The organism is Streptomyces sp. NPDC051578, from assembly GCF_044454045.1.
Classification (GTDB): domain Bacteria; phylum Actinomycetota; class Actinomycetes; order Streptomycetales; family Streptomycetaceae; genus Streptomyces.
This window is the reverse complement of sequence record NZ_JBITDH010000003.1, coordinates 195,651-251,022: the sequence shown is the minus strand read 5'-3', so window position 1 is coordinate 251,022 and position 55,372 is coordinate 195,651. Positions and strand designations below refer to the sequence as shown.

Sequence of the window (55,372 nt, the reverse complement as noted above, 5' to 3'; positions counted from 1 at the left end):
CAGCAGGTCGAACCGGGCATCCCAGCTGCCGGCGGCCGCCAACCGCTCCACCAGCATCCGGGCTTCGGGGCCGAGGACGTCGCAGAGCCCGGCCACCGTGTTGGTCAACTCGCTCATCGGCACGGCGAACAGCCGGTAGGCGCCCAGCGGGGTCAGTTCGAGCCGGATCGCCTCCTGGCCACCGGGGTGGTCGCACACGCGGGGCCCGTCTTCCAGCCCGGCGACCAGCGAGCCGGTCACCGGGCTGCCCCGGCCCGTCTCCCCCACCCGGCGGACGTGGGCGAACGGCTCCCCCAGACTGATCAGCACGACCGCCCGGCCCGTCGGAACCAACCGCACCCGGTAGGGCGCGGCCGCCGCCTCCCAGTAGCCGGCGTAACTGTGCACGAACGGGCGCAGCCGGGGCGGCCACGGCCGGGTCACCCGCCACCGGTCACCCACCCGGGTCATCCGGACGCCCCGGCCGGGCGTGCCCGCCTCCAACGCCACTCGCATGTCCGCTCCCCTCCGGCGTGCCGGTGGCGTCAGCACGGGCCCGCCTCCCGCACCAGTCATGGTCAAGAAATCAGCCTAGACATGTCACGAACCTGCGGGACCGGTTTGCGCCGGTGCGCTCGATGCCCTGTCGAGGGGAGTGTTCGTGGACCTTCCGGCGACGAGTACGCGGAGATCCGCGGGGCGCCGGAGTCGGCGGCGCGGTACTGCACCGTACGGCGCGCCGACCGGCGGCCGACGACGTGACAACTGTCATTTCACACGTGTGACCGGGGGCCTCTGCCCCTGTGACCCGGCCCGGTTCAGAATGTGATCAACACCTTGACCACGGGGGAGAACATGAACGTCCTGAAGAAGAAGCCCGCACCGGCCGAAGCGATCGACACCACCGACACCGGCGTCCTGAGTCCTGCCGACTACCGCCTGCCGGTCTGGTTCTTCGGCTTCGAGGGCGTCCTCGCGGCCGCCTTCGACATCCTCAAGGCCTTCCCCTCGGCCTGGCCGGTGCTGCTGGTACTGCTGGCCGTCAACATCATCGTTTCGCTGACGATGATGCGGGGGCGGCTCAAGCTCGCCAAGGCCCTGTGGCGGGGCAAGGAAACCCGCAGGGTGGCCATCGCCCTGGTCCTCCTGCGGATCGGCAGCCACTTCGCCATGAACGCCCTGGGCATGACGATCACCTCCAGCCTCGGCCACATATTCTTCGCCGTGGTCATGGCGGCGACCACGGTCGGCCTGCTCGCCTATTCCCAGCACACAGCCATCCGCACCCTCACCACCGCTTCCGCCGGCACCTCCGCGCACTGAACGGGGCCGCCCGTCGCGCCGGCTGCGGAGCCGGCGGTCGGGCGGTGGTCGGGCGGTGGTCGGGCGGTGGTCGGGCGGTGGGCCGCTTCCGAGCAGCCCGCCGGCTCGCCCGCGCGTCAGGCTGCGCTGTTCCAGGCGGTCGTCAGGCCATCCAGCCACGCGGGCGGCAGTTCCGCGGCGTCCCATTCCTCCCGCAGGGCCCGCGGTACGGCGAGGAGCCGCTCCAGCACGGCGATGCTCGTGGCCGAGTGCAGCAGCGAATAGCGGCCGTGCACCGCGGTGGCGCTGCCCGGGCCGAACTCCGCGAACAGCCGCTCCAGCCGTTCCCGGTGGAATCCGGCGAACTCCGCAAGCCGTCCGGGGTACCCGGCCCGCTGCCGGGGGCTCATCGTGGCCAGGACGGCGGCGAGCACCTCTTCGGTCACCTCCGGATCCAGCTCCGAGACCGCGGTGTACGTCAGGTACAGGGGTGTCAGCGCCACCCGCGCCCGCTCCACCTCCATCCGGCCGGCCCTGGGATGCTCCCCGGCCGCGCCCGGCTCCTCGTCCGCCCCCACCACCTGCAGCAGCGTCCGCTCGGCCACGACGCCGAGCTCCTCCAAGAGGTGTCCGGCGCCGTCGAGCCAGCCCGATGCGTACTCCTCGCCCTTGTCACCGGGTACGCTCCGGCCCCGGCCCCGCAGCTCCTCGTGGGCGAGAGCCAGCGCACCCGCCTCGACCAGCCCGATCAGCTCCCTCGCGTCGTCCGAAGGGACCCCGGCCCGGGCGAGGAGCTGAAGCAGCGTCGTCCTCGCGTTGTCGACGCTGACCTCGTCCAGCCACTGCCGTCCCTCGTCGGCCGCGCTCATCGGTTCCTCCTCATCGCTCGGGTGGTGCGGTGTGTGCAACGAGACCGCTCCCCTCTTCCAACGGTCCAACGCCCGACGGCCGGGCCGTGCTCCCGGCCCCTGTCCGACCACGGCCTCGCGCCCCGTCCACCCGGCGAGCCGGCGGACGGGGCGGCACAGGTGCGCAAGGGCGACGCCGCGGCAACCGGTCCCGATCACCGTCGACGGCGGCAAAGACTACCCAGCCGATCGGGCCGCCCGGTCAACGGGGAAATCGTCAGCGCCGGGCCTACGGTGCGTTCGAGATGCCGAGCCCGCACGTGCCCGGACGAGCCCGGACAGCCGCCTGCTGGTCAGCGGCGCCGATTGGACCTTCCGCCGAGGCGATTCGGTACCCATGGTCAGGAAAGCACATTGCGTGCAGGCGGGTTGAACCATTGGATTGCCTTCCGCGACCTTGCTCCGAATGAACGGACCCCGACCCCGGCATCCAGGGAACCCGGCTCCAGAAGGAAACCCATGGCATCCATGCCCGCCGGCCGCACCCCCCGGCCCGAGGAGTCCGCCGACCACTACCGGTCGCCCGGGCAGTGGCCCCGGAACACCCTGGATGACCTGTTGCGGGCCTGGTCCCTGCGGTACGGGCCGCGGACCGCGCTCGTGCACGGCGACACCCCCACCACGTACGCGCGCCTCAACCGGCGGGTCGACCGCGTGGCCGCCGGATTCCGGCTGCGCGGCCTGCGGCCCGGGCAACGCGTCGTCGTCCAGCTGCCGAACGTTCCCGAGTTCGTCGTCACGGTGATCGCGCTGATGCGCGCCGGCGCGGTCCCCGTGTTCTGTCCGCTGCCGCACCCGGCGCCCGAGGTGTCCCGCCTCGTGCGGGTCACCGAGGCGGTCGGCTACGTCGGCCCCGCGACGTACCAGGGCTTCGACCACACGGCGATGGCCGCCGACATGGCGGCCGGAACACCGCTCCTGCGGCGGGTGTTCACCTTCGAGGCGCCGGGCGAGGAGTCCCCGTACGGCGGCTTTTCGACCGACCCGCCAGCGGTGCTCCCGGACGCCGCGAAGGTCGTACCGGGTGTAGTCCCCCGCCCCACATCAGCTGTCCAGCCCGAGCGAGTCGATGCGCCCGCCGTGCACGGGGCCGGTGCTGTATTCGCTCGCCAGGAACCGCACTCCGAGCATGGCCTCCATCGCGCACCCCCGTACCCGAGCGGCCCACTGCCCCTGCGCGTTCCGGTTTGCGCCCCCGTGGTCGGCAACGGATCGTCATCGACTCTCCGTAACCAGCACCGAACCAGCACGGGGCGGGTCACGAGGGGTGCCGACGTGGGGTTTTGGGTCAGCACCAAACCAGCACGGGCTTCAGTACCGCACCACCGTAACGGGCGGAATTCCGCAAATCCGGCGCGATCTGGGAGGGGTGCCTCCCGGGGTGAGAATGGGCCCTCGACTGCCATGTGGTGGTGCGCGACACATGATGGCGGCCCATTGTGATGGACCGCCACATATGCCGCTGACCTGGCGACTTCTACGTTGTGGCGACACCCGACCGTCCCCGCAGACCTCCTGGAAGTGGTGTTCATGGCCTCCCCCGAGACCGCTCCCCCGACCGCCGGATCCATCAAGAGAATCGTCGCCGCCAGCCTCATCGGGACCACCATCGAGTGGTACGACTTCTTCCTGTACGGCAGCGCCGCCGCGCTCGTGTTCAACAAGCTGTTCTTCCCGACCGCCGACCCGCTCACCGGGACGTTGATCGCCTTCATCACCTACGCCATCGGCTTCCTGGCCCGGCCCCTCGGCGGGGTCGTCTTCGGGCACTTCGGGGACAAGGTCGGGCGCAAGAAGCTGCTCGTGCTCAGCCTGCTGCTGATGGGTGGCGCCACCTTCGCGATGGGGCTGCTGCCCACCTACGCGGGCATCGGCGTCGGGGCGCCGGTGCTGCTGACGGTGCTGCGGCTGGTGCAGGGGTTCGCGCTGGGCGGCGAGTGGGGCGGCGCGGTGCTGATCGTCTCCGAGCACGGCGGCGACGAGCACCGGGGGTTCTGGGCCTCGTGGCCGCAGTCCGGCGCGCCCGGCGGCAACCTGCTCGCCACCGGCGTGCTGGCGCTGCTGGCGTCCGTGCAGTCGGAGGAGGCCTTCCTCGCGTGGGGATGGCGCATCCCGTTCCTGCTGTCGGGCGTGCTGGTGGCGGCCGGTCTGTGGATCCGGATCTCGGTTGCGGAGTCCCCCGTCTTCCTCGCCGCGCAGGCCCGGGCGCGGAAGGAGGAGGGGGCGGGCAAGGACAAGGCCCCCGTGGTCGAGGTGTTCCGCAGGAGCTGGCGCGAGGTGCTGACGGCCATCGGCACCCGGTTCGGGGAGAACATCTCGTACTACGTCCTGACCTCCTTCCTCCTCGTCTACGTCACCACCCACCTCGGCCTGCCCAAGAGCAGCGCGCTGAACGCCGTACTGATCGGTTCGGCCGTCCACTTCGTCGCCATCCCCGCCTGGGGTGCGCTGTCGGACCGGATCGGCCGCCGGCCGGTGACGCTGCTCGGCTCGGCGGGCATGGCCGTCTGGGCGTTCGCCTTCTTCGTCCTGGTCGACTCGCGGTCCTTCGCGGTCATCACGGTGGCGGTCACCGCGGGTCTGCTGCTGCACGGCGCGATGTACGGGCCGCAAGCGGCATTCATCTCGGAGATGTTCGACACCGATGTCCGCTACTCCGGCGCCTCCATGGGCTCCCAGCTCGCCTCGATCGTCGCGGGGGCGCTGGCCCCGATCATCGCCGTCGAGCTGCTCAAGGACTACGACTCCTCCCTCCCGGTCTCCGTCTACCTCTGCGGCGCGGCCGTGGTCACCACATTCACGGTGGCGTTCGCGAGGGAGACCCGCGGCCGGAACCTGGCGGCGTACGGACGGGGTTCGTCCGCCACCGTCCCCGTACCCGGCCGGCGAGCCGCCGCCGCGGGGACGGGCCGGCCGTCCGACGCGGCCTGACCGCGGAGCCGGGGAATCGGGCCTCCCCCGTCGCAGGCCCGTCGGAAGGGCTGTCAGCATGGGCCGCGTGAACGATGCCTCCAGCACCCGCCCTCCCCTCGACAACCCGGTGGCGGCCGCGCTCCGCGCGCTGCTCGGCCTGCTGGCCGAGGGGGCGCCGGCCGAGCGGTTCGCGGCGGCCGCCCGGGGAGCGCGCAGCGGCGGCGCCGACCCGGCGGAGCTCGCCTTCGTGGAGGACGCCACCCGCGTGGCGCTGGACATCAGGCGGACCCTGGGTCAGCACCGGCGCCGGGAGGCGGAGTTGACCGCGCTGTTCGACACGGCCGGGGACCTCGCCGCCCTGCGCGACCTGGACGCCGTACTGCGGGCGATCGTCCGCAGGGCGAGGACCCTGTTGGGTACCGACGTCGCCTACCTCACCCTCAACGACCCCGCGGCGGGCGACACGTTCATGCGCGTCACGGACGGCTCCGTCTCCGCCGCCTTCCAGCAGCTGCGCCTCGGCATGGGCGAGGGGCTCGGCGGTCTCGTGGCGCAGACGGCCCGGCCCTACGCCTCCAGCGACTACGGTGCGGACGGCCGGTTCAAACACACCGCGGCCATCGACCGGGGCGTCGGCGAGGAGGGGCTGCGGGGCATCCTGGGCGTCCCGCTGCGCGTGGGGACGCGGGTGATCGGCGTGCTGTACGCGGCGGACCGCGCCGTCCGGGCCTTCGCCCCCGACGCGGTCGCGCTGCTGTCCTCGCTCGCCGACCACGCCGCTGTCGCCATCGACGGGGCCCGGCTGCTGGAGGAGACCCGGGCGGCGCTCGTCGAACTGGGCGGGGCCAACGAGACGATCCGCGCCCACAGCGAGGCGATGCGCCTGGCCACCGAAACCCACGACCGGCTCACCGATCTCGTGCTGCGCGGCGGCGACGTGGGCGATCTCGCGCGGGACGTCGCGGGCCTGCTCAGCGGCGGCATCGTGGTCCACGACGCCGACGGCACCGAACTGGCCCGGGTCCGCGCCGACCCGCTCGCCGCGCCGGTGCGGGGGGTGGCGGACTCGCGTACCGGCGGGCGCGCCGTCTCCGTGGACGGCGTCTGGGTCTGGGCGGTCATGGCGGGCCCCGAGCTCCTCGGCAGCGTCGCCCTGACCGGCCGGCCCGGCCTCACCGACTCCGAACGGCGCCTGTTCGAGCGGGCCGGCCTGGTCACGGCCCTGCTGCTGCTGTTGCGGCGTTCCATAGCGGAGGCCGAGGACCGGGTGCGCGGCGAACTGCTCAACGACCTGCTGACCCCTGAGGGGGCGGGCCGGGTCGACGACGGGGCGAGCCGGCGGATCAGGGCCCGCCGGCTGGGCCTGGACCTGTCCCGGCCGCAGGCGGTGCTGGTGCTCCAGTGCGACCCGGCGGCCCGGGGCCGTGTGGCGTCGGAGGCCGCCCGCCGGGCCCGCGCCGCCCGGGGGCTGTCCGGCGTGCATGAGGGGCTCGTCGTGATGGTGGTCCCGGCGGAGCGTCGGGGGGCGGTCCCGGCGCAGCGCCCGGGCGCCGCCCCGACCGAGCGCCCGGCGGCGACCCCGGCCGAGCGTCCCGGGGACTTGGCCCGCTCGCTGGCCGCCGAGCTGGGGCTCGCGCTCGGCACGCCGGTGACGGTGGGCGCGGCCGGCCCCGCCGACCGGCCTGGCGCGCTGCCGGCCGTGTACGCGGAGGCCCTGAGGTGCGTCGAGGCCCTGCGCACCCTCGGGCGCCCCGGCCAGGGCGCCGCCCTCACCGAGCTGGGGTTCCTCGGCGTGCTGCTCGGCGACCGCGCCGATGTGAGCGGCTACGTCGAGCGGGTGCTTGGCCCCGTCATCGCGTACGACGCCCAGCGCGGCACCGAGCTCGTCCGTACGCTGGACGCCTACTTCGCCCACGGCGCGAGCCTGTCCAAGGCGAAGGACGCCCTGCACGTCCACGTCAATACGGTGGTGCAGCGGCTGGACCGGATCCGCCGCCTCCTGGGTGACGACTGGAACGCCCCGGCTGCCGCCCTGGAGCTCCAGCTGGCCTTGCGTCTGTACCGTCTGACCTCGTGACTCACCGGTGAGCTATGTTTGATCACGAGTGGCATGAGAAGGAGGCCCGTCGGTGTCATCGGGGCAGCAGGAACGCGCTCAGGCGGCCGCCATCACGCCGGGCGGACAGGCCGCGGAGCACGAGCGCGCCCCCGCCGACCGGGTCCGGGCGCTGTTCGACGGGCACCCCCTGTCCCCCGGTCAGCGGCGGATCGCCCAGTACCTGATAGACCACCTCACCGAGGCCGCGTTCCTCTCGATCACCGAACTCGCGGAACGGGTCGGGGTGAGCCAGCCGTCCGTGACCCGTTTCGCGGCGTCGCTGGGTTTCAGCGGATATCCCGCCCTGCGTGAGGTGTTGCAGCCGATCGCGCTGAACGCGGTCGCCGGCCATCAGGAGAGCCGGGAGCAGATCCGCCACAACGAGCTCCAGGCGGCGGTGGACGCGGAGATCGAGAACCTGGAGAACGTGCGCAGGCTGCTGGCCGACACCGATCAGATCCTGGACATCGGCCGGGACCTGGCCCAGTCGGTCCCCTTGACCGTGCTCGGCCTGCGCATCTCCGTCTCCCTCGCGGAGTACTTCGCCTACGCGGCCCGGCGCATCCACCCCGACGTGCGCCTGGTGACGGGCGGGGGCAGCGTCGCCTACGACGCGCTGCTCCAGGCCCGCGCGGCGGGCGGCACCTGGGTGCTGGCCTTCGCCATGCCCCGGCACGCGAAGGAGACCCTGGCCGCTGTGCGGACGGCCCGCGGCGCCGGGCTGCGCGTGGTGCTGATCACCGATCCGACGCTGGGGCCCCTGGTGGAGGAGGCCGACGTGGTGCTCACCGCGGGCACCGGATCGCGGCTGGTTTTCGACTCGTACGCGGCGCCCGGGGTGTTGTCGGCGGCCCTCCTGCAAGCGATGGCCGATGCGGACCCGGAGCGGACGCAGGCGCGCCTCGAAGGCTATGAACAGGCCGCTGACCTGCACGGATTCTTCCTCTAGAGCGGAAGTTGAAGCTCCTTTTCCGGATGAAACCGTTCGCGTGAGAGACGCATGAATTTTTTCATACGCTTGCTTACTCGACGGTATATATGTTTACTGAGGCGCGGCCGGAATCCACCAGATGCCGGGGAGAGCGACCCCACGCCCTCCCGAGCGAGCACCCAGCAGCGAGCGACTCCTCCTCACGCCCGCTTCCGGGTACCCGATCCGGGCTTTCGGATCCCGTAGACCGCCGTGGCGGCCTCGATCAACCCCTGGGTCGAGGCCGCCCACCCCCTCTCGATCAGAGTTCGACACCACTCGGAAGCGACGAGAATGCCCCAGACGGCCTCTGCCACCCTCAGCCCGGACTGGCCCTGTCAGGTCAAGGCCCCCGGAAGTCACGACTGGGAACGCACCGCCATCCGCTGGCTGCGCGACCTGCTGCCGGCCCGTTACGCGGCGTACTCGACGCTCAACCGCCATCCCGTCCTCCTCACCCGGCACGCGCGCATCCAGCTCCAGCACGAGATGCGCGCGGTGCGGGTGGCCCTGGAGACCTGCCGGGCCGAGCTGCCCTCGCTGGGCGTCGCCGAGGCCGTCATCGAGAACACCATCCGGATGTACGCCGTCGAACTCGACCAACTCGCCCGCCTGGCCCGCGGCGTCCGCCTGATCACCGACGCCCTCCTCGTCAACGGGGCACCCCGCCGCCGCTAGGCCGTTCGCGGCAGCGTCGCCACCAGGCGGGCGCCGCCCCCGGGGGCGTCCTGGACCGAGAGGGAGCCGCCCAGACCCGAGGCGATGTCACGGGCTATCGCCAGCCCGAGGCCCGACCCTCCTTCGTCCCGGCTGCGGGCGTCATCGAGCCGCGTGAAGCGTTCGAAGACCCGTTCCCGGTCCGCCTCCGCGATACCGGGCCCGTCGTCGGACACCTCCAGCACCGCCACCCCCCGCTCCTCGTCCACCCGGAGGGACAGCGACACCCGCCCGGCGGCGTGGCGTTGCGCGTTGTCCAGCAGGTTCCTGACGAGCCGGGACAGCCACAGGGTGCTGCCGCGCACGGTCACTCCCGGGGCGAGCTGCGCCTCCACCGGGAAACGGTCGCCCCCGCGCGGGCGCGCCGCCTCCCGGGCGACCGCGGTGAGGTCGACCGGGGCGGCCGGAGCGGGCTCGGCGGTGTCCAGCCGCGCCAGCAGGAGCAGGTCCGCCGCCAGGTCCTGCAGCCGGACCGTGTCCTCCAGAGCGCCGCTGACCAGCTCGCCCCACAGGGCCGGGTCGGGATGCGCCCGCGCGACCTCCAACTGCGTGCGGAGCACCGTGATGGGGCTGCGCAGTTCGTGCGAGGCGTCCGCGATGAACTGCCGCTGGCGGATCCCCGCGGCTTCGAGCCGGTCCAGGGTCGCGTTCACCGTCACCGCCAGCCGGGCCACTTCGTCCTGGCTCGGCGGCACCGGCACCCGACGGTGCAGGTCGCGTTCGCTGATCTCCGCCACCTCCGCGCGGATCGCCTCGACGGGCCGCAGCGCCCAGCCGGTCACGCGCCAGGTGACGAGGGCCACGGTCAGGACGAGCAGCGGCACCATGACCGCCAGTGCGGCGGTGATCATGTCCCCGGCCGCGTCGGCCTGCCGCAGCGAGGTGCCCGCGTAGACGGTGACCAGCCCGACGCGGTGGCGGTGGTGACCTGTACGACGCGCTGACGGTGCTCCTCGCGCATCGGACGGCCGTTCCACGTGTCCCGGACCGTTCCGGGCCGTGCGGGGCGGACCCCGGAAAGGGCGGGACGGCCGGCGAGGTTGGGGCTCGCCGCCAGCACCCGGCCCCCGGCGTCCACGACCTGGAGGAAGTCCGTTCCGCGCCCGGCGGCCAGCACGGGGTCCAGCCGGCCTCCCGCCGCCATCCCCGCGGTGGCCACTGCCTGCCGCTCGGCGTCGGCCTGGGCGCTGCGCACCAGGTTCCCGTGGAGCAGCCCGATCAGCCCGAAGGAGACCGCCCCGAGGGCGACGGCGACCACGGCGGACGCGCCGAGCGTCGCCCGGGCGCGTACGGAACGGGGCCGCAGTCCGCCGGCCGGGAGCCGGCGTACGGCGAGGGCCCGCGCGCGCAGCCGGGCGCCCGGGCGGGACGTCCGCTCAGCCACCGTCGGCCGCCAGCCGGTAACCGGCGCCGCGCACCGTCTCCACCGCGGCCCGCCCGAAGGGTGCGTCGATCTTCCGGCGCAGGGCGCTGACGTGGACCTCCACGACGTTCAGGTCACCGTCGTAGGCGGCGTCCCACACGTTCTCCAGGATCTCGCGCTTGGACACCACCTCCCCGGGCCGCCGAGCCAGGTACTGGAGCACCGCGAACTCCCGCGAGGTCAGGCGCACTTCGGTCCCGCCACGCGTGCACCGTTGCGCGGCCGGGTCGACCACCAGGTCCCCGAGGGTCATCGTGTGGGGGCGGCGGCGGCCGGTGCGCCGGACCAGCGCGCGCAGCCGGGCCACCAGGACGACGTAGGAGAACGGCTTGGACAGGAAGTCGTCCGCGCCGGTGTCCAGGGCTTCGGCCTCGTCGTACTCGCCGTCCTTCGCGGTGAGCATCAAGATGCCCGACTCGCAGCCCGCCGCGCGCAGCCGGGCGCAGACCCGGTAGCCGTTGAGGCCCGGAAGCATGATGTCGAGCACGATGGCGTCGTAGTCGTGCTCGGCGGCCAGCCACAGCCCCTGGGTGCCGTCGTGGGCGACGTCCACCGTGAAGCCCTCGGCTCCGAGCCCCCGCTGCAGGGCGGCGGCCAGCCGCCGCTCGTCCTCGACCACCAGTACGCGCACGGGTCAAGGTTCGCAGGTCGCCACGCGCGGTTGCTGAAGAGGTCTTCAGCTCGCTTCAGCGCAGCTTCAGCATGCGCGGCGCACGATTGCCCTGCCGGGCGGAGCGCCCGGAGTACGCGAGGAGCAGCCACATGACCCATTCCACTCCCCAGCCTTCCGACGATCGGCCCGCGGACGACGGCGGGACGAAAGCGGTCCCGGCGGGCGCCGCGCCGGCGGGCCGTCGTGGCAGGCTCGTCCGGCTGACCCGGCAGGGGCGGACGCGCTGGGTGGCCCTCGGGCTGGTGGTGCTGGTCGGCGGCGGCGCCGCGGCGGCGGCCGTGGCGGTCGCGGAGCACCGGCACGAGGAGCGCGGGGGGCACGCGTCCTTCGCCGGGGAACACGGCCGGGGTGACGGCCCGAAGGGCGGCCGGGCGGACGGCAGGCCCCAAGCCCACGGCCGGAGGGAAGGCCGCGGCGCGGAGGACGGCGCACCCGGCTGGGGACGGCCGGGCCGGGAGGGAGGCGGTGCGAAGGCGGCCGCTCCCGTGCCGCTGCCCGCGCTGCCCGCCCCGCAGGCCGTGGACAAGGCGGCGGGAGCCGTCTCGGGCGGCAAGGTGGAGTCCCTGCGCGTGGTCGTGGAACAGGGCGGGGCGAGCGCGTGGGACGCCGTGGTCCTCGGCCCGGACGGCGTCAGGCACGACGTCACCCTCTCCGGGAGCGACGGCACGGTGACGGGCAACACCGTGCTGGAGAAGGGTCCCAGGGCCCCTCGCTGACGCCGGCGCTCAGCCGGTTGCCAGGAGGCGGGTGGCCGTCTCGCGCATCTCGACCTTGCGGATCTTGCCCGTGACGGTCATCGGGAACTCGTCCACGACGTGGACGTAGCACGGGATCTTGAAGTGCGCGAGGCGGCCTTCGCAGTACGCGCGGACGGCTTGCGCGGTCAGCGGCTCGGCGCCTTCGCGCATCCGGACCCACGCCATCAGCTCCTCCCCGTATTTGGCGTCGGGGACGCCGATGACCTGGACGTCCAGGACGTCCGGGTGTCCGTGGAGGAACTCCTCGATCTCGCGCGGGTAGATGTTCTCGCCGCCGCGGATCACCATGTCCTTGATCCGGCCGGTGATGCTCAGGTAGCCGTCCTCGTCCATGACGGCCAGGTCCCCGGTGTGCATCCAGCGTGCGGCGTCGACGGCTTCGGCGGTCCGCTCGGGCTCGCCCCAGTAGCCGAGCATGACGGAATAGCCCCGGGTGCACAGTTCGCCCGGTTCCCCGCGCGGGACGGTCCGCCCGGAGGACGGATCGACCACCTTGACCTCCAGGTGGGGGCCGACACGGCCCACGGTCGACACCCGGCGTTCGATCGAGTCGTCCGCGCGGGTCTGCGTCGAGACCGGTGAGGTCTCCGTCATGCCGTAGCAGATGGACACCTCCGTCATGCCCATCTTGTCGATGACTTCCTTCATCACCTCGACGGGGCAGGGCGAGCCGGCCATGATGCCGGTCCGGAGGCTGGAGAGGTCGTATCCGGCGAAACCGGGGTCGGCGAGTTCGGCGATGAACATCGTCGGCACGCCGTACAGCGAGGTGCACGACTCGGCCTCCACGGCCGCCAGGGTGGCCGCCGGGTCGAACGAGGGTGCCGGGATGACGAGCGCCGCGCCGTGGCTCGTACAGGCCAGAGCGCCCATCACCATCCCGAAGCAGTGGTAGAAGGGAACGGGGACGCAGACCCGGTCCTGCTCGGTGTAGTGGCACAACTCCCCTACGAAGAACCCGTTGTTGAGAATGTTGTGGTGGGAGAGCGTCGCACCCTTGGGGAAGCCGGTCGTCCCGGAGGTGTACTGGATGTTGACGGGATCGTCAGGGCTCAGCGCCGCCTGCGCCCGGGCCAGTTCGGCCGGATCGCCCTGCCGGCCGCGCTCCAGCAGGGAGGCCCAGAGGCCGCCTTCCAGCAGGACGATGAACTCCAGCTCCGGGCAGCGCGGGCGCACTTCCTCGATCATGGCCGCGTAGTCGGAGGTCTTGAACCGGTCGGCGGCGGCCAGCAGCCGGATCCCCGACTGCCGCAGCACGTACTCCAACTCGTGCGCGCGGTAGGCGGGGTTCACCGTGACGAGGACCGCCCCGATCTTGGCGGTGGCGTACTGCACCAGCGTCCACTCGGGACGGTTGGGCGCCCAGATGCCGACCCGGTCGCCCTTGGTGATGCCGAGGTCCAGCAGGCCGAGGGCGAGCGCGTCGACGTCCGCCGCCAGTTCCGCGTACGTCCAGCGGCGTCCGCCGGCCATGTCGACGAGGGCGTCGCGCTCGGGGAACCGGCGCGCGGTGCGGTCCAGGTTCTCGCCGATCGTGTCGCCGAGCAGCGGCACTTCGTGGACCCCGTACGCGTAGCTGGACTGTGCGGACACACGGCCTCCTGTAACCAGTGGTGCGCACGGGCCCGGCGGGCCCGCGCCCCCCTATGATCGCCGCGCGCGACCGCCGGGGCCAGGGCCCGGGCGGCGACATCGGGGGCGTCCGGTTCACATCGCCAGGAGTTCCTCCCCCAGTTCCTGCGGAAGGGAGCCGGTGTGGAGGACCCCGAGGGACTGCGTCGCGCGGGTCAGCGCCACGTACAGGTCGCTCGGCGCGATGTCCGCCGGCTCCACGACGAGCACCGTGTCGAACTCCAGCCCCTTGGCCTGGCGCGGGTCGAGCAGCACGACGGCGTGGGTGAGGTCAGGTTCCGCACCGGCGCGTACGCCGGGCAGCGCCGCGGCCAGGGCCTCGTGCAGCGGGCGCGGGGCGATGACCGCGAGGCGGCCCTCCGCGGGGGTGCCGGCGTGTACCGCCTCGGCGACCGCGGCGGGGAGGTCGTCCGCCGCCCGGGCCCAGGGCCGCACGCCCGTGGACCGCACGGAGCGGGGCGGCTCGAAGCCGGGGTGGCGGGCGCGGAGCACGGCGGACGCGACGTCCATGATCTCGGCGGGCGTGCGGTAGTTCACGCCGAGCCGCACCAGTTCCCAGCGGTTGCCGACGTACGGGGCGAGGACGCGCTTCCAGGAGCCGCAGCCCGCCTCGTCGCCCGTCTGGGCGGGGTCTCCGACCAGGGTCATGGAGCGGGTCGGGCAGCGCCGCATCAGCAGCCGCCACGCCATCGCGGACAGCTCCTGGGCCTCGTCGACGATGACGTGGCCGAAGGCCCAGGTCCGGTCGGCGGCCGCGCGCTCGGCGGCGCTGCGGTGGTCGGCCTCCTCGTGCCGCTCGGCCATGCGCTCCGCGTCGATGATGTCGTGCGCGGCGAGGTATTCGTTCTCGGTGTCCTCGAACTCGTAGGACTCCGAGCCCTGCGAGAGGTCCAGGACGCCCTGCGCGTACGCGATGCGCTCCAGCCGCTCCCGCTCCTCGGCGGCGCGGCGCGCGCTGTCGTCCTCGCCGAGCAGTTCGGCGGCCTCGTCGAGCAGCGGGATGTCCGCGGGCGTCCAGCCGGTCTCCGTCGCGGGCCGCCGGATCAGGTCGGCGTCGGCGGCGTCCAGGTACGTGGGGTCTTCGAGGAAGTCGGTGAGCAACTGCTCGGGGGTCAGGGGCGGCCAGAGGGTGTCGATGGCCGCGTGCACCTCGGCGCTGGTGGCGATCTCCTTGCCGAGCTGGGCGATGTCGTCGGGTCCCAGCAGGTTGGGGCCGCCGTACGGGTCCGCGCCGAGCCGGTCGGCGAGCTGCTCGGTGAGCGCGTCGATGACACGGAACGCGAAGTACGGGCGCGCCAGGTTGTGCGGGAGACCGGTGCCGCGGGCCCGGTCGCGGGCCTCGTGGGCCATCGTCCGGTCCAGCAGCAGCGTCCCGTAGTCGTCGTGGTCGATCTCCAGGGCCGGTTCGGGGACCACGGAGCTGTCCTCGCCGCTGCCCGCCGGGACGTTCTCCGGCAGCGCCTGGCGGTCGCCGACGACCCGGGCCAGTACCTCGGCCATCGCCGCGCGGCCCTTCACCGCCGCGGCGCCGGGGCGGTCGGTGCGGGTGGCGTGGACGCCGGGGAAGAGCTCGCCGACCGTGGCGAGGAGGACGCCCGTCTCGCCGAGGGAGGGCAGGACCTCGCCGATGTAGCCGAGGAACGCCGGGTTGGGGCCGACGATCAGCACGCCGCGCTTGGCGAGGAGCTCGCGGTAGGCGTACAGGAGGTAGGCGGCGCGGTGCAGGGCGACCGCCGTCTTGCCCGTGCCGGGTCCCCCTTCCACCACGAGGACGCCGGCGTGCGGGGAGCGGATGATCCGGTCCTGCTCGGCCTGGATGGTCTCGACGATGTCGTGCATCCGCCCGGTACGGGCGGCGTCGAGGGCGGCGAGCAGGACGGCGTCCGCGTCGGCCCCTTCGTGGCCGGTGCGTTCGGTGTCGGTGAGGTCCAGGATCTCGTCGTGCAGTGCGGTGACCTCACGGCCCCGGGTGGTGATGTGCCGGCGCCGGCGCAGCCCCATCGGGGTGTGGCCGGTGGCGAGGTAGAAGGGGCGGGCGACTTCGGCCCGCCAGTCGAGGACGAGAGGGGTGCGGTCGGGGTCGTCCTGCCTGATTCCGATGCGGCCGATGTGGTGGTCCCGGCCGTCGGAGAACTCCAGCCGGCCGAAACACAGACCGTTCTCCCCGGAGTTCAGAGCGGAAAGCAGACCCGACTGCTCGGCGACCAGCACATCGCGCTCCAGGCGCGCCTGCAACCCGCTCCCCGGCTCGGCGAGCGCGCTCCGGACGGCGCGTTCGGCCTGGTCACGCAGGTCGTCGAGGCGTGCGTAGAGCCCGGTGATGAATTGCTGCTCATTCCGGAATTCCTCGGTTGACAATTCCACTCCTGACGCGATACAATGTCCACGTAAAGCTGCTTCACGCTCTCCCTCGTACTGTCGATACGGGTCGACGTGAAATAACCAATATACGCAGAGAATCACCCCGGCCGCCATTGAGGTCCGGGGCTTTTTTGTCGTGGGCTCCCGGCTCCCGTCCGCCTCCGCCGCCCCACTAGGGTGGGATGGCCGAAGTACCGAGAGATGCCGGGCCGCGGTGTGGCCGCGTGGCAGGAGATGGAGCCCCCATGGACGTTCAGCACTTCACGCGGATCGCCGCGTTCATCGAGGCGCGCCTCACCCCCCTGTTCGCCGCCGAGACCGGCAGCGAGAACGGCTTCGCGATGGACGACACCTCCCGGGCCCTGCGCGCGCTGCGCAACGCGGTGCTGGAGGCGTCCGCGGTGAAGGGCCTCATCGAGAAGCGGGCCGAGGCCGAGCCCGCCGTCCGCCGCGTCATCGACCAGTCGGTGGAGCACCACTGGGACGTCCTGCGCGGCATCGCCCGCCAGTGGGAGGACCACCCCGACTTCGTCCGGGAGTTCAAGCGCCACGCCTGGGAGCTCGACGGGGTGCCCGCCGCGGGCTGACCCCGCACGACACGGTCCGTCCTGACGCCCTGTGGCCACGCGGTGCGCCATCGTGGTCGCATGACGGAGCAGAGGTTCGACGTCTGGGCCGCGGGAGACGCCTACGAGAGGTACATGGGGCGCTGGAGCCGCCTCGTGGCCGACCGGTTCGTGGACTGGCTGGGCGTTCCGGACGGCGCGGTGTGGCTCGACGTCGGCTGTGGCACGGGCGCCTTGACCTCCTCGGTGGCCCGGCGGGCCCGCCCGCGCCTGGTCGTAGGGGCCGACCGTTCCGCCGGCTTCCTCACGGCGGCGCGCACCGCCGTGGCCCCGCCGGCCCGGTTCGTGCTCGCCGACGCGCTTTCGCTGCCGGTGCGCGAGGGGTCCTGCGACGCCGTGGTCAGCGCCCTCGCCCTCAACTTCCTCCCCGCGCCGGACGCCGCGGTCGCCGAGGCGGCGCGCGCGGCGCGCCCGGGCGGGCTCGTCGCGTGCTACGTGTGGGACTACGCCGAGGGCATGGAACTCCTGTACCACTTCTGGGAGGCGGCCTCGCGACTGGATCCGACCGCGGCCGCCGTGGACGAGCGGCGCCGCTTCCCGCTGTGCCGCCCGGAGGAACTGCGCTCCCTGTGGACCGCGGCGGGGCTGGACGGCGTGCACGTCGCCCCGATCGAGGTGCGGGCCGACTTCGCCGCGTTCGCCGAGCTGTGGGAGCCGTTCCTGGCGGGCCAGGGTCCCGCCCCCGGCTATGTCGCGGCCCTCGCCCCGCCCGGGCGGGAGCGGCTGCGCGGAGCCCTGCGCGATCGCCTGCCGGTCCGGCCGGACGGCTCCCTCACGCTGGGCGTGCGCGCCTGGGCCGTCCTGGGCCGCAAGCCGTCCCCCGGCGCCCCCGGCGCGGCCTGAACAGCCGCGCCGGATCACCGCCCCGGATCACCGCGGCCGGCCACCGCGCCGGGTCAGGAGATGCGCATGTTCGCCATCATGCCCATCGCCCCGTGGTCGAACAGGTGGCAGTGGTAGACGTACGTACCCCGGTACCCGGTGAAGGTCGCCTGGATCTTCACCGTCTCGCCCGGCTTCAGCGGCACGGTGTCCTTGAGCCCGGTCTCCGGGCCTTCGGTGACCGCCTGGCCGTTGCGTTCCAGCACCCGGAACTGCACCAGGTGCATGTGGAAGTTGTGCGGCGCGTACTGGTTGGCGTTGTGGACGGTCCAGATCTCGGTGGCACCGTAGGCGATCTCGGTGTCGATCCGGTTCATGTCGTACGTCTTGCCGTTGATGTACGCCATGCTGCTCGGGGCGCCCGTCTCGTCCATCCGCATCTCGATGCTGCGGTCGACGGTGGCGGTGGGCATCGGCGGGAGCGTCCTGAGCTGCGCCGGGACCACGCTGTCGTCGCGCGCGGACCGCGTGACGCGGAACTGGAGGACCGCGCCGATCTCGTTGGCCGGCTCGTCGCGGTCGATGTGCTTGTTGCGGAGCTCGATGACGGTGCCGACGGGGTAGCGGGAGAAGTCGATGACGACGTCGGCCCGCTCGCCCGGGGAGATGGACACCGTGTCGGTGCGGTAGGGGGCGGTCAGCAGGCCGCCGTCGGTGCCGATCAGCACGAGTTCCGAGTTGTCCGCGAGGCTCAGGCCGAAGAACCGCTGGTTGGCGGTGTTCGTGAAGCGCAGCCGGTACTTGCGTGCCGCGACCTCGAAGTAGGGCCATGCCTTGCCGTTGGCGAGGATGACGTTGCGGTGCCGGAAGTCGCCCATCTCGTAGACCAGTTCACCGGTGTCGGTGAAGCGGGCGTCGCGCAGCGAGATGGGGACGTCGTAGCTTCCCGACGGCAGCCCCAGCCGGCGTTCGGTGTCGTCGGTGAGGATGTAGGTGCCCGTCATGCCGCGGAAGACGTTCTCCGACTCCATGTGGTGGGCGTGGTCGTGGAACCAGAGGTTGGCGTGCGGCTGCGTGTTGGGGTACGTGTACGTCTTGCTGCCGCCCTTGGCCGCGATGAGGTCCATCGGGGAACCGTCGCTGTCCTGCGGGACGTGGGCCCCGTGGAGGTGGATCGAGGTGGGCACGTCCAGCGAATTGGTCTGCTTGACCACGACCCGGCGGCCCGACTCCGCCTTGATGACGGGGCCGGGGAAGGAGCCGTTGAAGGTGCGCAGCTTGGTGGTCAGCCCCGGCACGACCTCCTTGGAGGCTTCCTTCAAGGTCATCCGGTAGTAGCTGGTGGTGCTCGTGGTGAGGTACGGCTGGAGCACCGGCGCAAGCGGCATCCGCTGCGTGAACTTCGCTATGCCGGCCGGGTCGAGCTCGGCTCCGGCGGCGCGGGGCTCGTCCGCGGAGGCGTTCACGACCGGCAGCAGCATGCCGCCCGTTCCGATGATGCTGGTGGCGGCCACGCCTGCCCGGACGACGGTCCTACGACTGATCACTGTTCCCCCGAGGGTGCTGCCCCGGCGACTGACGCGCCGGCGGGTTGACATGTAGGCGGTAGTGGATGGTTCAAGTGTGCGAGTGGGCGGTCGTGACTCACTCGTGTGCCGCACAAGCCCCGCAGGGCCAGGGGCGAACTCCCGCCAAGCAGCGCCATCCGGCCAAAACTTTGGCATGGGCCTGACATTTCAAGACCCCTGTGCGACCTTCCGTGGACGTGCACGAAGGCTCTCTCCCCCGGCCCGCCCCGGGTACCCCACACCCGCGACGGCCGGGCGCACCGTGGCGGGGCCCTCCGGGCCCCGCCCGTACACCCCCACACGTACGTGGCAAGGAGGAGCGACATGAGGAAGTTCCCGACCTGGCCGGGCGTCACCGTGCTGGTCGCCGCGGTGGTCCTCGGCGGATCCACGACGGCTCTGGCCCTCGGGCCCACCGTCGACCAGAAGGTGGACGGCGTCATCGTCGTCTCGGGCAACACCTGCAGCTGGACGAACGCCGCCACCAGCGCCGTCCCGCCCGGCACCCTGACCGTCGACCGGGCCGGCATCAACGCCCCCGGCGGCAACCTGTCCTGCGGGGGCGGCATCACCGCCTCCCTCAACAACAACCCGGTGTTCACCTTCGACGACGCGAACGGCGTCGCGAGGACGGACGCCATCGACATCAACGGCAAGATGAGCTTCGTCTCCTGCCGGTTCAAGGCGACCAACATCGTGTGGAACCGTGACGGCTCCACCCGCCGGTACGTGAACCAGGCCTTCACGGCGACCAAGGTCTCGGGCAGTTTCCTCTGTCCGGGCTCGGTCACCACGGCCGCCGGCGACGCCTCCATGCTGTTCCACTGAAAACCTGCGGTCCCGCTGACCGGATGCGCGCCGAAGGGTCCCGGGAACCCGCGGCGCGCATCACGTCACTGCGGGCGCAGGGAGCGCCAGATGCTGTCCGGCAGCAGCTTGGTGGCCTCGGCCAGGTCGATCTCGTACGTGCTCGACAGCCAGCGCCGGGCGGCCTCCGCGACCGGCCCCATGACCAGGACCTCGATCACCGGACCGGGCATCATGGCGATCTCGCCCTTCGCCACGCGGGCGCCGAACCACTGCGCCATGGGCCGGAGCATGACGGCCTTCGCGGCGGAGATCTCCTCGGCGTGGACGGCGAGGTAGCCCGAGTAGGCCGACGCGTGCAGGAAGAGCGCGGCGTCCCGCTGTTCCTCGGTGAAGCGCAGGTACGACCGGACCAGCGCACGGACGCCGGTGCGTGCCGTCCGGGTACGGAGCAGGGCGGAGATCATCTGCTCGAACAGCTCGCCCATGCAGCGGGTGTAGAGGGCGGCCGCGAGGCCGTCGAAGCTGCCGAAGTGGTGGTACAGGCTGCCGAGGCTCACTCCACTGGCCTTGGTGACGGCGTTGACGGTGAAGCCCTGCTGTCCGGCCTCCGCGTACACCTGCAGCGCGGAGTTCAGGACCAGGTCGACAGTGGCCTGGCCACGCTGTTGCTTCACCATTCGGGTCAGCGTAGAGCAGAAACCGGCCGGCACCGCCCCCGGGAATCCGACCCGTTCCGGCATGCGGTCACCGGGGGCGCGGTGTCAGCCGGACCACGGCCGCCCGGCCGTCGGCGCGCAGCGTCCGGTTGCCCGGACCGGTGACCAAGGCGGCGTCGTAGGGGCCGAGTCGGAGGCGGTCGCCGAGCACCGCCGGAGCGTCCAGCGCCACCACCAGCAGGGTCGCGCGGGGCGGTACGGCGAGCACCACGTCGCCGCGTACGACGGCGACTTCGGCCTCCACGGCCTCCCTGCGGTACATCACGTTGAAGTTCACGACCGGTCCCCCGAGGAGCCGGCATTGCGTGGGCCGGTCGCCGGGGAAGCGCTGCGGGGCGAAGCGTTCGTCCACGACCCGTCGCACGCCGCCGATCGTCAGGTCCATGCCCGCGCCTTCGGCGAGGGTGAGCGTCCGGTCCACTCCGGGAAATGCGGAGAACGGCCCGTCGGCGCTCACGTCGGCGAGGCTGGCCCGCCAGAGGAAATCCTCCATGCCGGCGCCCTCGGGCCAGGCCGCGATCTCCCGGGTGACTCCCCCGCCGTTCTTCCACGGAGCCGCCGGACGCGCGGCCGCGCGCAGCACGCGCACCCCGCCGTCCGCGCCGTCGGTGGTGCCGTCCGTCATCTCGCCGCCCTTCCGGGCCCGGGTACGCCCCCGGGCCCGGCCGAGACTAGCCGCTAAGGGCTGACCGCGAGGTCGTCGGCGTAGACCGGACCTTGGCCGTACCAGCCGTGCAGGTACACGGTGACCGCGCCGGAGGTACCCGTGGTGAACGGAACGCTCAGCCGGGTCCAGCCGGCCGAGCTGGTCCACGTGCTGCCGTTGGCCCCGCCGCGCACGCCGAGGTAGGCGTAGCTGCCCTGGACCCAGCCACTGAGGGTGTAGGCGGTGTTGGGCGCGAGGGTGAGGGTCTGCGTGCACTCGCCGCTCTGCGCGGAGGTCGGCGAGGCCTTGAGGGCGTACGAACCCCCGTGCACGGGGGTGGTGACGACGGCGCCCCCGCTCTCGCAGGTCCAGGGCGCGAGCGAGCCGCTCTCCAGGCCACCGTTGACCAGTGCCCCGCTGTCGCCGCCCGGACCGGGGACGGTCAGGGTGAACGCGGCCGAGTGGGTGAGCCGGCCGCCGGTGGCGGTGACGGTCAGCGGGTAGCGGCCCGGCGCGGCCGAGGAGCCGACGGCGACCGTGAGCCGGGCGGAGCCGCCCGCCGTGACGGTGGCGGGGCTGAGGGTGGCCGTGACCGCGGCGGGGGCGCCGGTGACGGTCAGGGTGAGGGGTTGTGCGGCGCCGGAGACGACGGCCGTGCCGACCGTCGCGGTGGCCGTGGCGCCGGGGGCGACGGAGGCCGACCCGGGGGTGACCGAGACGGAGAAGTCGTCCACCACCGGCCCGCCGCCGCCCGTGAAGGGGGCGAACGTGTGGGTGAAGAACCACGGTTCCTGGGCGATGCCCGAGCAGGTGTCGGATCCGCCGGTCCCCGGGCAGCCGCCGTTGTCGCGCTGGAGGGCCCAGAAGGAGAGGGTGTTGATGCCCTTGGCGGTGGCCCAGTCGTAGACGGCCGTCGCGTCGGCGGTGGTGAAGGTCTCCGCAGGGCCGTAGTCGTCGATGCCGGGCATCTCGGTGACGCCGATCATCCCCCAGAGCTGGGCGGGGGTCTTGCCCGGGTAGAGCGTGGTGAGCTGGTCGTGGAGGCCTTCGGCGGCCGTGCGGGTGTCGTCGGCCATGTGGTGCGTGGCGCCGTCGTAGTAGTCGAAGGTCATCAGGTTGACGACGTCGACCTGCGCGCCCGCCGTCTTCGCGCTCTTGAGCACGGCCAGTCCGCTGCTCGCGAGGCCGCCCGTGGTGGTGGGGAGGGTGTAGGAGACCTGGAGGGGACGGCCGGCCGCCGCGGCCCAGTCCTGCACCTTCTTGATCGCCTGGTTGCGGCGGTCGATGCCGGCCTTGTTGGTCAGCGAGTTGTCCTCGATGTCCATGTCCAGGCGGGTGATGTCGTAGGTGGTGATGACCTTTTCGTACGCGGCGGCGATGGAGTCCACGTTGGTGCAGCTGTCGGCGATCTCGGTCCCGCCGTTGTCGGCCGCGTAGCCGCCGAACGAGGGGATGACGTCCCCGCCGCGCGAGCGGATGGTGGCGAAGTCCGCGCCGAAGACGGAGGCGGAGACGGGCTGGGCGGTACTGCCGTTCCAGTACGGGGTGCAGGAGCCCTTGGCCTCGGTCTGCACGAAAGCCATGGTCAGGTACTTCGCGCCGGACTTCTGCGCGAGGTCGGCGGGGCTGTCGGAGGAATACGCCTCGAAGTACGGGGCGAACACGTGGGCGGGCAGTGGCGTCGCGGCGTGCGCGGCGCCACTGCCCGCTCCGAGGACCAGGCCGGCGGACGAGGCGAGGGTGGCGAAGGCGGCCAGTAAGGAGTGAACGGGGCGTGGACGTCGTCTCATCGAAGCTCCCGGTGGGGCGCGAGCGAACGGGCGGACGCCTCATGATTGGTCTGGACCAGCCGGAGGTCAAGGGTCCAGACCAATCGGAACCGTCACGACTGCGGCCCCAACACCCCTTGCCGGGCGTGCCGTTGCGGGAAAACGTCCCCGTCAGTGCAGGATGCCCGCCTCGCGGGCGGCGCGGATCCAGGACGGGAACTCGGACAGGAGACGGTCGTATAGTTCGGGGTCGGAGAGCCGGTCGATGTCGTCCACGGCGAAGAAGCCGACGTTGTCGACACGGCGGCCGGCCATGGTGTCGAAGCGTTCCAGCACGCCGAACCCGGCCCGGCCGAGGCCGACGAACTGCCAGAACACCGGCTCCTCGACGGCCGCGCGCAGCTCCCGCTCGATCTCGTCGTTGCGGTAGACGCCGCCGTCGGAGAAGAACAGGACGAGGGTCGGGGCGGGCACCGGGTGGTCGCGGACGTACGCGCGCACCTCCGCGATGACCCGCTGCTCCTCGTTCTGGAAGCCGACCGCACGCATGTCGACCTGGCCCGGGAGCAGCCCCTTGGCCGGCTTGTTCCGGCCGAAGAGGCTCATCTGGCCGACCCGGACGTGCAGGCGCAGCCATTCGGGGAGCTCGGCGATGGCGAGGTCGGGCAGCCGGGCCGGGTGGGTGGCGAAGGTCCAGGCCTGCATCTCGCCGTCGTCGTCGAGCTGCGCCGCGACGGCGGCCATCCGCTCCACGACAGCGGCCACCGTGCCGCGCGAGTACAGGGTGGACATGGAGCCGGACGCGTCGAGCACGAGGATGACGCGGGCGCTGACTCCAGCGGCGCCGCTCTTGGTCAGGCTGACGGCGACCTGCTGCTTGCGCAGGGAGAGGCGCTCGCGCATGTCGGCGGGCAGCTGCTCCTCGCCCTTGACCATCCGGACGGCGGCCACGGGCGTGGGTGCGGGTGCGGGTGCGGCCACGACCACGGGCGCGGGAGCGGGCGCGGGAGCCCGCGTAGCCGTAGCCGTCGGCGCCGGCGCGGGAGCCTGCGCCGGCGGTTGGTCGTCCACGGTGATGCCGAAGTCGGTCGCCAGTCCGGCCAGGCCGCTCGCGTACCCCTGTCCGACCGCCCGGAACTTCCAGGCGCCCGCGCGCCGGTAGAGCTCGCCGCTGATGTACGCCGTCTCGGTGTCGGCGGTCATGTCGAAGCGGGCGAGCTCGGCCCCCGAGGCCGCGTCGAGCAGCCGCAGGTGCAGTCCCGGTACGCGACCGAAGCTGCCGCCGTCGGCGGAGGCGCACAGCACGACCCGCTCGATCTCCGGCTCCAGGGTGGCCAGGTCGACGTCGAGCGCGTCCGTGCCCGGCTGTTTGCCGAGGTGGCGTACGGTGCCCGAGGCGTGCCGCGGCTGGTTGTAGAAGACGAAGTCACCATCGGAGCGGACACGCCCACTGCCCGTCAGCAGGAGTGCCGACGCGTCCACGTCCGGTACCCCCGGCCCGGCCGACCAGCCGAGCACGGCTCTGACGGAGGCTGACTCGACGGGCAGGTTGGCGCCTTTGCTCAATGTCGTCACGGCGCACAGTCTGCCCCTCCGCCCCGCCGGGACGGAACGTCCGCGCGGGGAACGACCGCGCGCGGAACGCATCCCGCGGCCAGGCGCCTGCAACGCGGCGAGGCCCGCACCTCACGGTGCGGGCCTCGCCGTCGGTCACACGCCAAGATTGCGTCAGGCGGGAACGATGTTCTCGGCCTGGGGGCCCTTCTGGCCCTGCGTGACATCGAAGTTCACCTTCTGGCCTTCCTGAAGCTCACGGAAGCCCTGGGTGGCGATGTTCGAGTAGTGGGCGAACACGTCAGCGCCGCCACCGTCCTGCTCGATGAAGCCGAAGCCCTTTTCCGCGTTGAACCACTTCACGGTGCCAGATGCCATATGAGTTTCTCCTTCGGGGCTGTACCCGGACCCACACTGTGCGGGAACCGGTGTTGAAGTAATGATTGCCCCGTCCGAAAAGCATCGGAAAAAAGTTTTTGGGAACCACAACTGCAACTGCGCTGACCGTAGCACAGTGCAGGCCCTCCGGCACGGAAGGTTTCCGCTTTTTCATTCCCAACGCCGTGAATCTTCACCGGCATTCGACGGATTTCTGTTCCGCCGGCGACAGATATTCGTCAGCCGCGGAAGGCCTCCGGCCGCTCGGGCGAGGCCTCCGCGAGCGCCTTGGTGACCGCTTCGACGCCCGCGCGCAGGCCGTACACCGGGGTGCCGGGCTGCTGGCGCCAGGAGTCGTCGATGCCGCCCGCGTCGACGGTGTCGAAGCCGAGCTCGTCGATGAGCGCGCGTACGGTCTTCTTCGCCGCCTCGTCGTCACCGGCGACCGGCAGCGCCATCCGGTCGGGAGCCCCGGCCGGCCGCGGCCGTTCGAGGATGTCGGCGGCGTAGGTGCCGTTGAAGGCCTTGACGACGGGGTGGCCCAGGTGGTTCCCGGTCCAGCGGCTCTCGGTCAGGCCGTCGTCCTCGATGCCGGGGATGCGGCCGTCCCGCTCCCGGGGGTAGTAGTTGCAGGTGTCGATGACGGCGAATCCCTCCGCCGCGCCGTCGAAGAGCCGGGCGGGCAGGTCGGGCACGTTCTTGAGCGGGACGGTGACCACGACGACCTCCGCCCCGCCGGCCGCCTGGGCGACCGTGACGGGCGTGGCGCCGGTCTCCTCCGCTAGCGCCGCCAGCGTTTCGGGTCCCCGGGAGTTCGCCACGGAAACCTGGTGTCCGAGGGCGGTGAGCCGGCGGGTGAGGTTGCCGCCGATGTTGCCGGCGCCGATGATGCCGATCTTCATGAGCTCTCCAGTGCAGTGCGCGGTTTCGGGTATCGCCTTTGTCCGAACCCCACTGGACCGCACGGCATTCCTGATCCTTCGGCACGGCCTGGTGGATTTTCAGCCATTTCCCGCGGCGCGAGAACCGGAGCGGGCCCCGGAGCGGTCTTTCCGGGCAGTGCCGGGGACCGTACCGGCGCGTTTCGCATCACGGGGAAAGGTACGAAAATATGCCCAAGCTTTTGACCAAGCGCACGGCCATCGCCTTCGCCGGCGCGGCGACCGCCGCCGCGGCCGCGCTCTCCCTCACCTTCGTCACCCACGCGTCCGCCTCCGCGCCCGCCCCTGGCACCGCTCCGGCGGCGGCCGCGCTGCCCTCCGTGTCGGGCAGCCCCGAGGGCGCGTTCACCCGTATCGCCGACTTCTACGGTTCCTACATCGACGCGGTGTACGACGGTGACGGCAAGACGGCCGACCAGCTGCGCGCCTCCTACCTCTCCAAGCCCCTCCAGCAGGAGCTCCGCCAGTGGGAGGAGGCCAACCACGCCAACGGCGTACTGCGGGCCCAGAACGTGCCCCTCCAGTGGAAGGTCGCCTCGACCGGCAGCGGGACGGGCAAGACGAACGCCACGGTCACCCTGACCTGGGGCGGCGGCGACACCACGCAGATCCACGTGCAGGCCGACCTCAAGACGCGCAAGATCACCTCGATCGAGGACTGATCCGCGCACCGACGCGCGAGGGGGGCCCGCCGCCGGCGGGCCCCCCTCGATGTCATCCGTGACGCCTACGCCCCACTCGCGTCGAGCATGTCCTCACGCTCGACGAGCTTCACGCGCTCGCGGCCCTGCGGTTCACCCAGCGCCTTCTCCGCGGCGTCCAGCTTGTACCAGCCCTCCCAGGTGGTGAACCGGACCTGCCGCTCCGCCAGGAACGCCTCCACGGCCTCCGGCGCGGGCGAGGCCGGGGTCAGCAGCCGCCCCTCGGCGTGGTCGGCGAGCAGGCTCGCCACCGTCTCGTTCGCGTCGCCCTTGGTGTGGCCGATCAGGCCGATGGGGCCGCGCCGGATCCAGCCGGTGACGTACGTCGAGGGCAGGTGCGCACCGGCCTCGATCACCCGGCCGGCCTCGTCGGGGACCGTGCCGGACTCCACGTCCCAGGGGAGCTTGGGCAGTTCGTCGGAGAGGTAGCCCACGGCCCGGTACACCGACTGGACGTCCCAGTCCGTGAACCGGCCCGTGCCCTTGACGTTGCCCGTGCCGTCGAGCTCCGTGCGCTCGGTGCGCAGGCCCACCACCCTGCCGTCCTCGCCGAGCACCTCGACGGGCGATTCGAAGAAGTGCAGGAACAGCTTGTGCGGGCGGTCGCCGGTGTCGCGGATCGCCCAGTTCTCCAGGGTCTTGGCGACCATGTCCGCCTGCTTGTTGGCGCGGCGGGCGGCGATCGAGCCCTCGTCGTAGTCGATGTCCTCGGGGTTGACGATGACCTCGATGTTCGGCGAGTGGTCCAGTTCCCGCAGCTCCATGGGGCTGAACTTCGCCTGCGCCGGGCCGCGACGGCCGAAGACGTGCACTTCGAGCGCCTTGTTCGCCCGGAGGCCTTCGTAGACGTTCGGCGGGATCTCGGTCGGCAGCAGTTCGTCCGCCGTCTTGGCGAGGATGCGTGCGACGTCGAGGGCGACGTTGCCGACGCCCAGGACCGCGACCTTCTCGGCCTCCAGCGGCCAGGTGCGCGGGACGTCCGGGTGGCCGTCGTACCAGGAGACGAAGTCGGCGGCGCCGTAGGAGCCGTCCAGTTCGACGCCGGGGATCCGCAGCTCGCGGTCGGCGGTGGCGCCCGTGGAGAAGATCACCGCGTCGTAGAACGCGCGCAGCTCGTCGAGGGCGATGTCGTTCGGGTAGTCGACGTTGCCGAAGAGGCGGACCTGCGGCTTGTCGAGCACCTGGTGCAGGGCGGTGATGATGCCCTTGATGCGCGGGTGGTCGGGGGCGACGCCGTACCGGATCAGGCCGAAGGGGGCCGGCATCCGCTCGAAGAGGTCGATGGAGACGCCCGGTTCGGCGGCCGCCTCGGACTTGAGCAGCGCGTCGGCCGCGTAGATACCGGCGGGGCCGGCGCCGACTATCGCTACCCGCAGAGGGCGAGGCATGTGTGGGTTCCCTTCGACCGACAAACTGGCTGATCAAGGTGAACCCTAAGCTAAGGCCACCCTAACCGGGCACCCGCCCCCTGCTTATGACCTCATAAACGACTCTTATGACATCCCAAAGGGCCGCTTTGGGGTTCGGGACGGTGTGCTCAGGCCTCGTACTCGGTCAGGTCGATGAAGTGGACGTCGAGCAGGGCGCCGGAACCGGGCGCTTCGACCCGCCGCTCCGACTCCATGCCCAGCTTGCGGATGACGTTCTCGGACTCCTCGTTGCCGGCCCGGTTGACCGCGATCACCCGGTCCAGCCCCCGGTCCTGGAGGGCGAACTCCAAGGTGGCCTGCGCTGCTTCCGAGGCGTAGCCCTGTCCCCAGAACGGCCGGCCCAGACGCCAGGTGATCTCCACGGCGGGCATGACCTCGGGAAGCCACTGCGGCACCGTCAGGCCGACGGCGCCGATCAGCTCGCCCGAAGCCAGCAGCTCTACGGCGAACGGGCCGAAACCCTCCTCGTCCCACTCGTCCTCCCAGCGCTCGATGGCGTCGGCCGTCTCGTCCAGGTCGAGCGTGGATCCGTCACCGATCCAGCGCATCACCTCGGGGTCGGCGTTGATCTCCGACAGCGGGACGAGGTCGTCGTCGGTCCAGCGGCGGAGCAGGAGGCGGGGGGTACGGATCTCGGTCATGCCCTCATCCTGCCGAACCCGGCCCCACCGGGGTTAATCGGGCCGGTTGTCCGGACCCCGCGGCGGGACTTTCACGGACGGCGCAGCAGGTAGCGGACGGCGCCGTCCACGCAGGTGTCCCGCTCGAACCCGGCCCGCCGGACCACGGCGTGCGAGGGCGCGTTGCCGGCGTCGACCACGGCGAGCAGCGCGGTCGGCCCGGGCTGCGAGAAGACCCAGCCGGCCAGGGCGCGCAGCGCTTCGGTGGCGTGTCCGCGGCCCCGGGCCGAGGGCAGGAGGTCGTAGCCGATCTCCGCCCGGCCCTCGGGGTCGGGGGCGCCGTGGAAGCCGATCCCGCCGATCGCCCTGCGGTCGGCCTCACGGACGATGACGTACGGGCCCCAGCCGGGGTGGTACTCGCCGACCTCGCGCGCCAGGCCCAGCATTCCGGCGGCGATCCTGGTCCCCTCGGGCGGGCCGTCCTCGGCCCAGACGAAGCCGCCCGGACCGCCCGTGTGCAGGTCGGCCGCGGCCGAGGGGCTGACCTCGCACAGTACGACGCCCTCCCCGCGGACCGGGTCGGCGTACCAGCGCCAGTGCCGCCGACGGGGCAGGCCGGGGAGGTCGGCCCGGCCGGTGGCCGCCAGGAGCGCGTCCCACGCGTCCGCCCCGGCCGGGCGCGGTGCGTGCGGGAAGAGCCGGTCGAGGACCAGGGCGCTGGTGTGCGCGGAGCCGGTCCAGCCGGTGGCGCCGAGGCCGTGCAGGATGTCGTGGGTGTGCAGCAGCACCTCGGCGGCGCCCATCGCGGCGAACCCGTCGGCGCCGGCCGCCCCGGCGGGGTGCCAGGCGCGGTCGTCCGGGCGGGCCGCGAGGACGGTGGCCGCCAGCACGCGTCCGCTCGCCTCGACGAGGTCCGTCAGGGGGCCGGGGGTGGTGCCGGGGGCGACGTCGAGCCTGATCGGCAGCCAGGACGCGGGCGCGCGGGCCGCCAGCTGCGCGGCGAAGGCCGTCAGGTCTGCGGCGAGGTGGACGGCGGTGTCGTGGCAGCTCCACTCCAGCCCTGCCGCCGGCCGGGACCAGTCGCGGTCCGCGACCTCGCGCAGGGCGGCGACGGCTTCCCCGACGGTACGGGTGAGGTCGTGGGCGGTGAAGGGGGTCATGACGTGGACCTTAGGCCCTGCCCGGAACGGCGGCCGGGCCGCCCCGGACCGACCGGGGGACGCGTTCAGTCGGGCAGGCCGGAGCCGCAGCGGGAGCAGTAGCGGGCATCCCGTTCCGAGGCGAGCCGGCCGCAGTCCGCGCACACGCGGTGCAGGAGGCAGGCCGTCTCCCCGCCCTCGGCGGCGGGGGGCGCACCGATCCCGAGGCCGGGGCGGCGGGGATGGACCGTGAGGTAGGCGATGCCGTCGGGGCCGGCGGTGAGGGAGCGCCGGGTGTTCCTGGAGAGCAGGGCGGCGGTGTGGGGCCGCAGAGGCTGGGGCCCGTCCTCGGTGTCGAGCCGGCCTCCGCCCTCGACCACGACCAGCAGTACGTCGAGCGCCGGCTCGCGGTGTTCGGCGATGGCTTGGCCGGGCGGCAGCCGGATGAGGTTGGCGTCCAGTACGCGCCCCGCCTCGGTCAGCCGCCAGAGCGCGCCGGTGGCGTCGGCGGGCGCCTGGGCGATGACCGCGTCCAGGTCGGTGGGGGCACCGGCGAGGTGCGAGCGCGTGGTCATGTTCGTCCTTCCTGGTCCCTGAACGGGAGTCCCCCGGTCCCCTCGGCGGGGATCCCCCGTCCCTCGACGGGAGTGCCCGGTGACCTCCGCAGTCATACACGATCGGTTCCGGTCATTCGCGGCCGATGGGGCTTTTGCCCACCCCCGCCGACCGCTGTCGTACGCCTGAGCGATAAGATCGGGCCACCGCTCCCCCGCCCCGCCCCTGCGCCGTGAACCCCGGCTCGGCCGCCCCGCACCGGAAAAAACCCTGCCCCACATGAGTTCCGACACCGCCCTGTATCCGACTCCGCCAGCCGCCGACGGCTTCGCACCGACAGGTCCCGTCGCCCCCGAGCGGCCCCGTCAGGTCAGGGTCCTGGCCGGCAGGGCTCCGGCGCGGCCGACCCCGGCCGCTGCCCTCCACAGCGTCAGCGCCGTCACCACCGTACTCCTGGCCCTCGTGGCGATCGGCACGATGATCCACGAGCCGGTGCTGATACCGCCGCTCGCCGCCAGTGCCGCCCTCGTGCACAGCGCGCCCACGCTGCCGCTCGCACAGCCGCGCGGCGTGGTGCTGGGACACCTGCTCGGTGCGGCCGTCGGCTACGGGGTCCTCGCCCTGGCCGGCAGCAGCGCATGGGCGGCCGCCGTCGCCGCGGGCACCACCTTGGCCCTGCTCATCCTCGCGCGGACCCCCCACTCGGCGGCGTGTGCGACCGCCGTGATCGTCGTGCTCCAGAGCCCGGCGCCGGCCAGGTTCGTACCGCTGCTGTTCGGTTCGACGGCGCTGCTCGTCCTCACCGGCTACGCCGGCTCCCGTATCCGCCGAAAGGCCCCGAAGTACCCTGCCTATTGGTGGTGACTCCGCAGTGGCGCGCCTCCGCGCCACCGAGGGTGCTCGGGCGCTACTTCTTGTGACCGGACGGCGCGGTCACGGTGGCGGTGAAGGGCGGAACAAGCGGTGGAGATTTCGACGAAGGACGTTTTCGGAGCACCCTGCTGGGTGAGCCTGATGGCCCGCGACATGGAGGCCTCCCAACGTTTCTACTCGGCCGTGGTGGGCTGGAGCTTCCGCCGGACGCGCCTGGGCGAGGGCTTCTCCGTGGCCCGGGTCGACGGCGTGCCGGTGGCGGGCATCGGCGCCCTCGCCGGCGATCTGGCGGTGGCCGTCGCCTGGACCCCGTACTTCGCCGTGGACGACGCGGACGTGGCGGTGGGCCGGATCAGGGAGCGCAGCGGCACGGTCGCCGTGGGTCCGGTCTCCTTCCCGATCGGCGGCCGCGGCGCGCTGGCGGCCGACGTGGACGGCGCGGTGTTCGGGATCTGGGAAGGCCCGGTGTCCTCCGACTGGCGGGTGGGCCGCGGCCCCGCCCCGGCCTGGCTGGAACTGCGGACCCGCAACGCGTTCGACGCGGCGCTGTTCTACGGGGAGGTGCTGGAGTGGGCCACCGGCCGCCCGGGCTGCTGCGAGGTGTCCTACGAGGAGGACCAGGTGGTGCTGCGCCACGATGGGGAGCCCGTGGCCCGGCTGAACAGCGGGCCCGTGGAGGCGGCCTCGTACAGCCCGCACAGCCGACCCCGCTGGCACGTCCACTTCCGGGTGCCGCGCCTGGAGCCCGCCATCGAGGCGGCCGTCTCGCTGGGCGGCCGCAGCGTCTCGGACATCACCTCCAACGCCCGGGAGCGGTGGGTGGCGCTGCGCGACCCGGACGGCGCGCTGTTCACCCTCACCACCTCCCTGACGACGCCGCTGTCGCTGTGATCTCCGATGTGCCCGGCGTGGCGTCCCTTGCCACACTGGGCACAGGAGGTGCGCGATGGACCCGGTGGCGGCGCTGAACCGCATCGCCTTCCTGCTGGAGCGCGGCCAGGCCCCGACGTACCGGGTGCAGGCTTTCCGTACGGCGGCGGGCGTCGTCGAGCGGCTCGGCGCCGACGAGGTGGCCGAGCGGGCGGGGGCCGGTTCGCTGGAGGCGGTGAAGGGGCTGGGGCCGAAGACCGCCCAGGTGGTGCGGGAGGCCCTCGCCGGGGAGATCCCGGGTTACCTGCGCAAACTGGAGGACGAGGTCGCGGCGCACCCCGAGGGGCCGCCCGCCACCGAGGCCGCCCGTGCGCTGCGGGCGGCACTGCGCGGGGACTGCCATCTGCACTCCGAGTGGTCCGACGGCGGCAGTCCCATCGAGGCCATGGGCCGTACCGCCTCCGAGCTGGGCCACGAGTGGGCGGTGCTCACGGACCATTCGCCGAGTCTGAAAGTGGCCCGGGGGCTCTCGCCGGAGCGGCTGCGCGAGCAGCTGGACGTGGTGGCGGAACTCAACGCGGGCTGGGCGCCGTTCCGGCTGCTCACGGGCATCGAGTGCGACATCCTGGCCGACGGCTCGCTCGACCAGGAACCCGAGCTGCTGGACCGGCTCGACCTGGTGGTCGGCTCCGTCCACTCCAAACTGCGCATGGACGCACCGGCCATGACCCGGCGGATGCTGGCGGCGGTGCGCAATCCGCTGATGGACGTGCTGGGGCACTGCACCGGTCGCCTGCTGACGGGCAGGACCCGTCCGGAGTCGGAGTTCGACGCGGCGGCCGTGTTCGCGGCGTGCGCGGAGTCCGGTACGGCCGTGGAGATCAACAGCAGGCCGGAGCGGCTGGACCCGCCGCGGCGGCTGTTGCGGATGGCCGTGGAGGCCGGGGCCCTCTTCGCCATCGACACGGACGCGCACGCCCCCGGACAGCTGGACTGGCAGCTGCTGGGCTGCGAACGGGCCGTCGAGTGCGGGGTGACGGCCGATCGGGTGGTCAACACCTGGCCGGCGCCCGAGCTGCTCGCCTGGACCCACACCCGCCGCCCGCCCGTACGGCGCTCCCAAGCCGTCCCGTAAGCACCGTCCGGGCGCGAAACCGGCATGGGGGGGGGTTCACGGGCCGCGGGCGCGGGGCAGACGTACCGGACACAGCAACCGACCTTTTTGCGAAGGGACCCGCACCGTGTCGCGATCGAGGATTCTCGTAGTGGGCGCCGGCTTCGCCGGGGTGGAGTGCGTACGGCGCCTGGAGCGCCGGCTGTCCCCCGCCGAGGCCGAGATCTCACTGGTCACGCCGTACTCGTACCAGCTCTACCTGCCGCTGCTGCCCCAGGTGGCGGCGGGGGTGCTCACCCCGCAGTCCGTCGCCGTCTCGCTGCGCCGCAGCAGCAGGCACCGGACCCGGATCATCCCGGGCGGGGCGATCGGCGTGGACCCGAAGGCCAAGGTCTGCGTGATCCGCAAGATCACCGGGGAGACCATCGACCAGCCCTACGACCTGCTGGTCCTCGCCCCCGGCAGCGTCACCCGGTCGTTCGACATCCCGGGGCTGGGCGAGCACGCCCGCGGGATGAAGACCCTCGCCGAGGCCGTGTACCTGCGCGACCACGTGATCGCCCAGCTCGACCTCGCCGACGCCAGCCAGGACGAGGCGGAACGCACGGCGCGGCTGCAGTTCGTGGTGGTCGGCGGCGGTTACGCCGGTACGGAGACGGCCGCCTGCCTCCAGCGCCTGACCTGCCACGCGGCGACCCGCTACCCGCGGCTGGACCCCAGCCGGATCAAGTGGCACCTGGTGGACCTGGCGCCGAAGCTGATGCCGGAACTCGGCGACAAGCTCGGCAAGACCGCCCTGAACATCCTGCGGGGGCGCGGCATCGAGGTCTCGCTCGGGGTGTCGGTGGGCGAGGTCGACGCCGAGAAGGTGACGCTCACCGACGGCAGGGTGCTGCCGAGCCGGACCCTGATCTGGACGGCCGGAGTGGCCGCCAGCCCGCTCGTGGGCACTTTGGACACGGAGACCAGCAAGGGCCGCCTGGTGGTGCGCCCCGACCTGACGGTGCCGGGCGTCGACGGGGTCTTCGCCCTCGGGGACGCGGCGGCCGTACCGGACCTGGCGACGGGCGGCGACGCGCTGTGCCCGCCGACCGCGCAACACGCCATGCGGCAGGGCCGGGCCGTGGCCGAGAGCGTCATCGCGACGCTGCGGGGACAGACTCCGCGCCCGTACGTGCACAAGGACCTCGGTCTGGTGGTGGACCTCGGCGGGAAGGACGCCGTCTCCAAGCCGCTCGGCATCGAACTGCGGGGCCTGCCGGCGCAGGCGGTGGCGCGCGGCTACCACTGGTCGGCGCTGCGCACCAACGTCGCCAAGACCCGGGTGCTGACGAACTGGCTGCTCAACGCCGTCGCCGGGGACGACTACGTCCGTACCGGCTTCCTTGCCCAGCGGCCCGCGACACTGCGGGATTTCGAGCACACCGACGCCTACCTCACCCCGACGCAGGTCCGGGAACACACGGCGGCGCTGCACGCGCGCGGCTGAGCGGGCCTACGCGATGCCCGCGCCGCGGGCCAGGAGCAGGGTGACGTCGGCGGCCGCGACCGCGAGCGTGCCGAGGAAGGGGGCACGGCCGCGGGCCCGGCCGGTGGCGAGCAGCACGGCCGCCGTGAGGGCGAGCAGCCCCCACCCGTAGGGGGCCACCGGGCCGGGCGGACCGAGGACGAGCGCGACGGCCGAACCGAGTACGAGGAGGGCGGCCAGCGCGGCCGAGCGGCGTCCGCCCAGCCGTTGCGGGAGCCCGGTCACGCCCGTGGCCAGGTCGTCCGCGATGTCGGGCAGGACGTTGGCGAAGTGGGCGCCCGCACCGAGCAGTGCGGCCGCCGCCGCGAGCCAGAGCGGCGGCCATGGCCGCCCCGGGAGGCCGAGCGTGACGAAGGCCGGGAGCAGGCCGAAGGCGAGGGCGTACGGGAGCCAGGACGCGAGGGTGCTCTTGAGCCGCAGGTTGTACGCCCAGGCGGCCGCGACCGCGCAGAGGTGCACGGCACCGGCGAGCCACCCCGAGGCCAACGAGAGCGGTACGCACAGCGCCAGCGCCGCGATCGCGGCGGCGCTCACGGCGGCGGGCGCGACGGCGCCCGCCGCCAGCGGCTTGTCCCGTCGGCCCGTGACCCGGTCGCGCCGCAGGTCGGCGCGGTCGTTGGACCAGCCCACCGAGAGCTGGCCGAGAGCGACGGCTGCGGCCGAGGCAGCGCTGCCGACGGCTCCCCGTCCGCAGGCCGCGGCCAGCCCGGCGGTGAAGAGCGTGACGGCGGCCGCCGGCAGCGGATGGCAGGCGGCCGCCAGGGCGGCGACCATCCCGGGGCCGGATCGCGCGGCGGTCACGACGGGCGGTGCGGTGACGCGGGTTGCGGGCACCGCCCCACGCTAAGGGCTGCGCCTCCCGTCGTCCGGGACCGCCGGGCGGCGGCACGCCCGGTTCGTGCGGTTCGGCGCAAAAAGCCGCATCTTCCCTATGTTGGGGCGATGACACGTGTCCTGGCAGTGAGCAGCGTGTTCCCGCCCCACGCGTACCGGCAGTCGCAGATCACGGAAGCACTCGCCCGCTGTCTGCCACCGGGCTCCGACACCGGCACGCTGCGCCGGGTGCACGCCTCGGTACGGGTCGAGAGCCGCCATCTGGCGCTCCCGCTGGAGCGGTACGGCCCCGGCAACGACTTCGGGACCACCAACGCCCTGTTCGTCGAGGCGGCGCTCGACCTCGGCGCCCGCGCCATCGGACTCGCCCTCGCCGGGGGCGGCCTCGCTGCCCCGGACGTGGACCTCGTCATGTCGACGACGGTGACCGGGCTCGCCACGCCTTCGCTGGAGGCCCGGCTCGCCTCCCGCACCGGCCTGCGGCCCGACGTGCGGCGCCTGCCGCTGTTCGGACTGGGCTGTGCGGCGGGCGCCGCCGGCCTCGGCCACCTGCACGACCACCTCACGGGCCGGCCGGGGCACGCCGCCCTGCTGCTGTCCACGGAGCTGTGCTCGCTCACCCTCCAGCCCACCGACACCTCGACGGCGAACCTGGTGGCCGGTGCGCTCTTCGGGGACGGTGCGGGGGCCCTCCTGGCGGTGGGCGCCGGGCACCCGCTGTACGAACGCGCCACCGGGCCGACGGTGGTGGACGCGCGCAGCCGCCTCTACCCGGGGACCGAGGCCCTGCTCGGCTGGGACATCGGCCACTGGGGCTTCCGTATGGTGATGGGCCGTGAACTGCCCACCCTGGTGAGGCTGCACGTCGCGGAGGAGGTGGAGGCGTTCCTCGCCGGGCACGACCTCAAGCCCGCCGACGTGGACGCCTGGATCTGTCATCCGGGCGGCCCGAAGATCCTCGACGTCCTCGGGGAAGCCCTGGGGCTCCCGGACACCGCCCTCGCGGCGAGCCGGCGTTCGCTCGCGAGCGCGGGGAACCTCTCCTCGGCTTCCGTGCTGCACATCCTCGGCGACGTCCAGAGCGCCGGTCCCCCTCCGCCGGGCTCGGTCGGGCTGATGATCGCCTTCGGCCCGGGATTCGCCTCCGAACTCGTCCTCCTGCGCTGGTGACGCCCATGCCCATGACCCCGTACCTGCTGCTGCTCGCCCTCGTCGCGGTCGAGCGACTCGCCGAACTGGCCGTGGCCCGCCGCAACGCCGCCTGGAGCCTGGCGCGCGGCGCCCGGGAGTACGGCCGCGGCCACTACCCGGCCATGGTCGCGCTGCACACCGCGCTGCTCGCCGGGTGCGCCGTCGAACCCTGGGCCGCGGACCGCCCGTTCCTGCCCCTGCTCGGCTGGCCCGCGCTCGCGGTGGCCGCGGCCGCGCAGGGACTGCGCTGGTGGTGCGTTGCCACCCTCGGCCCGTACTGGAACACCCGGGTGCTGGTCGTTCCCGGTCTGACGCCCGTCGCGGCCGGGCCCTACCGGCTGCTGCGCCACCCCAACTACCTGGCGGTGGTGGCGGAAGGGCTCGCGCTGCCGTTGGTCCACTGCGCCTGGGTGACGGCGGCCGGCTTCTGCCTGTTGAACGCGCTGCTGCTGCGGGTGCGGATCCGCTGCGAGGATTCCGCGCTCACCTACGCCCGTACCGGGGGCAGCCTCGTGGGCGCCGCTTCGTGATCGACCTGCTGGTGGCGGGCGGCGGTCCGGCCGGGCTGGCGACGGCCATCCAGGGGGCCCTGGCCGGGCTGGAGGTGGTGGTGGCCGAGCCGCGCCCGACCCCGATCGACAAGGCCTGCGGCGAAGGGCTGATGCCGGGCGGCGTGCGCCGGCTGGCGGAACTGGGCGTGGCGGTGGGGGGCCGCGCCTTCCACGGGATCCGCTACGTCGACGGGCTGAGCGGGCTGAGCGCGCAGGGGCTGTTCCGGGACGGCCCCGGGTGCGGTGTACGGCGTACGGACCTCCAGGCGGCGCTCGCTGCCCGGGCCGCGGACCTGGGCGTGCGGGTGGTCGCGCGGCGCGTGGAGGAGGTCCGCCAGGACGAACACCGGGTCGGGGCGGCGGGTCTGACCGCCCGGTACCTGGTGGCGGCGGACGGCCTGCACTCGCCGGTCCGGCGCGCCCTGGGCCTGTCGGCGCCGCCCGCGCCGGGGCGGCCGGCCCGCTACGGCCTGCGCCGCCACTACGCGGTGGCGCCGTGGAGCGAGCTGGTGGAGGTGCACTGGGCGCCGCGGTGCGAGGCGTACGTCACCCCGCTCGGAGCCGACCGGGTCGGGGTGGCGGTGCTGACCTGCGAACAGGCCCCCTTCGACGTACAACTGGCCCGCTTCCCGCTGCTGTCGGCCCGGCTGCCGCCGCCCGGGCCGGGTGACGCGGTGCGCGGGGCGGGCCCGCTGCGCCAGCGCTCCCGGGCCAGGGTGGCGGGGCGGGTGCTGTTCGTCGGGGACGCGGCGGGGTACGTCGACGCGCTGACCGGAGAGGGCCTCACGCTGGCGCTGGCGGCCGCGGCGGAACTCGTGCGGTGCGTACGCGCGGGGCGGCCGCAGGAGTACGAGCGGGCCTGGCGGGAAGTGTCGCGGAGCTACCGGGCGCTGACCGGGGCCCTGCTGTGGGCGCGCGGGCGGCCCTGGCTGGCGGAGCGGATCGTGCCGCTGGCGGCCCGGCTGCCGGGGGTGTTCACGCGGGCGGTGAACCTGCTCGCCTGACGGCCCGCGGGGCCCGGGCGGCGCCTCTGGCGCGGCCCGGGCCCCGCGGGGGGACCTCAAGGGGCCAGGACATCAGGCGCCCTCGGCCTCCTCCGCCACCGGGGTCACCGGGACCGCGGGGGCCACCGGGCCCGGCCGCGGGCCGTACATCAGGGCCAGCCCGGCCAGGACGGAACCCGCGCCGGCACACAGCACGGTCGCGGCGCCCGCCCAGGCGTGGGAGCCGCCCAGGGCCCCGGCCAACGGGTCGAACACGGCGATCCCGCCCGCCAGGTGGAGCGCGACCACCCCGAGGGCGGCGACGGCGGCCGCCCGCCACACCGCCGGGGTGTCCCGGACCGCCAGCAGCACGCCGAGCCCGAGGCAGAGCACCGCGACGACCGTCGGCAGGTGGCCCACGGGGCCGACGGCGGGCAGGGCGGCCGGGTTCCCCGGCAGGTGAACGGCCCCGCACAGCAGCAGCGCGGCTGCCGCGGGCCAGCGCAGTACGTGGCGCAGGACGCCGGGCCGCGGCCGGGCGGGCTCCCGGCCGGGGGGCGGGGGCGGCTGCGGGGGTTGCTCGGAGTGCGGCGCCGGGTCCGGGCGGGGCCCCGTGCCCGGGTCCTCGGGGATGACGGCGCCGGGGCCGCCACCGCCCCCGGCGCCGCCGTTCTCGCCGTCCCCGTCACCCCCGGCGTCCTCGCCCTTCTCGGCCTTCTCGGCTCTCTCGGCCTTCTCGGCTCTCTCGGGCTTCTCGGCGCGGGCGGTCGGGGCGTCGGGGGCGGGTGTGACCGCGGATGGTGGTTCGTGCGGGGAGGGGGCGGCGGGATCCGCCGGCTGGTCACAGCCGCCGCCGAGGGTCCTGGCCAGGATCGCCACGTCCTCGACGGACCGGCCGAGGGCTGCCGCACGCAGGGCGATCCCGGCCTCGACCTCCCCGTCCGGGGGCTCGCCCAGCAGGGCGACCATGTGCCGGACGTCCTCGACGGAACGCGACACGGCGGCCGCGGCCAACGCCTCCTGTCCGGACCGGGACAGCAGACCGGTCTCCTTCAAGAGGCCCACCAGGGCGGTGACCTCCTCGACGGGCCGGCAGGTGGCCGCCGTGTCCAGCAGGGTCCGTACGGTCTCCGGCGACACGTCGGCCGGTGCGGCGGCCGGGGGAGCCCCTGGGTGGCCGGATTCCCCGGCCCGCTCCTCGGCGGCGTCGGCGCGGTCCCACGCGGTACCGGGGTCGCCGTCAGGATCGTCGTACTGCGCCGCCGCGCGGATGTTGCGGTCGTTCATGGAAGGCTCCGTTCGCCGACGCCCGGGCTGCGCAGCGCGCATGGCACGTCTTGGGAAGAGCACGTTTAGTTGCATTGAGGGGCATATGCGTGCACTGCGCCATTCGGGGCGGGCAAACGGGCGGTGGGCGGGGCGCCGGTGATTCCCCGGGCCGCCTCGGGGCAAGCGGTCTTGCATGACTGTCTATCTCGTCACCATCCCCGGGACCCTGCTGACCGAGCTGACGCCCGAGGCACGGACGCAGCTGGTGAGCGCACTGCGGCCGGCGGATCCGCGGGGCACCGAGCTGGGGGTCGCGGAGGATCTGGACATCCTGTCGTTCTACTCCGGGTCCTCGGCGTTCAGCCTCCACGTCGAGGTCGAGGCCTCCGACACCTCGTCGGCGGTGGACAAGGCCCGGGACCTGGCGTCGTCTGCGCTGCAGGGCGCGGGGCTGGACTCCGCCGCCGCCCCGCTCGGGGATCCCGTGATCACGGGCATCGCCGGGGAGTAGCCCACCTGCGGGGACGGGCCGGGGGAAGGCTTCGAGATGCGTGCGCGGCGCGCGGCTGATTCCCTGGTTGCGCCCGCTCTCCACCACTGAGCCAAGGAGCAGATCATGAGCGTTGCAGGCGGATCCGGTGGCCGGTCGCGGCAGTTGCGCGAGAAGGCCCAGGAGATGAGGACCGCGGCCGAGCGGTCCAGCGACCCCCAAGAGCGCAAGCGGCTCGAGGACAAGGCCCGCCGGCTCCAGGAGCAGAGCGAGATGGAGAGTCGGATGATCGACGATCCGGGCATGGACCCGCGGTAGCGGGACCGGCCGCGCCGTGAAGGCCACGGAGGTCTTGGCCGACGCCTACGGACGTGTCCGCGAGGTGGTGCACGAGGTGCTGGACGGGCTCTCGGCCGAGCAGCTCAACGCGCGCGTCGACCCGGCGGCGAACTCCGTCGCGTGGCTGGTCTGGCACCTGACCCGGGTGCAGGACGACCACGTGGCGGACGCCGGGGGGCTGGAGCAGGTGTGGCACGCCGAGGGCTGGGCGGAGCGGTTCGGCCTCCCGCTGCCGGCCGACGCCACCGGCTACGGGCACACGGCGCGAGAGGCCGGGAAGGTCCGCGTCGAGTCGGGCGAGCTGCTGCTCGGCTACTTCGACGCGGTGCACGAGCAGACCCTGCGGTTCGTTCGGGGTCTGGGCGCCGCCGACCTGGGCCGGGTGGTGGACGAGCGCTGGGATCCGCCGGTCACGCTCGGCGTGCGCCTGGTGAGCGTGCTGACGGACGACCTCCAGCACGCCGGTCAGGCGGCCTTCGCACGCGGGGTGCTGGAGCGCCGGTAGTGCTCCCGCAGCCGCCGTCCGGCCCCTCGGGGCCGGGCGGCGGGCGGCGTTCGGGTGGCGCCGCGCGCGCCTCGCAGGAGCGCCGCCGGATTCGCGGGCGGCAGAGCGATGAATCCGGGGCGTCCCGGGAGTCTTGACTGCCGAAGGCCGGTGCACCGCCGGCCGTACGCCCGTAACGGCCATCGGGAGAGGTGGAGTCATGACCAGCCTGCGCGAGATCCTGGCATCGCACGTGAGCAGCGGCTACCTGCCGGGGGCGGTGGGCCTGGTGGCCCGCGGCGACCGGGTCGAGGTGGCAGCGGTGGGCTCGGCCGGGATCGGCGACTTCCCTCCGATGGCCCGCGACACGATCTTCCGCGCGGCCTCGCTGACGAAGCCGATCACGGCCGTGGCGGCGATGACGCTGGTCGAGGAGGGCCGGCTCGCCCTCGACGAACCGGTCCGGGGGCCGCTTCCGGAACTCGCCTCGCCGGTGGTCGTCCGTACGCCGTCGAGCCCGCTGGACGACGTCGTACCGGCCGAGCGGCCCATCACCGTGGAGGACCTGCTGACCTTCCGGGCCGGGTACGGCTTTCCCTCGGACTTCTCACTGCCCGCGGTACGGGCCCTGTTCACGGAGCTCAAGCAGGGCCCCCCGCAGCCCCAGCTGATCGCGGAACCGGACGCGTGGATGAAGACGCTGGCCCGGATCCCGCTGCTGTACCAGCCGGGCCGGGCGTGGCTCTACAACGCGTGCTCCGACATCCTGGGCGTACTGATCGCCCGCGTCTCGGGACAGCCGCTGCCCGAGTTCCTCGCGGAGCGGATCTTCGAGCCGCTCGGCATGCGGGACACGGGCTTCGCCGTGCCGCCGGCCGATCTGGGCCGCTTCACCGGCTACTACCGGGCCGGCGACGAGGGCGCCCTGGAACTGGTCGACGCCCCCGACGGGCAGTGGAGCCGGATGCCGGCCTTCCCGTCCGGGACGGGCGGGCTGGTGTCGACCGTGGACGACCTGTACGCCTTCGGCCGGATGCTGCTCGCCGGAGGGACGGCGGACGGACGGCGACTGCTCTCCGCCGAGTCGGTCCGGCAGATGACCACCGACCGGCTGACCCCCGCCCAGCGGGCCGGTGGCGCGCTCTTCCTGGAAGGGCAGGGCTGGGGGTTCGGCGGCAGTGTGGACGTCGAGCGCCTGAACCCCTGGAACGAGCCGGGGCGTTACGGGTGGATCGGCGGTACCGGGACGGCGTCGCACATCGTCCCGGCGACCGGTACCGTCACCGTCCTGCTCACCCAGCGCGAACTGAGCGGCCCGGCGTCGCCCGCCCTCATGCAGGAGTTCTGGCGGTACGCGGCCGGGTCCTGACCCGGGCCCGCCGACCGCGATCGGCGGTCAGCGCTCAGCGGGCCCGGGTCAGCCGACCGCCGTCAGCGGTCAGCGGTCAGCGGTCAGCGGTCAGCGGTCAGCGGTCAGCGGTCAGCGGTCAGCGGCGGACGCTCCAGCCCAGGGTGGTGCGCATGCTCGCGGCGATCTTCGGGTCGCGCACCGAGGGGGTCCGGTCCTCGGCCGTGACCGTCAGCCTGTGGGTCCGCCCGCCGGAGAGGGACAGGTCCCCCACCCGTACGTCGCTCCGTCCGGCGAATCGTTTCAGCTCATGGCCGTCCAGGTACCAGCGCACCACGAGCTGCCGGCCGCCCGGGCTCGCGAGACGGGGAACGGAGACCTTCGCCCGGTCGCGCGTGCGCAGGGTGCGGTCCGTCGGGGTGAGTGCGGTGACGGTGTGGGCGTGGCGGTGGAAGCCCGCGATCATCGCCTCGACTCCCGGGAGGCTGAACGGCTTGCCGAGCACCCGCATGATCGAGTTGTCGGTCGGCCGGTTGAGGCCGGTGACGAAGTAGCCGCCGCCTTCGTACGCGCCCACCGTGCCGCCGTCGGGGGACTGTTCGCCGAGCCAGCGGTACCACTTGGACCGGGTGTCGCGCATGCGGTCGGCGGTGAGGGTGGAGGTGTTGGACTCGGTGGTCTCGGGGCCGGTGTAGTGCTCGTAGCCCGGGGTGTCGGGGTAGAAGTACTCGTCGGCGAGCTTGCCGAGCGAGTGGCCGGTCTCGTGGACGGCGACCTGGCCGGACTTGGCGTTCCCGGCGGAGGCGGTGGAGATCCCCTCGTAGCCGAGGGTGGGGCTGGGTTCGTTGTAGCCGGCCCCGCCGTACTTGGTGCTGTTGGACAGGACGATCACCAGATCGGCGGCGGGTGCCTTCGCCACGTACGCGTCCACCTTGGGCTGGTCCACGCAGAGCAGCCGTTCGATGCCCTCGCACCAGAAGAAGGAGCCGAGGGCGGTGTCCCGGGTGGTGGCCGGGTCGGGGTCGCCGGAGACGCCGGACTCGCGGGAGACGGCGTCGACCGTCCAGACGTTGAACAGGTTGCGGTAGGTCGCGTACGGCTCCACGGCCGTGACCTCGGCCCACTTCTGGCGGGCGTCCTCGTGGAACTTGCCCAGTTCGGCCGCGGTGTAGCCGTCACCGATCACGACGACGTCGAGGCGGTCCGCGGTGGGCCCGTTGTCGACCGCCTTGGTGACCTCGCCGTCCGCCGCGCGTTCGGCGGGGGAGAGTGCGGCCGGCGCCTTGCCCCGGCCGGCGGCCGGGACGCGGATGCTGCCGGAGCCCGCTGCGCCGCCCTGTTCGGGCCCCGGTATCTCCACCTGCACCCCGTGCGGCGCGGGCGGACCGGGCGGCGACGCGGCCGCCCCGGCGGGTACGGCGGCCAGGAGAACGGCGCTCGCGCCGAGGGCGGCGACGGCCAGGCGGACGGCCGAGCGGATGGGTGACCCCATGAAGTCCCTCCCCGAGGAACATAAACATTAAGATAAGCAGGCTTAACCGGGTGCTTAAGTTAGGGGCGTGCGCAGGGCGTGCGCAATGGGCATCTCCCGCTGAATACTGGGGATTTCACGTGACCCGAGGGGACTTCATGGATGAACCGGACGAAATCGGTCGCCGTGTTCAGCGTCTGCGCGCCGAGCGAGCGCTGACCCAGCGGCAGTTGGCGGAACCGGTGTACACGGCGGCCTACATCTCCACCCTGGAGTCGGGCCGGGTCCGCCCTTCCGAAGCCGCCCTGCGGTTCCTCGCCGACCGCCTGGGCACCTCCTACGAGGAGCTCGCCACCGGCCGCCCCGCCCATCTGGCCACCGAGCTGCGCCTCGCGCTGACCGACGCCCAGCGGGCGCTGGCCACGGGCGCCGCGGACGAGGCCGCGGTCCTCTTCCGCAGGCTCCTGACCGACGCCGAACAGCTCGATCTGTCCCCCGAGCGGGCCGAGGCGCTGCTGGGGCTGGGCGACTGCTGCCTGGAGAGCGGCGAACTCGCGGACGCCATAAGCCACTTCGAGGAGGCGGAACGGCTGCTGACGCACGAGCCGCTCCCCCGCAGGGCCCGCGCCGTCCGGGGGCGGGCCGTGGCCCACCTGCTCGCCGGGGAACTGCGCTACGCGTGCTACCTCCTCGAATCGGCCATCGACGAGCTGAACGCGAGCGGACTGGGCGATCCGGATGCCCTGGTCCTGCTCTACGCTGCGGCGATCGGCCCGTACATGGACATGGGAGCCCACGCCCGCGCGGCCCACGCCGCCGAACTGGCCCTGGGGCTCGCCGCGCAAGTCCAGGACCCGGCACTGGTCGCGGGCATGCACCGGCAGGTCGCGCGCACCTTCCTCGCCGAGGGGCGGATGGCCGACGCCGACGCCTCCCTCGCCAAGGCCCAGGCCGTCTACCGGCAGCTGCGGCTGCGCACCGATCTGGCGCACTGCCACTGGATGCGCGGCTACGTCCAGGCGCAGCGGGGGGAACTGGAGGCCGCCGAAGCCGAGTTGCGCACCGCCCGGGACATGCTCGCCGCCAAGCGGGCGGCGCTGTACACCGCCCAGGTGGAGGTCGAGCTGGCCGACGTACTGCGCCGGCTCGGCCGCCACGACGAGGCCACCGGCCTGCTGTCGGCGCTCCTGGAGCTGGGTGAGCACCACGGAGCCGTGCACGCGGGCGGGGCCCACCGGCTGCTCGGTCTGATCGCGGAGGAGCGGGGCGACGCGGAGGCCGCAGAGGAGCACTACGTACGGGCGCTGGCGCTGCTGGAGCGCAGCGGGGCGAGCGGTGACCTCGCGGACCTGTGCCGGCTGCTGGGGGACCTGCTGCGCCGCTGCGGCCGCACGGAGGCCGCCCTGGACGCGTACCGCACGGGCCTGGGGCACCGGGCCGTCCCGGGCACCACGACGCTGGGCCCCGCCCCGGCGGCTCCGGCGGGGACGCCCGCCGCTCCCCCGGAAGCGGGCTGAGGCCGCGTCCGGCGCCCTCACATCCCGCGGGGTCCTTCGGCGTCCCCCACGGCGCGGGCGGTGCAGGAGCGGGCGACCTCGTCGGCGAAGAGGCGGGCCGGTGGGGTCAGGGCGCTCCAGCGGCGGACGGCCCAGCCGACCGCGAGGGGCGGCAGGGCCGGGACGGGCAGGAGCCTGAGCGGCCCCTCGGATCCGGGGACCCGCCAGCCGGGCAGCGCCGGTACCAGGGCGTGGCCGAGCCCGAGTTCGGCCAGCAGCAGGGCGGTGTCCCAGTCGGCCACGCTGGTGTCGGAGCGGCTGATCCGGACCCCGCGGGCGGCGAGGGCGGAGTCGAGGTGGGCGCGGGAGGCGGAGTTCTCGGGGAGCCGGATGTGCCGGATGCCGCTGAGCTCAGCCGGTTCGAGGCGGCTGCGGGTGGCAAGGGGGTCGTCGGCGCCGACGGCGAGGACCCAGGGCAGGTGCATGACGGGGCGCTGCTCGATGCCTCGGACGGGATCCGAGATGGTGATCCAGGCGAGGTCGAGGTCGTCGGCGGCGAGCGCCGTGAAGCAGCTGCGGCTGGAGTTCTCGGTCTGGAACTCCAGGCTGACATCGGGGTGGCGGCGACGGAAGGTGACGACCGCCTCGGACATGAAGTGCCGGACGGTCGTCGCCCCGGTGGTGACGCGCACCGATCCGGCGTCGCCGTGGACGAGGTCGTCGAGGCGGCGCAGAGCGCCGTCGAGGCCGGCCATGCCGTCGGCGGCGGCCGCGAGCAGGATGCGGCCGGCTTCGGTGGGGACCACTCCGCGGGCGTGGCGTTCCAGGAGGGCGACGCCGGTCTCCTTCTCCAGGCGTCGGACGTGCTGGCTGACGGCGGGCTGGGTCCGGGTGTCGACCCACGAGGCCCGGGCGGGCCTACGGGCTCAGGGTGTGAAGGTCCACCGCTGGGCCGGGGTGCCGGCGCAGGCGGTGCGGGTGAGGCGGGTGCCGTCGGCGGTCGCCGATCCCTCAGGGGTCAGGCACTGTCCGGTGCTGCGCAGGCTGCCGTCGGGTCCGGGCTGCCAGGTCTGGCCGGTGGTCGCGGCGCACGGCTGTACGGTGACGGCCGTCGCGTTCGTGGCGTCCAGGCAGACGCCGCCGAGGCCGGTGATGTGGCCGTCGTCGTGGAGGGTCCAGCGCTGGTTGGGCCCGCCGTGGCAGGTGTACAGGGTGGGCTCGGTGCCGGGTGCGGTGCTGCTGTGCGGGAGGTCGGCGCAGCTGCCCGACGCGGAGTCGACGAGGGTGGCGTCGGCCGGGAGGGGCGCCGGCCGTCCGGTGAGGGTGAGTTCGGCCGCGCTGGTCCAGGGGCCTCTTCCGCCCGCCTCGCCGAGTGCGCGCAGGCGCAGGTAGCGGCCCGTCTTAGCGGGCAGGGTGATCCGTTTCAGGGCCGCGGTGTCGGCGAAGGTTCCGGTGGCCGCCGGCAACCCCCAGTCGGTGGTGGTGTCGGACACGTAGATCTCGTAGGAGCCGATGCGGCCGTTGACCCCGCCGTCCTGGCGGGGCAGGTAGCCCAGGCCGTCGACCGTGTAGCGGGCCCCGAGGTCGATGCTCACCTCGTGGGGCAGCGGGGCGGGGGTTCCCGAGGACCAGGCCGTGTGCCAGATCGTGGCCGGGTCGCCGTCGAAGGCGTTCGTGGCGCTCCCGTTCTCGGCGGCGGTCTCCTGGCTGTCGGCGGCGAGCAGGCTCCAGGCCGACTGGGGCACCGGGGCGGAGCCGGTCGGGACGGGGGCGGCCACGGGGAGGGTGACGCCGGCGGCCGTGATGCGGAAAGCGCCCTGCTTCGCGCCGGTCTTGACCCACAGGACACCGGAGCGGTCGGCCGGGTCGAAGAACCACCCGGTGGCGGCGGCGTCGTACGCGCCCTTCGAGGTGAGCCGGGTGAGGGCCGCGCCGTCGACGGTGAGGGCGGTGGGCGCGGAGGCGACGTGGAGGGTGAACTCGTAACCGCGTGAGGCCGGTTGTCCGGCGTAGCTGCCGACGGCCGCTCCCACGGATACGGTGACGGTGCCGGTCCCGGCGGTGGGGGCGCTGACGTCCACCTGCTGGCGGGCGAACGCCCCGGACTGGTAGGCGCGGGTGCGGCCGTCGTCCTCGTACAGGCTGAACGCCGAGTCGCCGCGTGGGTGGATGTCGTAGGTGAGGGTGGAGACGGGCTTCTCGCCCGTGTAGTTCATCTGGGGCCACATCGGCACGATCGCGCCGCCCTTGACGAACAGCGGCAGCGTGTCGAGGGGCGCCCGGTAGCCGTTCAGCCAGCCCGGGCCCGAGTAGGTCGTGCCGGTCCAGTAGTCCGTCCAGGTGCCGGCCGGCAGGTAGATGCCGTCGCGCACGGAGGTGTCGGAGACGACGGGGGCGACGAGGAAGGAGTCGCCGGCCATGAACTGGCCGCTGGTGAGGTTGCCCCGGGCCACCGGGTCGTCCGGGTACTCCAGGACCATCGCGCGGGTGCTGGGCACGCCGGTGTCGTGTGCGACGCGGCTCATCGTGTACAGGTAGGGCATCAGCCGCATCTTGAGCTGCAGGTACTTGCGGTTGACGGACAGGTAGGGCTCGGCGAACCGCCAGGGCTGCTTGTCCTGGTAGCCGGCGGCCGGGTTGGTCGCGCCCCAGCCGGACATCGTCATGAAGGCCGGGGTGAAGGCCTTCCACTGGAGGTCGCGGACGTACGTCTTGGGGCTTCCGCCGAAGATGCCGTCGACGTCGCCGGAGGCGTAGTTGAGGCCGGACAGACCGGCGCCCGTGATGGCGGGGACGTGCCAGCGCATGTCGTCCCAGGTGCCGTTGGTGTCGCCGGTCCAGACGACGGCGTTGCGCTGGGTGCCGGCCCAGCCGTCGACGGTCCAGACGTAGCGGCGGGCGTCGGAGTTCTTCTCGATGCCCTCGACGGCCTGCTTGACGCCGGTGAAGGCGCTCTTGTAGCCGCCTCCGATCCAGGCGACGTCGGTCTTGACGCCCCGGGTGCCGGCCGTGCCGACTTCGCTCGCGATGTCGGTGAGGCCGGTGGAGGTCCACAGGCCGGTCTGGAACCCCTTCGCCTTGAGGGCGTCGACGGTGGATTTGAGGGGCGCGGTGTAACCGCAGCCGTAGCCGTCGTTGGGCAGGAACCAGCCCGAGGGCATGTCGGCGGCGCGGGCGTCGGCGGCGTAGCCGACCACGTCGGGGGTGGTCTGGTGGCGCAGCCGGTCGTGGTCGCCCTGGTAGGCGGGGTTGGAGGCGTTGAAGCAGTCGGCGTTGCCCAGTTCGAAGCCCCACATCGGCGCCATGAAGGGTTTGCCGCTGACGTCGGTGTAGGCGTCGAGGACCGACTTGAGGGAGTCGCCGGTGAAGTACCAGGCGTCGAAGCGCTTCTCGTCGTGGGTGAGGGTGGTGGGTGCGTTGAACCCGTAGGAGCCGGGGGCCCAGGTGTTGCGCATGACGCCGTAGCCGTTGGTGGACATGTAGAAGGGCGCGGGGCTGGCGTTGTCGTTCTCGCGCCACTTGTTGTCCACGGCGACGGGGACGGTCTTCCCGCGCAGGGCCCATTCCCCGAGGCGCAGGCCGGTTCCGTAGAACTGCTCGTCCGCGCCGCGGGCGAGGTACTGGGTGGTCTGGGTGCCCGTCCAGGAGGTGGGCTGGGTCTCCTGCCAGACGAGGGTGGCGTCGTCGGCGCGGTAGACCGAGAACCGCAGGGGCGTCTTGTTGACGTGCACGGAGAGGGCGCCGGTGGTGATCCGGTAGTAGGCGCCCGCATCGGTGTACGTCGGGTTCACGGGGCCGAAGTCGGTGGTGGGGGCGAGGTCGGAGCCGGCCGGGTCCTGGGTGAAGGAGCCGTCGGGCGAGAGCCACAGCCGGAAGATGTCCGCGCGGGCGACGACCACGCGGGCCTTGGCGCCGGAGGACGTGGTCACGGTGAAGGTGTTCCCGGACCGGGTGAGCCCGGTGGCGTTGCCGGCGGTCGCGGGTGCCGGGGCCGCGTCGGCCGGTGAGGCCATCGGGCCGGCGGCGGCCAGCCCCGCCATGGCGAGCACGCCGGCGAGCAGGGCCGCGCCGGGTATGCGGCGGCGCGCGCGCAACCGGTGTCCGGCTGGGGTGGGGGCGGGCGGGACGGGACGGACGCGCCTCGGGGTCATTCTCATGGGGCAGCTCCTCGTGCGGTCCGGGACACGGACACACCGCTTTGGCATGCGCCTGGCAAACAACACGGGCCAAGATAGCGGTTCCGGAGACCTCGATGAAGGAAGATGCTCGAAATTACGCGCTAACAAGCAAGTTCACGCATGTGTGGCTCAGCCTCCGCCGAGGCGTTCGATCGCGACCAGCGCCGCGTCGTCCCCCAGCCGGCCGTGCGGAGAGTGTCTGAGCAGGTCCGCGCACAGGTGACGCAGCAGGCCGTCCGGACCGTCGCCGGGCCAGGCGGCGGCCCTCTCCGTCAACGGGTAGAAGTCACCGGCCTCGTTCCGGGCCTCGATCACCCCGTCGGTGTACAGGAGCACCACGTCGCCGGTCTCGAAGGCGAAGGACTGCACGGTGAAGCCGGCCGGAACGAGTTCCGAGAGCCCGAGCGGCGGTGCGGGGTGGGCCACTTGGAGCGGGACGGCCCGGCCTCGCCGCAGCAGCAGCGGCGGCGGGTGGCCGCAGCTGACGACCCGCAGGATCATCTCGGCGTCCGGGATGTCGACCACGGCGGCGGTGGTGAAGCCCTCACCGGGCGGGCGGCCCGCGTCGTCGCGCGTCTCGTCGTCCATATCCGCGGCGACCGCCCCGTCCAGGGAGGCGACCAGCTCGGACAGACCGGCCCCGCGGTGGGCGGCGGAGCGGAAGGCGCCGAGGACGATGGCCGCCTCGCCGACCGCCTCCAGGCCCTTGCCCCGGACGTCCCCGATGATCAGCCGGGTGCTGTCCTCGGTCCGGGCGGCGGCGTACAGGTCGCCGCCGATCTGTGCCTCGGCCTCGGCGGCCAGGTAGACGGAGGCCACGCGCAGCGGCCCCATGCGTTCGCGCAGCGGCCTCAGCAGGACCTGCTGCGCGGTCTCGGCCACCGACCGGAGCTGGGTGAGCTGCGCCTCGTGCACCTCCCGCAAGTGGGCGAAGAAGGTGACGAACGCCGAGATCAGGACCAGCGCGATGATCTGGAAGGTGTGGTTCAGATCGGTGACGTTGGTCCTGACGACGGCGACCGCCACCTGCGCGGTGACCGCCACCGCTCCGATGAACGCCGTTGCCCGCGGCCCCGCGAACGAGGCGGTGACGGCCGGGGCGGCGGCGAGGAAGGGACCCAGGTGGACGTCGGGCGGCGCCAGCACGTCGACCGCGGTGACGAGCGCGATCAGGGCCAGGGGAACGGACAGCATCCCCATGCGCGGTTCACGGTACCGGCGGGTACCTCCGTGCTGCGGGCGTAGGTCCATGACTCTTGCATACACCCGCACCGCTCCTTCCCGTGCAGGGGCGCGCACGGGGGACGCGCGCGGCCGCCGGCGCGCCGCGTCACACGTCGGGCGCCGGCCCGCGGGCGACGGCGAGGAGCGGCGGGGCGAGGGCGTGGTGGCGGTGACCGCAGGGGGCGAGGACCAGGACCACGGACTCCCCCGGGCGCTCGCGCCAGCTGACCCGTTCGACGCGCCCGGCGCACACCGGACAGGGCGGTAGCGAGGGCCCCTCCCCGGTGCTGCCGGGCACGGCCGCGAGCGCCGGCGGCTCGGTGTGCGGGTCACGCATGGCGGCTCCCTGGTCCGGGGATCGTACTGCTCGCACTGTGCCATGCGCGGCTCGTCGTACGCGCGGGCGGTCCGCCCCCGTTTCCGGCCGGGCGATGCCGCCGCTCACCGGGCAGTGCAGCCGTCCCGGCCGTCAGGCGCCCCTGCGTTCGGCTTCGACCAGGCCCGACTCGTAGGCCGCGATGACCGCCTGGGCGCGGTCGCGCACACCCAGCTTCCCGAACACGCCGGTGAGGTGGTTCTTCACCGTGGAGACGCTGATGTCGAGCTCTCCGGCGATCTCGGCGTTGTCGAGGCCCACCGCGAGCAGCCGCCAGATCTCCAGTTCGCGCGGTGTCAGACCGTCCAGGGCGGCCGAGAGGGGCGCGGGACGCGCGGCGGGCGCGGGGGTGCGGACGTAGGCGGAGATGAGCCGGGTGAGCAGCCGCGGCGCGACGACCGCGTCGCCGGTGTGCACGGTGCGCACTGCCGCGATCAGCTCCTCCGGGGAGACGTCTTTGGGGAGGAAGCCGTACGCGCCCGCGCGCAGGGCGGCCACCACGTACTCGTCCATGTCGAAGGTGCTGAGGGCCAGTACCCGGGATCCCGGCAGGGTGCGGGCCAGCTCGGCGGTGGCCGCGGCTCCGTCGAGCACCGGCATCCGGATGTCCATCACCACCACGTCGGGGCGCAGTGCTTCCGCCCGGGCCACCGCCTCGGCCCCGTCCCCGGCCTCGCCGACGACCTCGACGTCCGGCTCCGGCGCCAGGATCAGCGCCAGGCCGCGCCGCACGAGCGGCTGGTCGTCCGCGATGAGCACCCGGATCATGTGCGGCTCCCCCTCCCCGAACTGTGGTTCCCGCCCCGGGCGGGGCCGGAACTGTGGTTCCCGGCCCGGGCGGGGCCGGCCCCGGCGGCGCCCGTCACGACGCCGGCAGGCTCGCCGCCACCCGGAACCCGCCGCCGTCGAGCGGCGCGGCTTCCAGCGTGCCGCCCTGGAGGGCGACCCTCTCACGCATTCCCACCAGACCGTACCCCGAGCCCGTGACCGGCCGCGAAGGCGCCGGGTGCGCGGACGGACGTCCGTCTGACGCGGCGCCGGACGAGCCGCCCGGGCCGTCGTCGCGCACCTCCACGAGGACGTGGTCCGGGCGGTAGCTCAGCCGTACGTCGGCGCCGGCCCGGCCGGCGTGCTTGCGGGTGTTGGTCAGTGCCTCCTGCACGATCCGGAACACGGTCAGGCCCACGCTCGGCGGCAGCGGACGGACGGGGCCGTCCACGGTGAACGCGGTCCGCGTCCCCGCGAGCCGGGCTTCGCTCACGATGCGGTCCAGGTCGGCGGTTCCGGGCTGCGGGGCCGGCGGGGTGCCCTCCGGGTCCTCACCCGCTCTCAGGACGCGCAGGAGCTGCCGCATCTCGCCCAGCGCCGTACGACCCGAACCCTCCAGGATGACGAGGGCCTCGCGGGCCGCCTCGGGGTCGTGGGCCAGGTTGGCCCTCGCCCCGCCGGCCATCAGCTGCATGGTGGTGATGTGGTGGGCCACGATGTCGTGGAGCTCCCGGGCGATCCGGCGTCGCTCCTCGGCCACCGCCCGCTCGGCCAGCAGCTCGCGTTTCGCCTCGCCCGCGCGCTGCCGGCGTCCGACCGCCAGACCCGCGCCGATGCTGAGGACCGCGGCCATGACGGTGTTGAGCGCGCCCCAGCCGGCGGCGGTCCAGCTCTCGGTCCGGACGGCGAGCGGCATGGCCACGGTCAGCGCGACGGCTCCCGCGACGGGTCCGGGGCCGCTCAGCCTGCCGACCGAGTACAGGGCGACGGCGAGACCGGCCGTGAAGTGCTGCGGCAGCGGGGCGGTGAGCTCCAGGGCGAGGTCGAGTGACAGGACCACCGCGAGCACGAGCACCGGGTGGCGGCGGCGGGCGAGCAGGCAGAGCGCGGCGATCACGAGGAGGGCGAGGCCGGCAGGCCTCAGGGCCTCCCCGTCGATCACGGCGGTGCCCGCGTAGCCGAACACGTCCACGGCAGCCGTGCCGATGGCCACCAGCGCGTCATCGCGGGTCCAGACGAACGACCCGTTCGCCGCGTCTCGCCGGCGGCGTCGGCGCGGACCATCCCCACGGCGTATCGGCATCGTGTCCGGCCCTCCCCCTCGTCGACGCGCGCGGCGATCGGTACCGGCGGCGCGCTTGCTCTCCGGGCTCATTCTCTCGCGCGGGACCCGCCGGCGGGGTCGTACCAGGGGTGGAGCCGGACCCGGGACCCGGGTCCCGGTCGGCGGCGCGTGCCCGGCCCCGGTCCCGGGTGCGGACTCCTCCGCCGTCCCGACGTGTCCCGGCGCGGGCGGTGATGGGCTGGTGGGCAGCCGGTGAACACCGGTCCCGTGACGTGATGGAGGACCCTTGATCCGCGCCCTGACCGGCTTCGCCACCCGAAGTCCCTGGAAGGTCATCCTCGTCTGGGCGGTGCTGGGCATCGCCCTGGCCGTGGTGGGCCAGGCGTTCGTACCCCGTGCCACCGAGGCGAACACCGGTGAGTTCCTGCCCGCCGGCTACGACTCCGCCGCGGCCCTGCGGGTCGCCGAGCGGCACTTCGGGACCAGACCGGACGCCAATGCGCTGACGCTGCTCGTGGCCCGTACCGACGGCGGCCCGCTGACGGCCGGGGACGAACGGCGGATCGACGCCGGGGCCGCGGAACTGGCGCGGCGACGGGTCGCGATGCCCAGGACCGGGGACTCGGCGCCGCTCGGCCGGGACTACTCCCAACGTCCTCGTCTCAGTCCGGCCGTGACCGCACCGGACCACCGCTTCAGGCTGCTGGCGGTGGAGTTGAGGGGCAACCCGACCGATCCGGGCATGCAGGACCTCTACCGTGCCTTCCGGGACGCCACCCGGGCCGAGTTCGCCGGAGAGGGCCTGCGCACCGGGTTCACCGGGGCGCTCCCCGAGTCCGTGGACACCGCGGACGAGGGGAAGACGAGGTCGACGGTCGTGGGCGCGCTCGTGCTCGGTGCGATCGTGCTGCTGCACCTCCTGGTGTTCCGCAGCGTCATGGCGGCCTTGGTCCCGCTGCTCGCGGTGAGCATCGTCGGCGGCGCGGCGACGGGCGCGGTGGTCGGCGCGGCGCTGCTGACGGGGGTGCGGCTCGATCCGTCGACACCGCAACTGATCGGCGTGGTGCTGCTGGGCATCGGCATCGACTACTTCCTCTTCCTGCTGTTCCGTTTCCGCGAGCAGTTGCGCGCGCACCCCGGGCAGAGCGGCCGGGAGGCGGCGGCCGAGGTGGCGGGCCGCGTGGGCACGGCGGTCACCTGCGCGGCGTTGACCATCGTCGTCGCGTTCTCGACCCTCGGGGTGGCCACCTTCGGGCAGTTCCGGGTGCTCGGCCCGGCGATCGCGGTGTCCGTCCTGATGATGCTGCTCGGCAGCCTGACGCTGATGCCCGCCCTCCTCGCGGTATCGGGGCGCAGGATGTTCTGGCCCTCCCGCGCGCTGGAGCGGGAACCCCGTCCGGGCGTGGCCGCCCGGACGGGCGAGCGGATCGCGCGGCGTCCGCTGACGGCGGTGCTCGCCTCGGTGGCCCTGCTGGGGGCGCTGGCCGCGGGGCTGGTGGGGATACGGATGGACTACGGACAGGGCGGCCCGGACGGACCGCGCACGGCCGCGGCGGACACGGCGGCCGAGATCGCCCGTGCCCTGCCGGCCGGTGTGGCCGACCCGGCCCCGGTGTTCGTGACGGCGTCCGACGCCGGCACGCTGACCGCCGGACGGCTGGACGGCCTGGCACGAGCGCTCGCCCAGGTCGCCGGGGTGGGGCAGGTGGCCCCGGTGGTGTTGAGCGAGGACCACCGGGCGGCACGAATCGACCTGTTCCTGACCGTCGACCAGCGCCGGCAGGAGGCGCGCGACCTGGTCGCGGGGCCGCTGCGGAAGGCCGTGGCCGAGCACCGGCCGCAGGGCACCGAGGCGCACGTGGGCGGCACGGCGGCGGTCTTCTCCGACATCTCGGTCGCGGTGGGCGAAGACCTGCGGGTGGTGTTCCCCGTGGCGGCGGTGCTGATCGCGCTGATCCTGCTCCTGCTCCTGCGGAGCCTGCTCGCGCCGGTGGTGCTGATGGTCACCGTGGGACTGGGGTTCGCCGCCACGCTCGGCGCCGCGGCCCTGGTGTTCCAGCGCGCCCTGGACCGGCCGGGCGTGGACTTCACGCTGCCGTTGGTGCTGTTCCTGTTCGTGGTGGCGCTCGGCACCGACTACAACATCCTGATCACCGACCGGATCCGGGAGGAGATGGAGCGGCCGGGTCCGGTCCGCGCGGCAGTGGCGCGGGCGGTCCGGCACACGGCCCCCGCGATCGCGACGGCGGGCCTGGTACTGGCGATCTCCTTCGGGAGCCTGGCCGCGGGCCCCGGTTCCTCGACCCGGCAGATCGGCTTCGCGACGGGCCTCGGCATCCTGCTCTCCGCCTTCCTGCTGTCGATCGTGCTCGTGCCGGCGCTCGCCGCGCTGCTGGGGCGTTCCCTCTGGTGGCCGCTGCGGCCGCGCGGCGCCGACCGGCGGTCGAAGGCGCCCGAGCCCGAGCGGGTCATGGCGGGCTGAGCCGGGCAGGCGGTGGCGGGCTGAGCCGGGCAGACCCTGGCGGACCGAGCCGAGCGGGCCGGGGCGGACCGAGCCGAGCGGGCCGAGGCGAGCGGGCCGGGGCGGACCGAGCCGAGCGGGCCGGGGCCGCTCGCGCGAAAGCGCCGGTGGGGGGGGGCGCGCCCCCCCCCCCGGGGGCCCCCCCGGGGGGGTGCCGCCCCCCCCCCGCG

General features: G+C 73.4%; 49 protein-coding genes and 3 pseudogenes (1 of these 52 running past the window's edge). 24 read left to right on the top strand and 28 right to left on the bottom strand.

All coding sequences use genetic code 11. The annotated features are described in order from the left end of the window. Positions 1-495: the 5' portion of a helix-turn-helix domain-containing protein gene (locus ACIA6C_RS17200; RefSeq protein WP_399276626.1), read on the bottom strand. It extends 378 nt beyond the left edge of the window; the window shows 495 of its 873 coding nt (coding positions 1-495); its start codon is at positions 493-495; its stop codon lies beyond the left edge, outside the window. A gap of 339 nt (positions 496-834) precedes the next feature. Between ACIA6C_RS17200 and ACIA6C_RS17195 the strand changes: the two genes are divergently transcribed. Beyond that, positions 835-1,302 (top strand): hypothetical protein, encoded by a 468-nt coding sequence (locus ACIA6C_RS17195; RefSeq protein WP_399276624.1) that lies wholly within the window; start codon positions 835-837, stop codon positions 1,300-1,302. 116 nt (positions 1,303-1,418) lie between these two features. On the opposite strand, the gene ACIA6C_RS17190 is transcribed toward ACIA6C_RS17195, so the two are convergent. After that, positions 1,419-2,150 (bottom strand): hypothetical protein, encoded by a 732-nt coding sequence (locus tag ACIA6C_RS17190; protein WP_399276622.1) that lies wholly within the window; start codon positions 2,148-2,150, stop codon positions 1,419-1,421. 498 nt (positions 2,151-2,648) lie between these two features. Here ACIA6C_RS17190 and ACIA6C_RS17185 point away from each other — a divergent pair. After that, a pseudogene (locus tag ACIA6C_RS17185) lies at positions 2,649-3,062 on the top strand (AMP-binding protein); the annotation flags it as partial. Positions 3,063-3,239: 177 nt separating this feature from the next. Here ACIA6C_RS17185 and ACIA6C_RS17180 read toward each other — a convergent pair. After that, a pseudogene (locus tag ACIA6C_RS17180) lies at positions 3,240-3,329 on the bottom strand (transporter); the annotation flags it as partial. Between the two features lie 390 nt (positions 3,330-3,719). Here ACIA6C_RS17180 and ACIA6C_RS17175 point away from each other — a divergent pair. The 4 genes from ACIA6C_RS17175 (at position 3,720) to ACIA6C_RS17160 (ending at position 8,848) form a co-directional block, all read left to right on the top strand. Then, positions 3,720-5,120: an MFS transporter gene (locus tag ACIA6C_RS17175; RefSeq protein WP_399276620.1), complete on the top strand. Its 1,401-nt coding sequence runs from the start codon at positions 3,720-3,722 to the stop codon at positions 5,118-5,120. Between the two features lie 58 nt (positions 5,121-5,178). Beyond that, positions 5,179-7,179 (top strand): helix-turn-helix domain-containing protein, encoded by a 2,001-nt coding sequence (locus tag ACIA6C_RS17170; protein ID WP_399276618.1) that lies wholly within the window; start codon positions 5,179-5,181, stop codon positions 7,177-7,179. Between the two features lie 52 nt (positions 7,180-7,231). Continuing rightward, a complete protein-coding gene (locus ACIA6C_RS17165; RefSeq protein ID WP_399276616.1) occupies positions 7,232-8,149 on the top strand; it encodes a MurR/RpiR family transcriptional regulator in 918 nt (305 codons plus the stop codon). Between the two features lie 315 nt (positions 8,150-8,464). Further along, the gene (locus tag ACIA6C_RS17160; protein ID WP_366079542.1) at positions 8,465-8,848 is read left to right on the top strand and encodes a hypothetical protein; all 384 of its coding nucleotides are present in this window, start codon (positions 8,465-8,467) and stop codon (positions 8,846-8,848) included. Here the strand turns inward: ACIA6C_RS17160 and ACIA6C_RS17155 are convergent. From ACIA6C_RS17155 to ACIA6C_RS17145, 3 genes are read right to left on the bottom strand one after another with little or no spacing between them, the layout of a single operon-like run. Next, entirely contained in the window at positions 8,845-9,738 is an 894-nt protein-coding gene (locus ACIA6C_RS17155; protein ID WP_399276613.1) for a sensor histidine kinase, read from the bottom strand. The genes ACIA6C_RS17160 and ACIA6C_RS17155 overlap by 4 nt on opposite strands. Then, positions 9,735-10,271, bottom strand: a complete 537-nt coding sequence (locus ACIA6C_RS17150; protein WP_399276611.1) for a hypothetical protein — start codon at positions 10,269-10,271, stop codon at positions 9,735-9,737. Before ACIA6C_RS17150 ends, ACIA6C_RS17155 begins: the two co-directional genes overlap by 4 nt. Next, the gene (locus ACIA6C_RS17145; RefSeq protein WP_399276609.1) at positions 10,264-10,941 is read right to left on the bottom strand and encodes a response regulator transcription factor; all 678 of its coding nucleotides are present in this window, start codon (positions 10,939-10,941) and stop codon (positions 10,264-10,266) included. The genes ACIA6C_RS17150 and ACIA6C_RS17145 overlap by 8 nt, the downstream gene beginning before the upstream one ends. A 131-nt stretch (positions 10,942-11,072) precedes the next feature. Here ACIA6C_RS17145 and ACIA6C_RS17140 point away from each other — a divergent pair, with 131 nt between their 5' ends. After that, complete coding sequence (locus tag ACIA6C_RS17140; protein ID WP_399276607.1) at positions 11,073-11,699, top strand: hypothetical protein; 627 nt, start codon at positions 11,073-11,075, stop codon at positions 11,697-11,699. 9 nt (positions 11,700-11,708) lie between these two features. On the opposite strand, the gene ACIA6C_RS17135 is transcribed toward ACIA6C_RS17140, so the two are convergent. After that, positions 11,709-13,334 (bottom strand): AMP-binding protein, encoded by a 1,626-nt coding sequence (locus ACIA6C_RS17135; RefSeq protein WP_399276605.1) that lies wholly within the window; start codon positions 13,332-13,334, stop codon positions 11,709-11,711. A gap of 114 nt (positions 13,335-13,448) precedes the next feature. Further along, positions 13,449-15,731, bottom strand: a complete 2,283-nt coding sequence (locus ACIA6C_RS17130; protein ID WP_399276603.1) for a HelD family protein — start codon at positions 15,729-15,731, stop codon at positions 13,449-13,451. A 248-nt stretch (positions 15,732-15,979) separates the two neighbouring features. Here ACIA6C_RS17130 and ACIA6C_RS17125 point away from each other — a divergent pair, with 248 nt between their 5' ends. Both ACIA6C_RS17125 and ACIA6C_RS17120 read left to right on the top strand, forming a co-directional pair. Next, entirely contained in the window at positions 15,980-16,321 is a 342-nt protein-coding gene (locus ACIA6C_RS17125; protein WP_399276600.1) for a hypothetical protein, read from the top strand. 60 nt (positions 16,322-16,381) lie between these two features. Next, positions 16,382-17,203 carry a class I SAM-dependent methyltransferase gene (locus tag ACIA6C_RS17120; RefSeq protein WP_399276598.1) on the top strand — a complete coding sequence of 274 codons (822 nt, stop codon included), beginning with the start codon at positions 16,382-16,384 and terminating at the stop codon, positions 17,201-17,203. 53 nt (positions 17,204-17,256) lie between these two features. On the opposite strand, the gene ACIA6C_RS17115 is transcribed toward ACIA6C_RS17120, so the two are convergent. Continuing rightward, positions 17,257-18,729 carry a multicopper oxidase family protein gene (locus tag ACIA6C_RS17115; RefSeq protein ID WP_399276596.1) on the bottom strand — a complete coding sequence of 491 codons (1,473 nt, stop codon included), beginning with the start codon at positions 18,727-18,729 and terminating at the stop codon, positions 17,257-17,259. A gap of 345 nt (positions 18,730-19,074) precedes the next feature. Between ACIA6C_RS17115 and ACIA6C_RS17110 the strand changes: the two genes are divergently transcribed. Then, positions 19,075-19,578 carry a hypothetical protein gene (locus tag ACIA6C_RS17110; protein WP_361126036.1) on the top strand — a complete coding sequence of 168 codons (504 nt, stop codon included), beginning with the start codon at positions 19,075-19,077 and terminating at the stop codon, positions 19,576-19,578. A 65-nt stretch (positions 19,579-19,643) separates the two neighbouring features. Here ACIA6C_RS17110 and ACIA6C_RS17105 read toward each other — a convergent pair whose 3' ends face one another. The 6 genes from ACIA6C_RS17105 to ACIA6C_RS17080 all read right to left on the bottom strand — a co-directional run bounded on the left by ACIA6C_RS17105 (position 19,644) and on the right by ACIA6C_RS17080 (position 25,600). After that, on the bottom strand, positions 19,644-20,237 hold the full coding sequence (locus ACIA6C_RS17105) for a TetR/AcrR family transcriptional regulator (RefSeq protein WP_399276594.1): 594 nt from the start codon (positions 20,235-20,237) through the stop codon (positions 19,644-19,646). A 67-nt stretch (positions 20,238-20,304) separates the two neighbouring features. Next, positions 20,305-20,901, bottom strand: coding sequence for a HutD family protein (locus ACIA6C_RS17100; protein WP_399276592.1), 597 nt, complete (start codon positions 20,899-20,901; stop codon positions 20,305-20,307). Between the two features lie 53 nt (positions 20,902-20,954). After that, on the bottom strand, positions 20,955-22,712 hold the full coding sequence (locus ACIA6C_RS17095) for a carbohydrate binding domain-containing protein (protein ID WP_399276589.1): 1,758 nt from the start codon (positions 22,710-22,712) through the stop codon (positions 20,955-20,957). Positions 22,713-22,862: 150 nt separating this feature from the next. Next, positions 22,863-24,257, bottom strand: a complete 1,395-nt coding sequence (locus ACIA6C_RS17090) for a VWA domain-containing protein (protein WP_399277293.1) — start codon at positions 24,255-24,257, stop codon at positions 22,863-22,865. Positions 24,258-24,419: 162 nt separating this feature from the next. Then, on the bottom strand, positions 24,420-24,623 hold the full coding sequence (locus ACIA6C_RS17085) for a cold-shock protein (RefSeq protein ID WP_030228921.1): 204 nt from the start codon (positions 24,621-24,623) through the stop codon (positions 24,420-24,422). A gap of 239 nt (positions 24,624-24,862) precedes the next feature. Continuing rightward, a complete protein-coding gene (locus ACIA6C_RS17080) occupies positions 24,863-25,600 on the bottom strand; it encodes an NADPH-dependent F420 reductase (RefSeq protein ID WP_399277291.1) in 738 nt (245 codons plus the stop codon). A 134-nt stretch (positions 25,601-25,734) separates the two neighbouring features. Here ACIA6C_RS17080 and ACIA6C_RS17075 point away from each other — a divergent pair, with 134 nt between their 5' ends. Continuing rightward, positions 25,735-26,226, top strand: a complete 492-nt coding sequence (locus ACIA6C_RS17075; RefSeq protein WP_399276587.1) for a hypothetical protein — start codon at positions 25,735-25,737, stop codon at positions 26,224-26,226. Between the two features lie 65 nt (positions 26,227-26,291). Here ACIA6C_RS17075 and ACIA6C_RS17070 read toward each other — a convergent pair whose 3' ends face one another. The 4 genes from ACIA6C_RS17070 to ACIA6C_RS17055 all read right to left on the bottom strand — a co-directional run bounded on the left by ACIA6C_RS17070 (position 26,292) and on the right by ACIA6C_RS17055 (position 30,029). Next, positions 26,292-27,653 (bottom strand): FAD-dependent oxidoreductase, encoded by a 1,362-nt coding sequence (locus ACIA6C_RS17070; protein WP_399276585.1) that lies wholly within the window; start codon positions 27,651-27,653, stop codon positions 26,292-26,294. 149 nt (positions 27,654-27,802) lie between these two features. Further along, positions 27,803-28,336: a GNAT family N-acetyltransferase gene (locus ACIA6C_RS17065; protein ID WP_399276583.1), complete on the bottom strand. Its 534-nt coding sequence runs from the start codon at positions 28,334-28,336 to the stop codon at positions 27,803-27,805. Positions 28,337-28,407: 71 nt separating this feature from the next. After that, positions 28,408-29,475: a GNAT family N-acetyltransferase gene (locus ACIA6C_RS17060; protein WP_399276581.1), complete on the bottom strand. Its 1,068-nt coding sequence runs from the start codon at positions 29,473-29,475 to the stop codon at positions 28,408-28,410. Positions 29,476-29,540: 65 nt separating this feature from the next. Beyond that, positions 29,541-30,029, bottom strand: a complete 489-nt coding sequence (locus tag ACIA6C_RS17055) for a cupin domain-containing protein (RefSeq protein ID WP_399276579.1) — start codon at positions 30,027-30,029, stop codon at positions 29,541-29,543. Between the two features lie 259 nt (positions 30,030-30,288). On the opposite strand from ACIA6C_RS17055, the gene ACIA6C_RS17050 reads away from it, so the two are divergent. The 4 genes from ACIA6C_RS17050 (at position 30,289) to ACIA6C_RS17035 (ending at position 34,355) form a co-directional block, all read left to right on the top strand. Further along, entirely contained in the window at positions 30,289-30,873 is a 585-nt protein-coding gene (locus ACIA6C_RS17050; RefSeq protein WP_399276577.1) for an HPP family protein, read from the top strand. A 150-nt stretch (positions 30,874-31,023) separates the two neighbouring features. Further along, on the top strand, positions 31,024-31,773 hold the full coding sequence (locus ACIA6C_RS17045; protein ID WP_399277289.1) for a VOC family protein: 750 nt from the start codon (positions 31,024-31,026) through the stop codon (positions 31,771-31,773). A gap of 55 nt (positions 31,774-31,828) precedes the next feature. After that, on the top strand, positions 31,829-32,887 hold the full coding sequence (locus tag ACIA6C_RS17040) for a PHP domain-containing protein (protein WP_399276575.1): 1,059 nt from the start codon (positions 31,829-31,831) through the stop codon (positions 32,885-32,887). 106 nt (positions 32,888-32,993) lie between these two features. Then, complete coding sequence (locus ACIA6C_RS17035; RefSeq protein WP_399276573.1) at positions 32,994-34,355, top strand: NAD(P)/FAD-dependent oxidoreductase; 1,362 nt, start codon at positions 32,994-32,996, stop codon at positions 34,353-34,355. A 6-nt stretch (positions 34,356-34,361) separates the two neighbouring features. On the opposite strand, the gene ACIA6C_RS17030 is transcribed toward ACIA6C_RS17035, so the two are convergent. Continuing rightward, positions 34,362-35,228, bottom strand: coding sequence for a UbiA family prenyltransferase (locus tag ACIA6C_RS17030; RefSeq protein ID WP_399276571.1), 867 nt, complete (start codon positions 35,226-35,228; stop codon positions 34,362-34,364). A 108-nt stretch (positions 35,229-35,336) separates the two neighbouring features. Between ACIA6C_RS17030 and ACIA6C_RS17025 the strand changes: the two genes are divergently transcribed. Genes ACIA6C_RS17025 through ACIA6C_RS17015 form a run of 3 tightly spaced genes read left to right on the top strand, consistent with a single transcriptional unit; the run spans position 35,337 to position 37,974 of the window. Next, positions 35,337-36,398: a 3-oxoacyl-[acyl-carrier-protein] synthase III C-terminal domain-containing protein gene (locus ACIA6C_RS17025; protein ID WP_361125998.1), complete on the top strand. Its 1,062-nt coding sequence runs from the start codon at positions 35,337-35,339 to the stop codon at positions 36,396-36,398. Positions 36,399-36,409: 11 nt separating this feature from the next. Next, complete coding sequence (locus ACIA6C_RS17020) at positions 36,410-36,949, top strand: isoprenylcysteine carboxyl methyltransferase family protein (RefSeq protein WP_399277287.1); 540 nt, start codon at positions 36,410-36,412, stop codon at positions 36,947-36,949. Then, on the top strand, positions 36,946-37,974 hold the full coding sequence (locus tag ACIA6C_RS17015; RefSeq protein WP_366079567.1) for an FAD-dependent monooxygenase: 1,029 nt from the start codon (positions 36,946-36,948) through the stop codon (positions 37,972-37,974). The genes ACIA6C_RS17020 and ACIA6C_RS17015 overlap by 4 nt, the downstream gene beginning before the upstream one ends. 72 nt (positions 37,975-38,046) lie before the next feature. Here the strand turns inward: ACIA6C_RS17015 and ACIA6C_RS17010 are convergent, their stop codons facing one another. After that, positions 38,047-39,240: a hypothetical protein gene (locus ACIA6C_RS17010; protein ID WP_399276568.1), complete on the bottom strand. Its 1,194-nt coding sequence runs from the start codon at positions 39,238-39,240 to the stop codon at positions 38,047-38,049. 175 nt (positions 39,241-39,415) lie between these two features. Between ACIA6C_RS17010 and ACIA6C_RS17005 the strand changes: the two genes are divergently transcribed. From ACIA6C_RS17005 to ACIA6C_RS16990, 4 genes are all read left to right on the top strand, one after another. Further along, positions 39,416-39,733, top strand: coding sequence for a hypothetical protein (locus tag ACIA6C_RS17005; protein ID WP_361125989.1), 318 nt, complete (start codon positions 39,416-39,418; stop codon positions 39,731-39,733). Between the two features lie 105 nt (positions 39,734-39,838). Then, positions 39,839-40,030, top strand: coding sequence for a DUF6381 family protein (locus tag ACIA6C_RS17000; protein ID WP_361125986.1), 192 nt, complete (start codon positions 39,839-39,841; stop codon positions 40,028-40,030). A 16-nt stretch (positions 40,031-40,046) separates the two neighbouring features. After that, the gene (locus tag ACIA6C_RS16995; protein WP_399276566.1) at positions 40,047-40,556 is read left to right on the top strand and encodes a DUF664 domain-containing protein; all 510 of its coding nucleotides are present in this window, start codon (positions 40,047-40,049) and stop codon (positions 40,554-40,556) included. A 199-nt stretch (positions 40,557-40,755) separates the two neighbouring features. Beyond that, complete coding sequence (locus ACIA6C_RS16990; protein WP_399276564.1) at positions 40,756-41,904, top strand: serine hydrolase domain-containing protein; 1,149 nt, start codon at positions 40,756-40,758, stop codon at positions 41,902-41,904. Between the two features lie 118 nt (positions 41,905-42,022). On the opposite strand, the gene ACIA6C_RS16985 is transcribed toward ACIA6C_RS16990, so the two are convergent. Next, complete coding sequence (locus ACIA6C_RS16985) at positions 42,023-43,375, bottom strand: M64 family metallopeptidase (protein WP_399276562.1); 1,353 nt, start codon at positions 43,373-43,375, stop codon at positions 42,023-42,025. A 137-nt stretch (positions 43,376-43,512) separates the two neighbouring features. On the opposite strand from ACIA6C_RS16985, the gene ACIA6C_RS16980 reads away from it, so the two are divergent. After that, on the top strand, positions 43,513-44,871 hold the full coding sequence (locus tag ACIA6C_RS16980) for a tetratricopeptide repeat protein (protein ID WP_399276560.1): 1,359 nt from the start codon (positions 43,513-43,515) through the stop codon (positions 44,869-44,871). A gap of 17 nt (positions 44,872-44,888) precedes the next feature. Here the strand turns inward: ACIA6C_RS16980 and ACIA6C_RS16975 are convergent. The 6 genes and pseudogenes from ACIA6C_RS16975 to ACIA6C_RS16950 form a co-directional block, all read right to left on the bottom strand. Next, positions 44,889-45,737: pseudogene (locus tag ACIA6C_RS16975) on the bottom strand (LysR family transcriptional regulator); the annotation flags it as partial. 39 nt (positions 45,738-45,776) lie between these two features. Next, entirely contained in the window at positions 45,777-49,007 is a 3,231-nt protein-coding gene (locus ACIA6C_RS16970; RefSeq protein WP_399276558.1) for a TIM-barrel domain-containing protein, read from the bottom strand. Positions 49,008-49,157: 150 nt separating this feature from the next. Further along, positions 49,158-50,228 carry a PP2C family protein-serine/threonine phosphatase gene (locus ACIA6C_RS16965; protein ID WP_399276556.1) on the bottom strand — a complete coding sequence of 357 codons (1,071 nt, stop codon included), beginning with the start codon at positions 50,226-50,228 and terminating at the stop codon, positions 49,158-49,160. Between the two features lie 130 nt (positions 50,229-50,358). Next, positions 50,359-50,589, bottom strand: a complete 231-nt coding sequence (locus ACIA6C_RS16960) for a hypothetical protein (RefSeq protein WP_399276554.1) — start codon at positions 50,587-50,589, stop codon at positions 50,359-50,361. Positions 50,590-50,721: 132 nt separating this feature from the next. Beyond that, complete coding sequence (locus ACIA6C_RS16955; RefSeq protein WP_399276552.1) at positions 50,722-51,396, bottom strand: response regulator; 675 nt, start codon at positions 51,394-51,396, stop codon at positions 50,722-50,724. A gap of 94 nt (positions 51,397-51,490) precedes the next feature. Further along, on the bottom strand, positions 51,491-52,609 hold the full coding sequence (locus ACIA6C_RS16950; RefSeq protein WP_399276550.1) for a sensor histidine kinase: 1,119 nt from the start codon (positions 52,607-52,609) through the stop codon (positions 51,491-51,493). Between the two features lie 358 nt (positions 52,610-52,967). On the opposite strand from ACIA6C_RS16950, the gene ACIA6C_RS16945 reads away from it, so the two are divergent. After that, complete coding sequence (locus ACIA6C_RS16945) at positions 52,968-55,163, top strand: MMPL family transporter (RefSeq protein WP_399276548.1); 2,196 nt, start codon at positions 52,968-52,970, stop codon at positions 55,161-55,163. Positions 55,164-55,372: the final 209 nt, after the last annotated feature.

What these genes read in the sequence shown, in the direction of transcription:
- ACIA6C_RS17195 (WP_399276624.1), top strand. Translation starts at nt 835, where the DNA reads ATGAACGTCCTGAAGAAGAAGCCCGCACCGGCCGAAGCGATCGACACC.
- ACIA6C_RS17190 (WP_399276622.1), bottom strand. Translation starts at nt 2,150, where the DNA reads ATGAGCGCGGCCGACGAGGGACGGCAGTGGCTGGACGAGGTCAGCGTC.
- ACIA6C_RS17175 (WP_399276620.1), top strand. Translation starts at nt 3,720, where the DNA reads ATGGCCTCCCCCGAGACCGCTCCCCCGACCGCCGGATCCATCAAGAGA.
- ACIA6C_RS17170 (WP_399276618.1), top strand. Translation starts at nt 5,179, where the DNA reads ATGGGCCGCGTGAACGATGCCTCCAGCACCCGCCCTCCCCTCGACAAC.
- ACIA6C_RS17160 (WP_366079542.1), top strand. Translation starts at nt 8,465, where the DNA reads ATGCCCCAGACGGCCTCTGCCACCCTCAGCCCGGACTGGCCCTGTCAG.
- ACIA6C_RS17155 (WP_399276613.1), bottom strand. Translation starts at nt 9,738, where the DNA reads ATGATCACCGCCGCACTGGCGGTCATGGTGCCGCTGCTCGTCCTGACC.
- ACIA6C_RS17140 (WP_399276607.1), top strand. Translation starts at nt 11,073, where the DNA reads ATGACCCATTCCACTCCCCAGCCTTCCGACGATCGGCCCGCGGACGAC.
- ACIA6C_RS17125 (WP_399276600.1), top strand. Translation starts at nt 15,980, where the DNA reads ATGGACGTTCAGCACTTCACGCGGATCGCCGCGTTCATCGAGGCGCGC.
- ACIA6C_RS17120 (WP_399276598.1), top strand. Translation starts at nt 16,382, where the DNA reads ATGACGGAGCAGAGGTTCGACGTCTGGGCCGCGGGAGACGCCTACGAG.
- ACIA6C_RS17110 (WP_361126036.1), top strand. Translation starts at nt 19,075, where the DNA reads ATGAGGAAGTTCCCGACCTGGCCGGGCGTCACCGTGCTGGTCGCCGCG.
- ACIA6C_RS17105 (WP_399276594.1), bottom strand. Translation starts at nt 20,237, where the DNA reads ATGGTGAAGCAACAGCGTGGCCAGGCCACTGTCGACCTGGTCCTGAAC.
- ACIA6C_RS17100 (WP_399276592.1), bottom strand. Translation starts at nt 20,901, where the DNA reads ATGACGGACGGCACCACCGACGGCGCGGACGGCGGGGTGCGCGTGCTG.
- ACIA6C_RS17095 (WP_399276589.1), bottom strand. Translation starts at nt 22,712, where the DNA reads ATGAGACGACGTCCACGCCCCGTTCACTCCTTACTGGCCGCCTTCGCC.
- ACIA6C_RS17085 (WP_030228921.1), bottom strand. Translation starts at nt 24,623, where the DNA reads ATGGCATCTGGCACCGTGAAGTGGTTCAACGCGGAAAAGGGCTTCGGC.
- ACIA6C_RS17075 (WP_399276587.1), top strand. Translation starts at nt 25,735, where the DNA reads ATGCCCAAGCTTTTGACCAAGCGCACGGCCATCGCCTTCGCCGGCGCG.
- ACIA6C_RS17070 (WP_399276585.1), bottom strand. Translation starts at nt 27,653, where the DNA reads ATGCCTCGCCCTCTGCGGGTAGCGATAGTCGGCGCCGGCCCCGCCGGT.
- ACIA6C_RS17065 (WP_399276583.1), bottom strand. Translation starts at nt 28,336, where the DNA reads ATGACCGAGATCCGTACCCCCCGCCTCCTGCTCCGCCGCTGGACCGAC.
- ACIA6C_RS17060 (WP_399276581.1), bottom strand. Translation starts at nt 29,475, where the DNA reads ATGACCCCCTTCACCGCCCACGACCTCACCCGTACCGTCGGGGAAGCC.
- ACIA6C_RS17055 (WP_399276579.1), bottom strand. Translation starts at nt 30,029, where the DNA reads ATGACCACGCGCTCGCACCTCGCCGGTGCCCCCACCGACCTGGACGCG.
- ACIA6C_RS17050 (WP_399276577.1), top strand. Translation starts at nt 30,289, where the DNA reads ATGAGTTCCGACACCGCCCTGTATCCGACTCCGCCAGCCGCCGACGGC.
- ACIA6C_RS17045 (WP_399277289.1), top strand. Translation starts at nt 31,024, where the DNA reads ATGGCCCGCGACATGGAGGCCTCCCAACGTTTCTACTCGGCCGTGGTG.
- ACIA6C_RS17040 (WP_399276575.1), top strand. Translation starts at nt 31,829, where the DNA reads ATGGACCCGGTGGCGGCGCTGAACCGCATCGCCTTCCTGCTGGAGCGC.
- ACIA6C_RS17025 (WP_361125998.1), top strand. Translation starts at nt 35,337, where the DNA reads ATGACACGTGTCCTGGCAGTGAGCAGCGTGTTCCCGCCCCACGCGTAC.
- ACIA6C_RS17020 (WP_399277287.1), top strand. Translation starts at nt 36,410, where the DNA reads ATGACCCCGTACCTGCTGCTGCTCGCCCTCGTCGCGGTCGAGCGACTC.
- ACIA6C_RS17010 (WP_399276568.1), bottom strand. Translation starts at nt 39,240, where the DNA reads ATGAACGACCGCAACATCCGCGCGGCGGCGCAGTACGACGATCCTGAC.
- ACIA6C_RS17005 (WP_361125989.1), top strand. Translation starts at nt 39,416, where the DNA reads ATGACTGTCTATCTCGTCACCATCCCCGGGACCCTGCTGACCGAGCTG.
- ACIA6C_RS17000 (WP_361125986.1), top strand. Translation starts at nt 39,839, where the DNA reads ATGAGCGTTGCAGGCGGATCCGGTGGCCGGTCGCGGCAGTTGCGCGAG.
- ACIA6C_RS16990 (WP_399276564.1), top strand. Translation starts at nt 40,756, where the DNA reads ATGACCAGCCTGCGCGAGATCCTGGCATCGCACGTGAGCAGCGGCTAC.
- ACIA6C_RS16985 (WP_399276562.1), bottom strand. Translation starts at nt 43,375, where the DNA reads ATGGGGTCACCCATCCGCTCGGCCGTCCGCCTGGCCGTCGCCGCCCTC.
- ACIA6C_RS16980 (WP_399276560.1), top strand. Translation starts at nt 43,513, where the DNA reads ATGGATGAACCGGACGAAATCGGTCGCCGTGTTCAGCGTCTGCGCGCC.
- ACIA6C_RS16970 (WP_399276558.1), bottom strand. Translation starts at nt 49,007, where the DNA reads ATGAGAATGACCCCGAGGCGCGTCCGTCCCGTCCCGCCCGCCCCCACC.
- ACIA6C_RS16965 (WP_399276556.1), bottom strand. Translation starts at nt 50,228, where the DNA reads ATGGGGATGCTGTCCGTTCCCCTGGCCCTGATCGCGCTCGTCACCGCG.
- ACIA6C_RS16960 (WP_399276554.1), bottom strand. Translation starts at nt 50,589, where the DNA reads ATGCGTGACCCGCACACCGAGCCGCCGGCGCTCGCGGCCGTGCCCGGC.
- ACIA6C_RS16955 (WP_399276552.1), bottom strand. Translation starts at nt 51,396, where the DNA reads ATGATCCGGGTGCTCATCGCGGACGACCAGCCGCTCGTGCGGCGCGGC.